This is a genomic window from Hylemonella sp. W303a (assembly GCF_046452315.1).
Taxonomy (GTDB): Bacteria; Pseudomonadota; Gammaproteobacteria; order Burkholderiales; family Burkholderiaceae_C; genus Hylemonella.
Genome location: NZ_JBKFDG010000003.1, coordinates 1 through 57671, shown reverse-complemented (window position 1 = coordinate 57671; position 57671 = coordinate 1). Strand labels below are relative to the sequence as shown.

The 57671-nt window shown below is 64.7% G+C and carries 49 protein-coding genes (1 of these 49 running past the window's edge); 26 read left to right on the top strand and 23 right to left on the bottom strand.

Annotated features, from left to right (window positions below; all coding sequences use genetic code 11):
- Together ACLBKS_RS06485 and mdoH are read left to right on the top strand one after the other, a co-directional pair.
- On the top strand, nucleotides 1–999 hold the 3' portion of the coding sequence (locus ACLBKS_RS06485; RefSeq protein WP_410191984.1) for a sigma 54-interacting transcriptional regulator. It extends 480 nt beyond the left edge of the window; only the last 999 of its 1479 coding nucleotides appear in the window; its start codon lies off the left edge, out of view; the stop codon is at nucleotides 997–999.
- Nucleotides 1000–1175: 176 nt separating this feature from the next.
- On the top strand, nucleotides 1176–3284 hold the full coding sequence (gene mdoH, locus ACLBKS_RS06480) for a glucans biosynthesis glucosyltransferase MdoH (protein ID WP_410191983.1): 2109 nt from the start codon (nucleotides 1176–1178) through the stop codon (nucleotides 3282–3284).
- A gap of 86 nt (nucleotides 3285–3370) precedes the next feature.
- On the opposite strand, the gene ffh is transcribed toward mdoH, so the two are convergent.
- A complete protein-coding gene (gene ffh, locus ACLBKS_RS06475; RefSeq protein WP_410191982.1) occupies nucleotides 3371–4774 on the bottom strand; it encodes a signal recognition particle protein in 1404 nt (467 codons plus the stop codon).
- A gap of 70 nt (nucleotides 4775–4844) precedes the next feature.
- Between ffh and ACLBKS_RS06470 the strand changes: the two genes are divergently transcribed.
- The 7 genes from ACLBKS_RS06470 (at nucleotide 4845) to ACLBKS_RS06440 (ending at nucleotide 12363) form a co-directional block, all read left to right on the top strand.
- Nucleotides 4845–5645, top strand: a complete 801-nt coding sequence (locus ACLBKS_RS06470) for an inner membrane protein YpjD (protein ID WP_410191981.1) — start codon at nucleotides 4845–4847, stop codon at nucleotides 5643–5645.
- A gap of 4 nt (nucleotides 5646–5649) precedes the next feature.
- Complete coding sequence (locus tag ACLBKS_RS06465; RefSeq protein WP_410191980.1) at nucleotides 5650–5901, top strand: PP0621 family protein; 252 nt, start codon at nucleotides 5650–5652, stop codon at nucleotides 5899–5901.
- A gap of 2 nt (nucleotides 5902–5903) precedes the next feature.
- The gene (gene ampD / locus ACLBKS_RS06460) at nucleotides 5904–6518 is read left to right on the top strand and encodes a 1,6-anhydro-N-acetylmuramyl-L-alanine amidase AmpD (RefSeq protein WP_410191979.1); all 615 of its coding nucleotides are present in this window, start codon (nucleotides 5904–5906) and stop codon (nucleotides 6516–6518) included.
- Between the two features lie 412 nt (nucleotides 6519–6930).
- Nucleotides 6931–9897 carry a ribonucleoside-diphosphate reductase subunit alpha gene (locus ACLBKS_RS06455; protein ID WP_410191978.1) on the top strand — a complete coding sequence of 989 codons (2967 nt, stop codon included), beginning with the start codon at nucleotides 6931–6933 and terminating at the stop codon, nucleotides 9895–9897.
- A gap of 188 nt (nucleotides 9898–10085) precedes the next feature.
- Complete coding sequence (locus ACLBKS_RS06450; protein WP_410191977.1) at nucleotides 10086–11291, top strand: ribonucleotide-diphosphate reductase subunit beta; 1206 nt, start codon at nucleotides 10086–10088, stop codon at nucleotides 11289–11291.
- Between the two features lie 199 nt (nucleotides 11292–11490).
- On the top strand, nucleotides 11491–11943 hold the full coding sequence (locus tag ACLBKS_RS06445) for a histone H1-like DNA-binding protein (protein ID WP_035609753.1): 453 nt from the start codon (nucleotides 11491–11493) through the stop codon (nucleotides 11941–11943).
- Nucleotides 11944–12081: 138 nt separating this feature from the next.
- Nucleotides 12082–12363, top strand: coding sequence for a DUF167 domain-containing protein (locus ACLBKS_RS06440; protein ID WP_410191976.1), 282 nt, complete (start codon nucleotides 12082–12084; stop codon nucleotides 12361–12363).
- An 84-nt stretch (nucleotides 12364–12447) separates the two neighbouring features.
- Here the strand turns inward: ACLBKS_RS06440 and ACLBKS_RS06435 are convergent, their stop codons facing one another.
- The 10 genes from ACLBKS_RS06435 to ACLBKS_RS06390 form a co-directional block, all read right to left on the bottom strand.
- Entirely contained in the window at nucleotides 12448–13362 is a 915-nt protein-coding gene (locus tag ACLBKS_RS06435) for a carbohydrate kinase family protein (RefSeq protein WP_410191975.1), read from the bottom strand.
- Nucleotides 13363–13420: 58 nt separating this feature from the next.
- Nucleotides 13421–14584, bottom strand: a complete 1164-nt coding sequence (locus tag ACLBKS_RS06430) for a DUF3426 domain-containing protein (protein ID WP_410191974.1) — start codon at nucleotides 14582–14584, stop codon at nucleotides 13421–13423.
- 69 nt (nucleotides 14585–14653) lie between these two features.
- Nucleotides 14654–15547, bottom strand: coding sequence for a 50S ribosomal protein L11 methyltransferase (gene prmA / locus ACLBKS_RS06425; RefSeq protein WP_410191973.1), 894 nt, complete (start codon nucleotides 15545–15547; stop codon nucleotides 14654–14656).
- 226 nt (nucleotides 15548–15773) lie between these two features.
- Entirely contained in the window at nucleotides 15774–17123 is a 1350-nt protein-coding gene (accC, locus tag ACLBKS_RS06420) for an acetyl-CoA carboxylase biotin carboxylase subunit (RefSeq protein WP_006298508.1), read from the bottom strand.
- A 12-nt stretch (nucleotides 17124–17135) separates the two neighbouring features.
- Complete coding sequence (gene accB / locus ACLBKS_RS06415; RefSeq protein WP_410191972.1) at nucleotides 17136–17606, bottom strand: acetyl-CoA carboxylase biotin carboxyl carrier protein; 471 nt, start codon at nucleotides 17604–17606, stop codon at nucleotides 17136–17138.
- A 119-nt stretch (nucleotides 17607–17725) separates the two neighbouring features.
- Nucleotides 17726–18247, bottom strand: a complete 522-nt coding sequence (locus tag ACLBKS_RS06410; protein WP_410191971.1) for a TlpA disulfide reductase family protein — start codon at nucleotides 18245–18247, stop codon at nucleotides 17726–17728.
- Between the two features lie 9 nt (nucleotides 18248–18256).
- On the bottom strand, nucleotides 18257–18871 hold the full coding sequence (locus ACLBKS_RS06405) for a hypothetical protein (RefSeq protein WP_410191970.1): 615 nt from the start codon (nucleotides 18869–18871) through the stop codon (nucleotides 18257–18259).
- 96 nt (nucleotides 18872–18967) lie between these two features.
- Nucleotides 18968–20098, bottom strand: a complete 1131-nt coding sequence (locus ACLBKS_RS06400) for an SMP-30/gluconolactonase/LRE family protein (RefSeq protein WP_410191969.1) — start codon at nucleotides 20096–20098, stop codon at nucleotides 18968–18970.
- A 49-nt stretch (nucleotides 20099–20147) separates the two neighbouring features.
- A complete protein-coding gene (trhA, locus tag ACLBKS_RS06395) occupies nucleotides 20148–20780 on the bottom strand; it encodes a PAQR family membrane homeostasis protein TrhA (protein WP_410192347.1) in 633 nt (210 codons plus the stop codon).
- A 181-nt stretch (nucleotides 20781–20961) separates the two neighbouring features.
- Nucleotides 20962–21264, bottom strand: a complete 303-nt coding sequence (locus ACLBKS_RS06390; RefSeq protein ID WP_410191968.1) for a flagellar basal body protein — start codon at nucleotides 21262–21264, stop codon at nucleotides 20962–20964.
- A gap of 89 nt (nucleotides 21265–21353) precedes the next feature.
- On the opposite strand from ACLBKS_RS06390, the gene mpl reads away from it, so the two are divergent.
- Nucleotides 21354–22796 carry a UDP-N-acetylmuramate:L-alanyl-gamma-D-glutamyl-meso-diaminopimelate ligase gene (gene mpl / locus ACLBKS_RS06385; protein ID WP_410191967.1) on the top strand — a complete coding sequence of 481 codons (1443 nt, stop codon included), beginning with the start codon at nucleotides 21354–21356 and terminating at the stop codon, nucleotides 22794–22796.
- A gap of 54 nt (nucleotides 22797–22850) precedes the next feature.
- On the opposite strand, the gene ACLBKS_RS06380 is transcribed toward mpl, so the two are convergent.
- From ACLBKS_RS06380 to rodA, 3 genes are all read right to left on the bottom strand, one after another.
- Nucleotides 22851–23963, bottom strand: a complete 1113-nt coding sequence (locus ACLBKS_RS06380; protein WP_410191966.1) for a 3-deoxy-7-phosphoheptulonate synthase — start codon at nucleotides 23961–23963, stop codon at nucleotides 22851–22853.
- Between the two features lie 244 nt (nucleotides 23964–24207).
- Entirely contained in the window at nucleotides 24208–25680 is a 1473-nt protein-coding gene (gene tldD / locus ACLBKS_RS06375) for a metalloprotease TldD (RefSeq protein ID WP_410191965.1), read from the bottom strand.
- A 58-nt stretch (nucleotides 25681–25738) separates the two neighbouring features.
- Entirely contained in the window at nucleotides 25739–26896 is a 1158-nt protein-coding gene (gene rodA, locus ACLBKS_RS06370; protein WP_410191964.1) for a rod shape-determining protein RodA, read from the bottom strand.
- 98 nt (nucleotides 26897–26994) lie between these two features.
- Here rodA and ACLBKS_RS06365 point away from each other — a divergent pair, with 98 nt between their 5' ends.
- Entirely contained in the window at nucleotides 26995–27636 is a 642-nt protein-coding gene (locus ACLBKS_RS06365) for a YqiA/YcfP family alpha/beta fold hydrolase (RefSeq protein WP_410191963.1), read from the top strand.
- 285 nt (nucleotides 27637–27921) lie between these two features.
- Here ACLBKS_RS06365 and ACLBKS_RS06360 read toward each other — a convergent pair whose 3' ends face one another.
- From ACLBKS_RS06360 to apbC, 4 genes are all read right to left on the bottom strand, one after another.
- Nucleotides 27922–28365 (bottom strand): group II truncated hemoglobin, encoded by a 444-nt coding sequence (locus ACLBKS_RS06360; protein ID WP_410191962.1) that lies wholly within the window; start codon nucleotides 28363–28365, stop codon nucleotides 27922–27924.
- 61 nt (nucleotides 28366–28426) lie between these two features.
- Nucleotides 28427–30967: an ABC transporter permease gene (locus ACLBKS_RS06355; RefSeq protein WP_410191961.1), complete on the bottom strand. Its 2541-nt coding sequence runs from the start codon at nucleotides 30965–30967 to the stop codon at nucleotides 28427–28429.
- Between the two features lie 144 nt (nucleotides 30968–31111).
- Nucleotides 31112–32080, bottom strand: a complete 969-nt coding sequence (locus ACLBKS_RS06350; protein ID WP_410191960.1) for a LysR substrate-binding domain-containing protein — start codon at nucleotides 32078–32080, stop codon at nucleotides 31112–31114.
- A gap of 103 nt (nucleotides 32081–32183) precedes the next feature.
- Nucleotides 32184–33287, bottom strand: coding sequence for an iron-sulfur cluster carrier protein ApbC (gene apbC / locus ACLBKS_RS06345; RefSeq protein WP_410191959.1), 1104 nt, complete (start codon nucleotides 33285–33287; stop codon nucleotides 32184–32186).
- 130 nt (nucleotides 33288–33417) lie between these two features.
- Between apbC and ACLBKS_RS06340 the strand changes: the two genes are divergently transcribed.
- The 11 genes from ACLBKS_RS06340 (at nucleotide 33418) to ACLBKS_RS06290 (ending at nucleotide 47110) form a co-directional block, all read left to right on the top strand.
- On the top strand, nucleotides 33418–34686 hold the full coding sequence (locus ACLBKS_RS06340; RefSeq protein ID WP_410191958.1) for a patatin-like phospholipase family protein: 1269 nt from the start codon (nucleotides 33418–33420) through the stop codon (nucleotides 34684–34686).
- 112 nt (nucleotides 34687–34798) lie between these two features.
- The gene (locus tag ACLBKS_RS06335; protein ID WP_410191957.1) at nucleotides 34799–36370 is read left to right on the top strand and encodes a methyl-accepting chemotaxis protein; all 1572 of its coding nucleotides are present in this window, start codon (nucleotides 34799–34801) and stop codon (nucleotides 36368–36370) included.
- Between the two features lie 122 nt (nucleotides 36371–36492).
- Complete coding sequence (metG, locus tag ACLBKS_RS06330; RefSeq protein WP_410191956.1) at nucleotides 36493–38625, top strand: methionine--tRNA ligase; 2133 nt, start codon at nucleotides 36493–36495, stop codon at nucleotides 38623–38625.
- Nucleotides 38626–38911: 286 nt separating this feature from the next.
- Complete coding sequence (locus ACLBKS_RS06325; RefSeq protein WP_410192346.1) at nucleotides 38912–39778, top strand: YoaK family protein; 867 nt, start codon at nucleotides 38912–38914, stop codon at nucleotides 39776–39778.
- Nucleotides 39779–39901: 123 nt separating this feature from the next.
- Nucleotides 39902–40123, top strand: coding sequence for a DUF3460 family protein (locus ACLBKS_RS06320; RefSeq protein WP_410191955.1), 222 nt, complete (start codon nucleotides 39902–39904; stop codon nucleotides 40121–40123).
- Nucleotides 40124–40150: 27 nt separating this feature from the next.
- Nucleotides 40151–41020: a segregation and condensation protein A gene (locus tag ACLBKS_RS06315; RefSeq protein WP_410191954.1), complete on the top strand. Its 870-nt coding sequence runs from the start codon at nucleotides 40151–40153 to the stop codon at nucleotides 41018–41020.
- A gap of 93 nt (nucleotides 41021–41113) precedes the next feature.
- Nucleotides 41114–42733, top strand: a complete 1620-nt coding sequence (nadB, locus tag ACLBKS_RS06310) for an L-aspartate oxidase (protein WP_410191953.1) — start codon at nucleotides 41114–41116, stop codon at nucleotides 42731–42733.
- A gap of 17 nt (nucleotides 42734–42750) precedes the next feature.
- The gene (gene bioB, locus ACLBKS_RS06305; RefSeq protein ID WP_410191952.1) at nucleotides 42751–43794 is read left to right on the top strand and encodes a biotin synthase BioB; all 1044 of its coding nucleotides are present in this window, start codon (nucleotides 42751–42753) and stop codon (nucleotides 43792–43794) included.
- A gap of 86 nt (nucleotides 43795–43880) precedes the next feature.
- The gene (gene panB / locus ACLBKS_RS06300; protein ID WP_410191951.1) at nucleotides 43881–44795 is read left to right on the top strand and encodes a 3-methyl-2-oxobutanoate hydroxymethyltransferase; all 915 of its coding nucleotides are present in this window, start codon (nucleotides 43881–43883) and stop codon (nucleotides 44793–44795) included.
- 190 nt (nucleotides 44796–44985) lie between these two features.
- Nucleotides 44986–45825 carry a pantoate--beta-alanine ligase gene (gene panC / locus ACLBKS_RS06295; RefSeq protein WP_410191950.1) on the top strand — a complete coding sequence of 280 codons (840 nt, stop codon included), beginning with the start codon at nucleotides 44986–44988 and terminating at the stop codon, nucleotides 45823–45825.
- A 472-nt stretch (nucleotides 45826–46297) separates the two neighbouring features.
- A complete protein-coding gene (locus tag ACLBKS_RS06290; protein WP_410191949.1) occupies nucleotides 46298–47110 on the top strand; it encodes a crotonase/enoyl-CoA hydratase family protein in 813 nt (270 codons plus the stop codon).
- On the opposite strand, the gene ACLBKS_RS06285 is transcribed toward ACLBKS_RS06290, so the two are convergent.
- A complete protein-coding gene (locus tag ACLBKS_RS06285; protein ID WP_410191948.1) occupies nucleotides 47100–47489 on the bottom strand; it encodes an ester cyclase in 390 nt (129 codons plus the stop codon). The two genes, ACLBKS_RS06290 and ACLBKS_RS06285, sit on opposite strands and share 11 nt — an antisense overlap.
- A 67-nt stretch (nucleotides 47490–47556) precedes the next feature.
- Here ACLBKS_RS06285 and soxR point away from each other — a divergent pair, with 67 nt between their 5' ends.
- From soxR to fusA, 3 genes are all read left to right on the top strand, one after another.
- Nucleotides 47557–48018, top strand: coding sequence for a redox-sensitive transcriptional activator SoxR (soxR, locus tag ACLBKS_RS06280; protein WP_410191947.1), 462 nt, complete (start codon nucleotides 47557–47559; stop codon nucleotides 48016–48018).
- 109 nt (nucleotides 48019–48127) lie between these two features.
- Nucleotides 48128–49366 carry a YbfB/YjiJ family MFS transporter gene (locus ACLBKS_RS06275; protein ID WP_410192345.1) on the top strand — a complete coding sequence of 413 codons (1239 nt, stop codon included), beginning with the start codon at nucleotides 48128–48130 and terminating at the stop codon, nucleotides 49364–49366.
- Between the two features lie 257 nt (nucleotides 49367–49623).
- Nucleotides 49624–51732, top strand: a complete 2109-nt coding sequence (gene fusA, locus ACLBKS_RS06270) for an elongation factor G (RefSeq protein ID WP_410191946.1) — start codon at nucleotides 49624–49626, stop codon at nucleotides 51730–51732.
- Between the two features lie 100 nt (nucleotides 51733–51832).
- Here the strand turns inward: fusA and acnA are convergent, their stop codons facing one another.
- The 4 genes from acnA to ACLBKS_RS06250 form a co-directional block, all read right to left on the bottom strand.
- A complete protein-coding gene (acnA, locus tag ACLBKS_RS06265) occupies nucleotides 51833–54574 on the bottom strand; it encodes an aconitate hydratase AcnA (protein WP_410191945.1) in 2742 nt (913 codons plus the stop codon).
- A gap of 178 nt (nucleotides 54575–54752) precedes the next feature.
- Complete coding sequence (locus ACLBKS_RS06260; RefSeq protein ID WP_410191944.1) at nucleotides 54753–56207, bottom strand: diguanylate cyclase domain-containing protein; 1455 nt, start codon at nucleotides 56205–56207, stop codon at nucleotides 54753–54755.
- Between the two features lie 107 nt (nucleotides 56208–56314).
- Entirely contained in the window at nucleotides 56315–56671 is a 357-nt protein-coding gene (locus ACLBKS_RS06255) for a DUF1304 domain-containing protein (protein WP_410191943.1), read from the bottom strand.
- Nucleotides 56672–56758: 87 nt separating this feature from the next.
- On the bottom strand, nucleotides 56759–56980 hold the full coding sequence (locus ACLBKS_RS06250; RefSeq protein ID WP_410191942.1) for a cysteine-rich CWC family protein: 222 nt from the start codon (nucleotides 56978–56980) through the stop codon (nucleotides 56759–56761).
- Between the two features lie 146 nt (nucleotides 56981–57126).
- Here ACLBKS_RS06250 and ACLBKS_RS06245 point away from each other — a divergent pair.
- Nucleotides 57127–57671, top strand: a 545-nt coding sequence (locus ACLBKS_RS06245; RefSeq protein WP_410191941.1) for a cache domain-containing protein, incomplete at its 3' end; no start/stop codon positions are given.

The following is a 57671-nucleotide window of genomic DNA, read 5'->3' as shown; positions in this document are numbered from 1 at the left end:
GCCGAAACGCGCATGGTGGCACGCAGCGACGCCAGCGTGCTGCTGCGTGGCGACAGCGGAACGGGCAAGGAACTGCTGGCACGCGCCATCCACAACGCCAGCGCGCGCGCGAAAAAGCCGTTTGTCGCAGTGAACTGCGGCGCCATTCCGGAAAACCTGTTGGAAAGCGAGCTGTTTGGTCACGTCAAGGGTGCCTTCACAGACGCGCACACCAACCACAAAGGGCTTTTCCAGGCGGCGGACGGCGGCACTTTGCTGCTGGACGAAATCGGAGACATGCCACTGGCCTTGCAAGTCAAGTTGCTGCGCGTGCTGCAAGAACGCGCGGTGCGCCCGCTGGGTGCGGCGCAATCCATCCCGGTGGATGTGCGCATCGTGAGCGCCACCCACCGTGATCTGGATGCCGCGCTCGCCGCTGGCCATTTCCGCGAAGATTTGTATTACCGCCTGAATGTCGTCACGCTGCACCTACCCACCTTGGCGGAGCGGCGCGAGGACATTCCGCTGCTGGCCAATCACTTTCTACGCAAGCTCGCAGGCAAATACGGCAATGAGGAAAAAGGGCGCAAGCTGGCGGGCTTCGCGCCCGAGGCACTCAAGGCCCTGGCCACCGCGCCCTGGCCAGGAAATGTGCGCCAACTGCACAACGTGGTGGAACAGGTCTGCGCCTTGGCCACCACGCCCTTGGTGCCCCTGACCTTGGTGCAGCGCGCGCTGCGCACCCCCTCGGTCGAGGTACTCAGCTATGCCGAAGCAAAACAGCGCTTCGAACGCGACTACTTGGTCAATCTCCTGAAGCTGACCGATGGTCATGTGGCGGACGCTGCGCGCCTGGCGGACCGCAACCGCACCGAGTTCTACCGTCTGCTGCAAAAGCACGGACTGACCCCAGGTCGCTTCAAGACGGGCGGCGAGACCAATGTCCCAGGAACCAGTTCGCCCCCGTCATCGAATTCATCTGTCGCCCCAGAACGACATGGCCAAGTGCTTGATGAATAAGGAGTTTTTACCGTATGGCGTTGAGGCCGTCGGGCCTTTGTCGCCACGCAGCGACAAAAACAAGGGGTTAGCGGAACTTTTTCACGAAACTTTACCGCTCGCTCTGAAAAACCATCACAAGCCGTTGATTTAAAAAGAAATTTTTGGGGTGGCACGGCATTTGCCCTGATCAGGGCATGCCTGCACTCTCTTCCCGTCTCTCCACCCGCTCTTCAGACGGCGGTGGCCCCGCCTCTGCGGCTGGCACCGGCTCAACACAAGCGGGTCTGTCGTCCACCTGCGACAGCACGCACGACGCCGCCACCGCCCCGCCCCTGCATCGCGGCAGCATGCCTACCCAACCCTGGGTGGGCTTCTGGCGAGGCGTGGGCCTGGGCCTGAGCGCAACCCTGCGGCGCCTGCTGACGCCTTGGTCACCTTCAGCGCAGCCCCTAGGAGCGGCGCAGGCCTCGAATGCCGCGCGACAACGCGCCGGTCACCAACGCCGCCGCGTCTTCATGCTGCTGATCGCGGCCTCCACCGCCGGCACCGCGGCCCTGTTCATGCATGCCCAGCCCTTGGCGCCGACCGCCCTGGCTGGCTGGATGCAAATCGCCCAAATTGCGCTGTACGCGCTGCTGTCGGCCTGGGTGACCTCCGGCTTCGTGACGGCGCTGATGGGGGCCTGGGTCCTGCTGCGCGGCGACCGCCATGCGCTCTCGGGCCGGGCCGTGCGGCAGCACCGCATGAACCTCGAAGCACGGACCGCGGTCATCATGCCGATTTGCCATGAAGACGTGTCCACGGTCTTCGCAGGCTTGCGGGCCACCTGCGAGTCGCTGTCCGCGACGGCACGTGCCCAAGGCTTCGCGGCCGGACAATTCGATGTGTTCGTGCTGTCCGACAGCAGTCGCCCTGAGGTGCTGGCTGCAGAGCGCACGGCCTGGGAAGAGCTGCGCGCGACGCTGGCCGCCAGCCACGCCCAGGCCGGTCTGCCGCAGGTCGAGGTCTACTACCGCGCGCGCCGCCGTCGGACGCACCGGAAAGCGGGCAACGTGGCGGATTTTTGCCGCCGCTGGGGACGGGACTACCGCTATATGGTCGTGCTCGACGCCGACAGCGTGATGAGCGGCGACGCGCTCGCCACCCTGGTCAAGCTGATGGAGGCCAATCCGCAGGCGGGCATCATCCAGACCGCCACCCAGGCCGTGGGGCACGTCACGCTGCACGCGCGTGCGCAGCAGTTCGCCAGCCGCGTCACGGGGCGTCTCTTCACCCTGGGCATGCAGTTCTGGCAACTGGGCGAGTCGCACTACTGGGGACACAACGCCATCATCCGCGTCGAGCCCTTCATGCGGCATTGCGGACTGGCGCCCATCGAGGGCCAGGGCGGCCTGAGCGGTCCCATCCTCTCGCACGACTTCGTCGAAGCCGCGCTGATGCGCCGCGCGGGCTGGGAGGTCTGGCTGGTCTCGGATGTGGGCGGCAGCTACGAGCAGCAGCCGCCGGACCTGCTGGCCGAGCTGCAGCGCGACCGCCGCTGGTGCCAAGGCAATCTGCAAAACGCCCGGCTGATGGCCGAGCCCGGCATGCACCCCGTCCACCGCGCCATGTTCGTGACGGGGGCCCTCTCCTACATTTCCGCGCCGCTGTGGCTCGCCTTCCTCACCCTGGGCGGCGTGCTGTGGTTCAACGGTGCGGGCCACGCGGGTCTGGGCTCCGCGTGGATTGGCACGGGAACGCTGAACAGCGATCTGGGCTGGCTCTGGGCTTGGACCTTGTGCCTGCTCTTCGTGCCACGCCTCTTGGGTTTGACTGCGGTGCTGCTCAAGCGTGAACAGCATTTCCACGGTGGCACGCGCAAGCTGCTGCAAAGTGCCTTGCTGGAAGCGCTGCTGGCCCTGCTGCAGGCACCCATCCGCATGATCGCTCACAGCCTATTCGTGCTGATCGCGCTCACCGGCTGGAAGCTGGAGTGGAAATCCCCGCCGCGCGAAGCCGCCGCCGTGCCGTGGGCGCACGCTCTGCGCCAATTTGCGCCGGCGAGCTTGGCACTTTTGCTGCTGGTGGGCGGTGTGGCGGCCTTTGAGTCCTGGAACGCTGCGGACATCGGTTATCCGCTGTGGTCGCTGCTGCTCATCCTGCTGCCCGTGGGCCTTCCGCTGCTGCTGGCCGCGCCGCTGACGGTGCTCAGCAGCCAGCCCGGCCTGGGTTCGGCATTGCGCGCGAGACAATGGCTGCTGATCCCGCAAGAGGCGTGGCCTCATGCCGTGTTGCGCCGCGCTTGGCGGCATGCGGGAAGCTAATGATCTTCTCTTCCTAGCCTGGCGTGCTGCCAGCCCGCACGGGCTGGCAGCACGGCTGTCACAGCGGCGCCGCGCTAATCAAAGAGTCAAAGACGCGGCATTCCGGGCGGCAGGCCCTTCATCCCTGGCATGCCACCCATGCGCTTCATCATCTTCATGAGGCCGCCACCCTTCATCTTCTTCATCATGTCTTGCATCTGCTCGAACTCCTTGAGCAGCCGGTTCACGTCCTGAACCTGCACCCCAGCGCCCAGGGCAATGCGACGCTTGCGCGTGGCCTTGATGAGTTCGGGTTTGCTGCGCTCCCTGGGCGTCATGCTGTGGATGATGCCCTGCTTGCGGCGCATGTCTTTCTCGACCTTGGCCGTGTCCACCTGACCCGCCTTGGCGGCAAGCTGGCCCGGCAACTTGTCCATCAGGCTGGCCAGGCCCCCCATCTGGTTCATCTGCTGAAGCTGAGCCAGGAAATCGTTGAGGTCAAAGCTCGCGCCACTCTTGACCTTGGCCGCGAGTTTTTGCGCGGCCTCGATGTCCACGTTGGCCGTGACTTGCTCAACCAGGGCCACGATGTCGCCCATGCCCAGCACACGCCCCGCGTGACGCTCGGCGTCGAAGACTTCCAAGCCGTCGATCTTCTCGCTCACGCCCGCGAACTTGATGGGCGCACCCGTGACGGCGCGCACGGAGAGCGCCGCGCCACCACGTGAATCGCCATCCATCTTGGTCAGCACGATGCCAGTCAGAGGCAGCGCTTCCTTGAAGGCCTTGGCGGTGTTCACCGCGTCCTGGCCTTGCATGGCGTCCACGACGAACAGCGTTTCCACCGGATCCAAGATGCCATGCAGGTCCTGGATTTCCTTCATCAAGGCTTCATCGATGGCCAAGCGACCCGCCGTGTCCACCAGCAGCACATCGAAGTAGTGCTTCTTGGCGTAATCCAGCGCGGCACGGGCGATGTCGGCGGGCTTCTGGTCGGGCGTGCTGGGGAACCACTCGGCCCCGGCCTGGGCCGTGACGGTCTTGAGCTGCTCGATGGCGGCAGGGCGGTACACGTCGCCCGACACCGTCAGTACCTTCTTCTTGCGCTTGGTGATCAGGTGGCGGGCCAGTTTGGCCGTGGTGGTGGTCTTGCCCGCGCCTTGTAGGCCAGCCATCAGGATGACCGCGGGCGGCTGAGCGGCGAGGTTGATGTCGGCTGGGCCTTTGAGGGCGCCGGACTCGTCCACCTCGCCCATGGTGGCGGCGAGCTCGCGGTTGACCACCCCAACCAAGGCCTGACCGGGTGTGAGCGATCCCACGACGGCCTGGCCCAGGGCTTTGTCCTTGACGCGGGTGATGAAGTCGCGCACCACGGGCAGGGCCACGTCGGCCTCGAGCAGGGCCATGCGCACTTCGCGCAGCATGTCGGCCACGTTGCCCTCGGTGATGCGGGCCTGGCCGCGCATTTCCTTGACGATGCGCGAGAGTTTGTCGGTAAGGGCGTTGGCCATGAATGAAAACCACTCTCTATACTTAGGTCCGTGATTTTATCGAGCGCCCCTCATCTCCCTGCCTGACACCATGCCTTTCGCAATCCCCTTTCACGCGCTGCTGCCGGGCTTGGTGTGCGCGCTGGCTTACGTGGTGTCAGCGCTGAGCCCGGGCCGGGGCGCCCGTGCAGCGCTCGGCCTGGCGTGGCTGTTGCACGCCCTCCTGCTCGGGGTGGGGCTCGGCCTATGGCACGACGAGCCTCACTTCGGTTTCGCGCCGGCCCTCTCGGTCACGGTCTGGCTGGTGGTGGCGGTCTACGCCGTCGAGGCCCGTTACTACCCAGCACTCCAGTCGCGGCGCGCGTTGCCCGCCCCGCTGGCGGCGCTGTGCTTGGTGGCCGTGGTGTTGAGCCTGTTTTTCCCCGGGCAGGTGATCACCCACCATGGGGCCCTGCTCCTGCCCTTGCACTGGGCGCTGGGCATCGCCTCGTACGGCCTGTTCGCCGTGGCCGTGGTGCATGCCTTGCTGATGTTGCGAGCCGACGCGCGCATCCGCCATGCCAGCGACTCCGACAGCGGCCTGCCCTTGCTGACCCTTGAAAGGCTGACCTTCCGCTTCGTGACCGCGGGCTTCATCCTGCTCACGGCCACCTTGGCCGCTGGGCTGTTGTTTGACGAACACCTTTACGGCACACCCTGGAAATGGAACCACAAGATGGTGTTTTCCGTGCTGTCATGGCTGGTGTTCGCGGTGCTGCTGCACGGGCGCTGGCGCCTCGGCTGGCGAGGCTGGCGGGCAGCCCGCTGGCTGTTCACCGGCGCGGGGCTGCTGTTGCTGGCCTACGTGGGCTCGCGCTTCGTCCTTGAAATCGTGCTGCAGCGTTCGGCCTGACCCCATGAAGTTTCTGCTTTTCCTGCTGATCATTCTGTTGGCGGTCTGGCTGTGGCGCTCCGGCCGAACGGCCGAAGCTGAAACCAAACGAGCCTCGGACCCGACGCGCCGGTCGTCCCCCCAGACCGCGCCCGAGGACATGGTGCGCTGCGCGCATTGCGGCCTGCATCTGCCGCTGCGCGAAGCGATTGCCAGTTCCAGCGCGCACTACTGCAGCGTCGAACACCGGCGGCTGGCGGAACCCGGAACCTATTGAGCATGGCCGAGGAACGGGCCAACGATGGGGCATGGCATGGAGGCTGGTACAGCCCCGCACAGCGGCTGGATTCGCCCAACTTCGGCCCGCGCCCGGCGAGGGATGGCGACGATGGCCAGGCGCCCGTGATCGATCTCATCGTCTTGCACTCGATCAGCCTACCGCCTGGCCAGTACGGCGGTGATGCGGTGCAGCGGCTGTTCACCAACACGCTGGATTGGAACGCCCACCCCTATTTCAAGTCCATCGAAGGTTTGCAGGTGTCTGCCCACTTCTACGTACGGCGCGACGGCGAACTCTGGCAGTTCGTGAGCTGCGATGACCGCGCTTGGCATGCCGGCGTCTCGCATTACTGCGGGCGTGACAACTGCAATGACTTTTCCATCGGCATCGAGTTGGAAGGCCTGGAAGGCGACAGCTTCGAACCAGCGCAGTACGACACACTGACTCGCCTGTGCGCGGCCCTGGCCCTGCGTTATCCCGTGCGACAGATTGCGGGGCACGAACACATCGCACCCGGCCGCAAGGCCGACCCAGGACCGGGCTTTCAATGGCGACAACTGCAAGCCCGCCTCGATTGGCCCGTTCAGTACTTTCCCGAAGTCAGCACAAGCTGACTTGCCTGAGCGATCGACGCGCAGGACGATGTTGCGTTTTGCGCGGCGCGTGACGCACGCATCACACCACGCAAACAAGCGGCCCGCCGGCCCGTTTCCACGTTTGGGCCGCGTGCTGTCTGGATGGCCGCTCACGCATTGCGGAGTGGCAAGGGCTGCGCACATGCATGACCGGTTCATGAACACCAAAGCACGCCGCACGGGCTCGCCCTGGCGCGTTTCAAGCCCATGCCATGTGGGCCTGCTCCAGTAACTTTTGCACACCGGCGTGACCTTCTTCACGCGCTTTCGGACGAATGCACCGCTACACTACGGGTAGTGGATTGCCTCCGTCGCACCCCCTACCTATAGTGTTTCCAGCCCCAGAAACATTTCGCGCCACGAACATAGATTTGCCAGACACGAGGAAAAGATGCAAACCGGCCTGATCACTCCCCCATCCTCCCATTCCCTAGCCACCACGTCCTTGCCGCAAGGTGCCGGTATGACGCACGGCGTGGCCTTGGGCGCCAGCAGCGCGCTCGCCCATTACCAAATCATTCGCCGCAACGGCGCCGTCGTGCCCTTTGAGCCGAGCAAGATTGCCGTGGCGCTGATGAAAGCCTTCCTGGCCGTGCACGGCGCGCAAGGCGCGGCCTCGGCCAGCGTGCGCGAAACGGTGGACGGCCTGACTCAGGCCGTGGTGCGCGCGCTGACGCGCTCGCGCCCGGGCGGTGGCACCTTCCATATCGAAGACGTGCAAGACCAAGTGGAGCTGGGCCTGATGCGCGGCGGCCACCACGAGGTGGCCCGTGCTTATGTGCTCTATCGCGCCAAACGCGCCGAGGAGCGCGCCCAGCAAGCAGCGCAGGCGGCCCCGCAAACGCCCGTGCTGCACGTCACGGACCACGGCCAACGCGTGGCGCTGGACCTGAACCGCCTGCAACGTCTGATCGAAAGTGCCTGCTCCAATCTGTCGGCTGACGTGAAGCCAGAGCCCATCGTGGCCGAAACCCTGCGCAACCTCTATGACGGCGTGCCGCTGGAAGAGGTTTACAAGGCCGCCATCCTGGCCGCTCGCACCCTGATCGAGAAGGACCCGGACTACACCTACGCCACCGCGCGCCTGCTGTTCCACACCATCGCCAAGGAGGTGCTGGGCCGCGACGTGCAGCCGTCTGAGATGAAGCAGGCCTATGCCGACTACTTCCCCGGTTTCGTCAAGAAGGGCGTGGACGCCGAGCTGCTGAACCCCGAGCTGCTGCAGTACGACCTCAAGCGCCTGGGCGCGGCACTCAAATCCGAACGCGACCAGCAGTTTGACTACCTGGGCCTGCAAACCCTGTATGACCGCTATTTCCTGCACGTCAAGAAGACGCGCATCGAACTGCCGCAGGCCTTCTTCATGCGCGTGGCCATGGGACTGGCGCTGAACGAAATCGACCGCGAAGCCCGCGCCATCGAGTTCTACGAAGTGCTGTCGTCCTTCGACTTCATGTCGTCGACGCCCACGCTGTTCAACAGCGGGACGCTGCGCAGCCAGCTCTCCAGCTGCTACCTGACCACGGTGCCGGACGATCTGGATGGTATTTACGAATCCATCAAGGAAAACGCCCTGCTGTCCAAGTTCGCGGGCGGCCTGGGCAATGACTGGACGCGCGTGCGCGCGCTGGGCAGCCACATCAAGGGCACGAACGGTGAGTCTCAAGGCGTCGTGCCTTTCCTGAAAGTGGTGAACGACACCGCCGTGGCGGTGAACCAGGGCGGCAAACGCAAAGGCGCGGTTTGCACCTACTTGGAAACCTGGCACCTGGACATCGAGGAATTCCTTGAGCTGCGCAAGAACACAGGTGACGACCGCCGCCGCACCCACGACATGAACACGGCCAACTGGATTCCGGACCTGTTCATGCGCCGCGTGATGGAAAAGGGCGAGTGGACCCTGTTCTCGCCCTCCGACGCGCCTGATCTGCACGACTTGTTTGGCTCGGCCTTCGAAAAGGCCTATGTGGCCTACGAAGCCAAGGCCAAGCGTGGTGAACTCAAGCCCAGCAAGACCGTGCCCGCGGTCGACCTGTGGCGCAAGATGCTTTCGATGCTGTTCGAAACCGGCCACCCCTGGATCACCTTCAAGGACGCCTGCAACGTGCGCTCACCCCAGCAGCACGCGGGCGTTGTGCACTCGTCCAACCTGTGCACCGAGATCACGCTCAACACCAGCGACACCGAAACCGCGGTCTGCAACCTGGGCTCGGTCAACCTGAAGCAGCACATCACGGACGGCAAGCTCGACCACGAGAAGCTGAAGAAGACCATCGGCACTGCCATGCGCATGCTGGACAACGTGATCGACATCAACTATTACGCCGTCAAGAAGGCGCGCGACAGCAACCTGCGCCACCGCCCCGTGGGCCTGGGCCTGATGGCCTTCCAGGATGCGCTCTATGAAATGCGCATCCCCTACGCCAGCGACGCGGCGGTGCAATTCGCCGACGAATCGATGGAAGCCATTTGCTACTACGCCTACTGGGCCTCGACCGAGCTGGCCCGGGAGCGCGGTGTTTACTCCAGCTACCAAGGGTCGCTCTGGAGCAAGGGCATCCTGCCGCCGGACACGCTGGAACTGCTGGCGCGCGAACGCGGCGGCTACGTCGAAGTTGATCGTTCCGCCACCCTGGATTGGGAACTCCTGCGCAAGAAGATCGCCGCCGACGGCATGCGCAACAGCAACTGCGTGGCCATCGCCCCGACCGCGACGATTTCCAACATCATCGGCGTGGACGCGTCCATCGAGCCCTGCTTCGGCAACCTGTCGGTCAAGTCCAACCTGTCTGGCGAGTTCACGATCATCAACGGCTACCTGGTCAAGGACCTCAAGCGCCTGGGCTTGTGGGACGAGGTGATGGTGATGGACCTGAAGCACTTCGACGGCTCCCTGCTGCCCATTGATCGCGTGCCCCAGGACATCAAGGCCTTGTACGCCACGGCCTTCGAGGTCGAGCCGAGCTGGCTGGTCGAAGCCGCCGCGCGCCGCCAGAAGTGGATCGACCAGGCCCAGTCGCTCAACATCTACATGGCGGGCGCCTCGGGCAAGAAACTGGACGACACCTACAAGTTGGCCTGGACCCGCGGTTTGAAGACCACCTACTACCTGCGCACCACCAGCGCCACACAGGCGGAAAAGTCCACCGTCGCCGCCGGCCGCCTGAACGCCGTGTCCTCGGGTTCTTCCGAGGTCGGCGCCGCGGCCGCGACGCCGGTCGCCTCCAAGCCTGCCAGCGCGAAGAAGGTCAGCGCGCTCGAGGCGGCAGCAGCCGCTGCGCAGTCGCAGATGGCCGTCGCAGCGACCGACATCAAGTTCTGCGCCATCGACGACCCGGGCTGCGAAGCCTGCCAGTGAAGCAAGCCGCGGTGCACACCTCGCACGCACCGCGCGCGCGTCGACTCCCATGCTCCCAGTCACTCACGCAAAGTGCGTGCTGGGGACCACGACGCGCGATGCAATAGAGCAACAAAACAAGCGGCGGTGTGAATGAACACTTTGCAATTCAGATCGCTGCTCACATAATTCAGGAATTGGATCTCTCTATGTTGTCCTGGGACGAAGAAGTCAAACCCACATCGCCAGCCCCCACCGCTGGCGTCGCCCGTTTGTCCCCGACGCCGGCACCCGCGCACTCACATCAGTTCTCGCAGGCTGCGCTGTCCTCCACCACTCTCGCTGACACGCCGGTCGCAAGCCCTCGTTCACCCGCCGTCTCGGCGCCATCGGGCACCAACCGCATCAAGGCCTCCGACAAGCGCATCATCAACGGTCAGACCGACGTCAACCAGCTGGTGCCGTTCAAGTACAAGTGGGCCTGGGAAAAATACCTCGCCACCTGCGCCAACCACTGGATGCCGCAGGAAGTGAACATGAATCGCGACATCGCACTCTGGAAGGACCCGAACGGCCTTTCGGAAGACGAGCGCCGCATCATCAAGCGCAACCTGGGTTTCTTCGTCACGGCGGATTCGCTGGCGGCCAACAACATCGTGTTGGGCACCTACCGCCATATCACGGCGCCGGAGTGCCGCCAGTTCCTGCTGCGCCAGGCCTTTGAAGAGGCCATTCACACCCACGCTTACCAATACATTGTGGAATCGCTGGGGCTGGACGAGTCCGAGATCTTCAACGCGTACCACGAGGTCCAGTCCATCCGCGACAAGGACGAGTTCCTGATCCCGTTCATCGACGCGATCATGGATCCGAACTTCCACACCGGCACCCTGGCGACCGACCAGACTCTGCTCAAGAGCCTGATCGTCTTCGCCTGCCTGATGGAAGGCCTGTTCTTCTACGTCGGCTTCACCCAAATCCTGGCCCTGGGCCGCCAGAACAAGATGACGGGCGCCGCCGAGCAGTACCAGTACATCCTGCGCGACGAGTCCATGCACTGCAACTTCGGCATTGACCTGATCAATCAGATCAAGCTCGAGAACCCGCAGCTCTGGACGCCCGAGTTCAAGACCGAGATCAAGGCCCTATTCGAGAAAGCCGTCGAACTGGAATACCGCTACGCCGAGGACACCATGCCGCGCGGCGTGCTGGGCCTGAACGCCTCCATGTTCAAGGGCTATCTGCGCTACATCGCCAACCGGCGCGCCACCCAGATCGGACTGGAACCGCTCTTCCCCAACGAGGAAAACCCCTTCCCTTGGATGAGCGAGATGATCGACCTGAAGAAAGAACGCAATTTCTTCGAAACCCGCGTCATCGAGTACCAGTCCGGCGGCGCGCTGTCCTGGGACTGAGCGCAAGGCAAACAAATCAATCTATGGCTTCACGAATCGCATGGACTCCCGAACGCTCTCAACAGAAGAGCTGCGGGTGTCCGTGCCACCCCGTTCATGGCGCTGGGTTCCTCCCGCAGGTTCCCAGCGCCATGAATCACTTCATGTACACCAACAAACGCATGAAGTGCTCTTTGTAACTTGATCAAGGAGAATCGAAATGGCAACTGCAAAGAAAGCTCCGGCGAAAAAAGCCGCCGCAAAGAAGGCTCCGGCTAAGAAGGCCGTAGCGAAGAAGGCTCCGGCCAAGAAGGCCGCTGCGAAGAAGGCCCCGGCCAAGAAGGCTGCGGTCAAGAAGGTCGCCGCCAAGAAGGCTCCGGCCAAGAAGGTTGTGGCGAAGAAGGCCCCGGCCAAGAAGGCTGCGGTCAAGAAGGTCGCCGCCAAGAAGGCTCCGGCCAAGAAGGCTGCTGCCAAGAAGACCGTGGCGAAGAAGGCTGCTGCCAAGAAGCCCGCCGCGAAAAAGCCTGCTGCCAAGAAGCCCGCCGCGAAAAAGGCCGCCGCCAAGCCTGCCGCTGCGCCTGCGAAGCCCGCTGCTGCACCCGCGGCGCCCGTGGCCCAAACCACGTTGAACCCGCAGGCCGCTTGGCCTTTCCCCACGGCCAGCCGTCCCTGATCAGGGCCTGCCGTCTCAGCCTGTTGCCCGCGAGGGCGACAGGCTTTTTATTTTGCAGAGTACTTTTGAGGCATGGACAGCAGCCCTGCGCAGACTCACGCCACAGCCTCTTTTCTGCGCCCGCAGAAGGACGGCTCCATGCTCGTGGATCTCCACGTCATGCCAAACGCGTCCCGCACGCAGATCCAAGGACTGTTCGATGGCGCACTGAAGCTGCGATTGCAAGCTCCGCCGGTGGACGGCAGGGCCAATGCAGCGCTACAAGCGTGGTTGGCAAAGACCCTGGGCATACCGAATTCGAGCGTGACGCTGCAACACGGCGCCACCTCGCGACGCAAGCAATTGCGCGTGGCACCCCAAGCAGCGGCGAACGCAGATTGGAAACAACTCAAGCCGCCCGAATCCCCATCATCTGGCTGAAGAGGCTGTACCTACGCCCACGGTCCACCCAGCGTCTGCGTCGCTCCCGTACTCTTCACTGGGCGATCACGGGATGATGGTGCGTCAGAGGCCGAACTTCGTGGTGTCCACCGGGTAGTTCTGCGGTCCACGGAAGGCGATCTTGTGCGAACCCATGCGGTTGCCCAGAGCCGCAGCCTTGGCGAGGGGCCAGCCACGCTCCAGCCCGAACAGCAGCCCGCCGCGGTACGCGTCGCCACAACCCGTCGGGTCGACGATGGCGGCGGCCGCTGTGGGAGCGATCCAGTCTTTCTCGCCGTTGATCCAGACTTCGCTGCCTTCGGCGCCCAAGGTGATGACCAAGCCGCGCACCTTGCGCGAGATCTCCGCCGGGCTCCAGCCCGTGCGGTCGCACAGCATCTTGCCTTCATAGTCGTTGACCGTGACCCAGTCGGCCAAATCGATGAAGTGAGCCAAGTCCTTGCCATCGAACATGGGCAGCCCCTGACCAGGATCGAAGACGAAAGGAATGCCAGCCGCCTTGAACTGCGCGGCATGCTCCAGCATCGCGTCTCGTCCGTCGGGGGAGATGATGCCCAGCTTCACATCTTGCATGCCAGGTGCGTCGCGCTCGATGCGCGTCACATGCGCCTGGGTCATCGCGCCAGGGTGGAAGGCGGTGATCTGGTTGTTGTCCTTGTCCGTCATGATCAGCGCCTGCGCCGTGTAGGTCTCGGGCAGTTGACGCACGAAGCGCGTGGCAATCCCCAACTTGTTCAAGCGCTCCACATACCCCGCACCATCGTTGCCAAGGGTGGCCATCGGGATGGGCACGCCCCCCAACGCGCGCAAGGCATAGGCAATATTGCCTGCGCATCCACCAAAATCACGCCGCAGCGTGGGCACGAGGAAGGACACATTCAGGATGTGCAGCTGGTCCGGCATGATCTGCTCGGAGAATCGTCCCTCGAAGTTCATGATGGAATCGAAGGCCAGGGAACCGCAGATCAGTGCTGCCATGGGATGCTCTCTTTTCTCTTGGATTGGATTCGTTGAAAGGGAAAGTGCGTGGAGGCGCTCAAGGATAAAAAGCCAGCAGCCGATAGCCCGCGACACGGCCATCAAGGCCAGTGCCGGTAACGCGGTTGGCGGAGCCATTGCCGTTTTTGATTTCCATCAGCACCGTGGCCTGGAACTCATTGCCTGACCGGATCAAGCGGTAGGCCCCCTGCGTTCGCACGCCTTCGTCGTGGGTGGCCCCCGCGCCCGCTCCCAATTCCTGGGGCATGAGCACCCGCCGAATCAGCACCTGATCTTGCACATCGGTCAGCACCAGTTCGATAGCTGGCAGCGCAAGATCCATCGGCGCCTTGTTGCGCAAGGTCAGATTGAGCTGGTAGAGCTCGTCGCGGATCTTGCTAAAGGCCGAACCATCGATCACCACCGACTCAATTTGGCGCAGCGGCTCCACTGTGCAATCGAGCTGCTCACACAGAACCTGCAGCCAGGGCCGCAAGGTGGGCTCACGCGCCGCGATGCGGTCACGCTCATGGCGAACGACCTGCAGCAGCAACGCCAACGAAAGCACGCAGCACAGGAGCAACAACAGGGCACGCACCACCGGATGGCTCCAGCGTGAGCGGCGCATGAAAGACAAGGTGTCCGCCTCTGGGCCTTCGTCGCCCGAACTGGCCTGCAGGGGCGTCGGTGGAGCGGAAAACGAAGATTGGGATGGTGCCTGTCGGGCATCTGCCGGGGACGCAACCATCGCGGCCGCACCGCGCGGCAAGGGAGCAGATGGCGCGGGGAAACCAGCGTCATCCAAGCGCGAAGCAGGCTCGGCGGCTCGCAGCGGAGGAAGATCGTCGGAGTCCTCGGCGAAGCGAGGCTCGCGCCAGGCCGAGGCATCGGGGGTTTCGAGTTGCAGGTCGTCCAACGGCGCATCATGCTGGGCGTGGAGATCGCCAAACTCGGCGTCCACCATCTCTTCTTCCCAGCTTTTCTGCGACGGCGCCGCTGCGGCAGGTCTCGTCGATCCGGCCGCGGAAGACGCCGCCATGGCCCCAGCTGGCGGCGTGGCCAGGGGCGTGGTCAAGGCGGGAGGCTCCTGCACCAGGTGGGCCGTCGCGTCAAACACCTGCTCGCACTGTCCGCAGCGGACCCAGCCTTGCGAGACCTTGAGTTGGTCCTGCGCCACCTTGAACATGGTGCGGCAAGAGGGGCAACGGGTGATGAGGCTCATGGCCGTGCGATTGTAGAGGCGCGCCTCCCGCTGTCAGAGCCCCGGCGCGAGAGGATGACAGACCCGCGCTCAGAAGGTCGCGGTCATCAGTACCCAGCCATCCTCGCGGTCCGCAACGGTGAGTGCGCTGCCCGCAGGCAGATGGGGCGCGTAGGCAACGCTGAGTTCGTCTGCTTGGCGCTCCAGGATGCCGGCCAGGACCAGCGCCCCACCCGGCGCCACGCGGGCGGTGAGCAAGGGCGCCAAGACCTTGAGCGGCGTCGCAAGGATGTTGGCCAGCACCACGGGATAGCGGCCTTGAGCCGCATCCGGCAGACCGGCCCGCAAGTTCACGCCGTTGGCCTCGGCGTTCAGCCGGGTCGACGCAACCGCAGCTTCGTCGATGTCCAGCGCGTCGATGTCGGTCGCGCCAAACTTGGCCGCGGCGATCGCCAGGATGCCCGAGCCGCAACCGTAGTCCAGCACGCGCAGGCCACGCAAGGGATGGGTGGCGATCCAACGCAGACACATGCGTGTCGTGGGGTGAGTCCCAGTGCCGAAAGCCAGGCCGGGATCCAGCCGAATGACCTCGCGTGCCTGCGCGGGTGGTTCGTGCCAGGTGGGCACGATCCAGAAGCTGGGGGTGATCTCCACCGGCGCGAACTGCGACTGCGTCAGGCGCACCCAGTCCTGCTCCGGCACCTCATCCACGCCGAGCAGCTGGCAATCGGCAAAAAAATCCTGCGCTTGCAGCAAGGCGGCCGCCTCCCGCGCAGTCGCGTCGTCTGGGAACAGCGCCACGATGCGGGAACGCTGCCAGCCCGCCGCTGGCGGCGGCATGCCAGGCTCACCAAACAGCGCTCGCTCGGCGTCAGTCTGAGCGTCGGCATCTTCCACGCTGACGCTCAAGGCGTCCAGCGCATCCAGCGCCTCGCCCAGAACCTCCACGCGGTCTTCGGGACAGAGCAAGCGGAGTTCGTGCATGAGACGGGCGAATGAAAGTAGAGAAAACGGCGGAACAGCAAGGCTCACAGATCCGGGCTTCCGTGGAACCGGCTTCGCCGTGCCACTGGGAGCGTCCACCCTGCCACCAAAGGTTGGCGTTCAGGGGGCTGAGGACTGCGGCTCCAAGCCTGCCTGCGCAGGCTTGGACAGGCCGAAGAGCCACTGCTCTTGCAGCGGCCCCTCAGGCGCACAGCGCCTGAGGGGATTACCTTTTATGACTACGCATCCACCCTTCCAAGTAGTGGATGTTGGTGCCACCTTCCATGAACTTGGCATCGGCCAGCAGTTCACGGTGCAAGGGAATATTGGTGCTGATGCCTTCGACCAAGGTCTCGCCCAGGGCGGTTTGCATGCGGGCCATGGCCTGCGCGCGGGTGTCGCCGTGGACGATGATCTTGCCGACCATGGAATCGTAGTTCGGCGGCACGAAGTAGTTGGTGTAGACGTGCGAATCCACGCGCACGCCAGGACCACCCGGAGCGTGCCACATCGTGATGCGACCGGGCGACGGCACGAAGGTGAAGGGGTCCTCGGCGTTGATGCGGCACTCGATGGCATGACCGCGGATCTGGATGTCCTTCTGCGTGAAGGGCAGGTGCTCACCCGCCGCCACCATGATCTGCGTCTTCACGATGTCGATGCCAGTGATCAACTCCGTGACCGGGTGCTCCACCTGAACGCGCGTGTTCATTTCGATGAAGTAGAACTCGCCGTCCTGGTAGAGGAACTCAAAGGTGCCCGCGCCGCGGTAACCAATCTTCTTGCAAGCATTCACGCAGCTGGCACCGACCTTCTCGATCAGCTTGCGCGGAATGCCAGGCGCTGGCGCCTCCTCGATGATCTTCTGGTGGCGACGTTGCATCGAGCAATCACGCTCGCCCAGGTAGACGGCATTCTTGTGCTTGTCGGCCAAGATCTGGATTTCCACGTGACGCGGATTCTCCAGGAACTTCTCCATGTAGACGGCCGGATTGTTGAAGGCTGCGGCAGCTTCCGCCTTGGTCATCTGCACCGCGTTGACCAGGGCCGCCTCGGTGTGGACCACGCGCATGCCGCGCCCACCGCCACCGCCAGCCGCCTTGATGATCACCGGATAACCGACGGACTTGGCGATGCGCTTCATCTGCACCGGATCGTCGGGCAATTCCCCCTCGGAACCTGGCACGCACGGCACTCCCGCCTTGATCATGGCCTGCTTGGCCGACACCTTGTCACCCATGATACGGATGGACTCGGGCGTGGGGCCAATGAACTGGAAGCCACTCTTCTCGACGCGCTCGGCGAAATCGGCGTTCTCGGACAGGAAACCGTAGCCGGGGTGGATGGCTTCGGCGTCCGTCACCTCGGCGGCCGAGATGATCGCAGGCATGCTGAGGTAGCTGTCGCGCGAGGGAGCGGGGCCAATGCAGACCGCTTCCTCGGCCAGCTTGACATACTTGGCCTCGCGATCCGCCTCGGAATAGACCATCACGGCCTTGATGCCCAGCTCGCGGCAGGCCCGCTGGATGCGAAGGGCAATTTCGCCGCGATTCGCGACGAGGATTTTCTTGAACATGAGGCGCCCGCCTTATTCGATGATGAACAGGGGCTGCCCGTATTCCACGGCCTGACCGTTGTCACACAGGATTTGCGTCACGGTACCCGACTTGTCGGCCTCGATCTCGTTGAGGATCTTCATGGCTTCAATGATGCACAGCGTGTCGCCCTGCTTGACGGCCTGGCCCACTTCGACGAAGGCCTTGGCACCGGGCGAGGCGGAACGGTAGAACGTACCCACCATGGGGGACTTGACGGTGTGGCCCGTCGACGCTGGAGCCGCGGCGGGTGCAGCCGCGGCAGGCGCGGCCGCCGGGGCGGGGGCCGCAGCCGCCGGCGCACCAGCGGGCACCATGGCAACCGGGGCCGGCGCGTAGGCTTGCACGGCTGCTGTACCGCCCTTGACGATCCGTACCTTGCCTTCGGCCTCGGTGATCTCCAGTTCAGAGACGTTCGAATCAGACACCAGATCGATCAGGGTCTTGAGTTTGCGCAAATCCATGAAAACTCCAACAACGTGATTGATATTGCCTCAATCTCGCGGCACATCATTGGCAAAATGCCAATAACAAACGGCAGAGGCAAAAAGAAACAGGGGCCGTTTTCGGCGAAGGCGGGACTCTACCCGAGTTCCCGCCACTGCGCCAGGTCAGCTTCCGACAACTTACCGATTTTACGATTCAAAATTACGCCATCTGCACCGACCAGCACGGTAAATGGCAATCCTCGCGCCTGATTGCCAAACTCCTGACTGAGGGTCAAGCCCTCCATGCCAGACAGAACCACTGGAAAATCCAGGGGCAGGCGCCGCAGGAAGGCTTGCACTGGCGCCACTTGATCGACGGCGATACCGATGATTTGCCATCCTTTTGCCGAATTTTGGCGATAGAAGTCGTTAAGCATCGGCAACTCCTCGATGCAAGGGGGACACCACGTCGCCCAGAAGTTCACCAGCAGAGGTTTGCCGCGAAAACCGCCTAGTGCCAAGCGTTGCCCTTGCGGCGTATCCAATGTCAAGTTCCAGAACCGCGCCATCACGTCGGCAGACATGGCTTGGGGCTGCGCGCGCCGCCATGCCCAGGTCGCGCCAGCCCCGGCAGCGGCCAACGCAGCACCGGCGTAGAGAATATGTCTGCGTTCCATGTGCACGTCCTATCCGTTTTGCGATTCCGAAGCGCGTACCAACTCACGCAGCGCTTTTGCAGGTCCACGCGGGGCACGACCACGGGCGTCGGGCAACAGCGCACCGCGCAGGTCATCCAGATCGTTGATGCGCAGGTGCACGCCGACCACGGATTCGCCGCTGAGAGCACCCAACTCGCGGCAAGGCGCGTGCAAACTGAGCACGTCCACCGGCTTGTTCCTTAGACCTGTGGTGCTTCGCGTCTCATAGTCCAAACCCTGATCCATCAAGGTGATCTCGGCCGCCTTGCCGTCCTCGCAAAACAGATCCAAATGCACATCCGACCATCGCGTCGCCGTGCCTCGCCAGACGGCGCCACTGAGATGGGGCTGGAAATCCTGCAAGCGCTCCATCCACTGCAGGGCAAGGCGCCGCAAGGCCAGCAATTCGCGCGGCTGGGTGTCGGCGCAAAACACGGCGATGTAATCGCGCACCGCGTCTTCCAGCGCATCGTTATCAGGCAAGGGCGTGCGTTGCGGCAAACCCAGCGCCTTGGCGGCGCGGTGCTTGGCCGGACCGTACTCCAAGCCTTCTTCAACCACCATGCGGGCTGCTGTGGCCGCGATTTCATCTTGAGCGTGCATGGCGCGGATTGTCACCCCTGGGGTTCGGCCTTGTCCTTGTGCGGACAAGAGAGTCGCCTGCAACCCATGCAGACCGGTCGCCGCGAACCATCGGACTCAACGTGGCAGCCACCCCAGCTCACGGGCGTGCAGGCTGTGCACATAGAGGCGGTCTGAAGTTTCGGTCACACTGGTGGTCTCAGGGTAGCTGCCGGTCGGGTCCTGCAGGTCTGCCACCACACGTCCCGTCTCATCGAAAGCAAAGACATGCCCATAAGCGACGGGGATAGGCCATAGCGCGCGCGGCAGCCTCAGGGTCAGGCTGCGCAGCCAGGGCTTGCGCGCCAACTGGTCCACCTTGGGGTTGCGCGGCTTGACCAAACCCACCCAAATGCGGCCGTCCAGACCCCGCATGAGGTTGTCAGGATAGCCCGGCAGATTGTCGAACTGCACGCGCGCTTCGGCGTTGGGCTGCGGGGCGTCAGCGTTCGACAACTTGGCCAAGTCCAATTTTTGCGCGGTCACGGCAACCTTCCAGATGCGGTATTGACCGGTTTCATTGACGTAAATGCTGCGCTCGTCCGAGCTCAGTGCCAAGCCATTGGCGAAGCTCAAACCCCGAGCCACGACGCGGGTACCCTTGCTGACCGGGTCGTACTCTAGGACACGGCCTGTGCGGGACTGTTCCAAGATATCCAGCACGCTGGCTTCGAACGTGCCACCCCAGTCGCGCGGCGCGAAGCGCATGGATGCGTCGCTCAGATAGATCTTGCCGCTCTTGGCGACCACCACGGCATTGGCGTAAAGAATCGGCGTTTCGCCCACCCGATCGGTCAACAAGGTGATCTGACCATCCGGGGCAATCGACAACAAACCGCGCATGGCGTCAGCGGCAATCAAGTGGCCTGTTGCGTCGAAATCGAACCCCAACACGCGCCCTCCGGTGCTGGCAAGCACCTGCTGCGTGCCACCATCGAGGCCCATGCGCAGGATTTTTCCACTGGCCAAAGCAAGGTAGAGCCGGCCGTCCGGTCCGATCTGCACGTGCTCGGGCCCTTCCTCTCCATGCAAGTCGATCTTGCGCAGCCCGGCCAAGCGGGTGTTCACGGCATGCGCCCCCGCATACCCCAGGTCAGTCGGAGGCTGCCAAGCCACGGGCTGGATCGGTACCGGCCAAAACAGCAGGTAAAGCAAAGCCAAGCCGAGCAACAGAAGCAAGCCCAAGATGGTCTTGCGCAACGTCGTCATGTGATGCCCTCCCAATCCAAATCCTGATCCTGCGCCTGATTGCCCAGAGTCACCGCGCGTACCACAGCACCGCGAAAAAGTGGCAGGCGGTGCCCGTCAGCACGAACAGGTGCCAGATGAAGTGGGCGTAACGCACCCGGTTGTCCAGCACGAAGAACACCACGCCCAAGGTGTAAGACAGGCCGCCCGCAGCCAACCAAACCAGACCAGGCGTCGACACGCGCTCAAACATCGGCACGGCCGCGACCAGCACCAGCCAGCCCATCAGCAAGTACAGACCCGTGGACAGCCATTGGCTGGACAGCAGATTGCCGGCCTTCAAAACCACTCCGAAAACGGCCAAGCCCCACACCGCGCCGAAGAGGCTCCAGCCCCAGGCTCCCCCCAGCACCCCCAGGGTGAAGGGGGTGTAGCTGCCAGCGATGAACAAGTAGATCGAGCCATGGTCCAGACGCATGAACAGACGCTTGGCGCGTCCCTGCGGCAAAGCATGGTAGAGGGCCGAAATGCTGTAGAGCAGCAGCATGGTGACCGTGAAAATCGTGGCACCAACGATGTCGGCCGCGCTGCCATGGAGGCTCGCTTGTACGATCAACACCGGCATGGCCACCAGGGCGGCCAAGGCGCCCAAGCCATGGCTCACACTGTTGGCGATTTCCTCCCCCCGGGTTTGGGGGCGCATGAACTCGGTAGAGGGCGAAAAGGGCTTAGCGAAAGCAGGCGCGGCAGCGGAGAGTGTGGTCATGGGACTGCGAATGAGGCGGGGGCAGCCATCATAGGTCAACCACATGCCCGCTCAGGGCCATGGCCTGAACGGGGGAGTCACCAAGAACGAGCGGGATCAATCCCGCCGACCCAAACCTTCAAGCTTTGGTGTCAAGCAGGGAACCCAGCATGTCGTCCTGGGTTTTGAGAGTCTGCAGATTGGCCTTGAAAGCGTGAGCGGCCGACATCTGCTCGACCATCTCACTCTCCAACACCACGCCCTCCGTGTTGGCTTGATCAACACGAGTGCGCGTGCCCGCGAGATCGGGCGCGTCCTGCTGGATGATGGTCTGGCGCTTGAAGCCGGAGGTATTCAGGTTCGCCACGTTGTGCGCGGCGCTGTCGAGCCGCAGCTGCGCAGCCTGCAGACCCGATAGGCCAATGGAAGAAAGACTTGCCATCATGTGCTCCGCGCCAAGCGCTGCTATGGATGATCAGATTTTAGCCACAGTGGGCAAAAACGGCGTCGGGCCTGCGCTAGCATCGCCCCATGCATATCCATATCCTCGGCATTTGCGGCACCTTCATGGGCGGTGTCGCGGCCCTGGCCCGCGAGGCGGGCCACAAAGTCACCGGCTGCGACAGCGGCGTCTACCCGCCCATGAGCGACCAGCTCCGGGCCCTCGGCATTGATCTGATCGAAGGCTATGGCGCGGATCAGATGGCGCTGAAGCCCGACGTCTACGTCATCGGCAACGTCGTCAGCCGTGCCCGCGCAGCCGATGGTGCGCCGAAGTTCCCGCTGATGGAGGCCATCCTCGACAGTGGCGCGCGGTACACCAGTGGCCCGCAGTGGCTGGCCGAAAACGTGCTGCAAGGTCGCCACGTGCTGGCGGTCGCGGGCACACATGGCAAGACAACGACCACGTCGATGCTGGCCTGGATTCTTGAACACGCGGGCTTGAACCCTGGATTCTTGGTAGGCGGCGTGCCGCTTAACTTCGGAATCTCCGCACGCCTGGGGGGCATGCCGAACAGAGACAAGGCTGGCGTGACGGCTGCGCCCGAACAACACCGTCCGCTCTTCGTCATCGAAGCCGACGAGTACGACACCGCCTTCTTCGACAAGCGCAGCAAGTTTGTCCACTACCGCCCGCGCACCGCCATCCTGAACAACCTGGAATTCGACCACGCGGACATCTTTGATGACCTGGCGGCCATCGAACGCCAGTTCCACCACCTCGTGCGCACCGTGCCCGCCAGCGGGCGGGTGGTATTCAATGGCCTAGAGGAAAGCCTGGCCCGCGTGCTGCATCAAGGCTGCTGGAGCGAACAGCGCAGCTTTGGCGCGGCCAGCAGCGATTACCAGGCCCAGGGCGAGCCGCAGGATTTCGCGGTGCTGCGCCACGGCATGTCCGTCGCCCGCGTGCGGTGGAACGTGGGCGGGGTGCACAACCAGCTGAACGCGCTGGCAGCCATCGCCGCGGCCGAGCACGTGGGCGTCCCCCCCGGTCAAGCCGTGCTGGCGCTGAGTGAGTTTCAGAACGTCAAGCGCCGCATGGAGGTGCGCGGGGTGGTGCCGCGCGACGGCGGCGGCATCACCGTCTACGACGACTTCGCCCACCATCCCACGGCCATCCGCACCACGGTCGACGGCCTGCGCAGGCAAGTGGGCCAGGCCCGCATCCTCGCGGTCTTCGAGCCGCGCAGCAACACCATGAAGCTCGGCACCATGAAGGCCCAACTGCCCTGGAGCCTGGAAGATGCCGACCTCGCCTTCTGCCATACGGGCGGCCTGGGCTGGGATGCCCGTGAAGCCTTGGCGCCCATGGGCACGCGAGCCCAGGTGGCCACCAGCATCGACGAATTGGTGGGCCAGGTCGTCGCGGCGGCACGCCCGGGCGACCACATCCTTTGCATGAGCAATGGTGGTTTTGGTGGCGTGCACCAAAAGCTGCTACAGGCTTTGGGGGTGCCTGCCACAGTCGTGTGATCGGCGGCAGCAAAAGGAACCTTCACCGACCCACGGGCCGGTGGCCGTGACTGATCAGGCAGCTCGCCGCGCCGCTACCGCTTCCGACAGCACCTGCAAGGCCTGAACCGAATCGTCCCAGCCCAGGCAGGCGTCGGTGATGCTCTTGCCATACTCCAGATCACAAGCTTGGTCCTTGCCCGGTGTGAATTTCTGGGCACCGGCTGTCAGGTGGCTTTCCAACATCACACCGAAAATCCGGCGCGAGCCCGCCTGGATCTGCCCCGCGATGTCTCGCGTCACGTCCATCTGCTTCTCATGCTGCTTGCTGCTGTTGGCGTGGCTGCAATCCACCATCAATGAAGCGGGCAGCTTTGATGCTTCCAGGTCAGCGCAGGCCTTGGCCACGCTGTCGGCGTCGTAGTTCGGGGTCTTGCCGCCACGCAAGATGACATGGCAATCCTTGTTGCCCTGGGTCTGCACGATGGCCACTTGGCCGTTCTTGTGCACGGACAGAAAGTGATGCCCACGCGAGGCGGCCTGGATGGCATCGGTGGCGATGCGGATATTGCCGTCGGTGCCGTTCTTGAAACCGATGGGCGCCGACAGGCCCGAAGCCAGTTCGCGGTGCACTTGGCTTTCGGTGGTGCGCGCACCAATCGCGCCCCAGGAAATGAGGTCGCCAATGTACTGAGGGGAGATCACATCCAGGAACTCGCTGCCTGCGGGCAAGCCCAGTCGGTTGATCTCGATCAGCAACTGGCGCGCGATGCGCAGGCCCTCGTCAATGCGGAAGCTTTCATCGAGGTAGGGGTCGTTGATCAACCCCTTCCAGCCCACGGTGGTGCGCGGTTTCTCGAAGTAGACCCGCATCACGATCTCCAGTGTGTCCTTGAATCGCTCGCGCTGTTCCTTCAGGCGCTTGGCGTACTCCACCGCCGCCGCCGGATCGTGGATGGAACAGGGCCCGATGACGACCAGCAGTCGATCGTCCTTGCCCGCCATGATGCGGTGGATGCTCTGCCGGGTCTTGGCGATCAAGGCTTCCACCGGGGTTCCTGCGATGGGGAAAAAGCGGATCAGATGTTCGGGCGGGGGCAACACGGTGATGTCCTTGATGCGTTCGTTGTCGATGCGGCTGGTCTTATCGGCAGGCTGCGCATACCAGGTCTCGGTGGTGGCGTTCATCAAGGGCTCCAAAAAGTGTGGGGGTGTATCGGATGGGAAAAACGAGGCACAAAAAAAACCGCCGGGGCTTTTCAGCTCCGGCGGTTCTTGGTGAGGGGTCTGTGTCTGCTTATGCTCGCGTCAGCGCCTCTCGTCCGCCGGGGACAGAGAACCAAAAGTAAAAATAAAAGTAGGCGCGAACGGCTTGCATGGCGGGCACTCTAGCACAAAAGGGAAATGGATTGAAATAAGACGCTGACGGCCATCAAGCCGTGCCGCCGACGGTCAGGCCATCGATGCGCAAGGTAGGTTGGCCCACGCCCACGGGCACGCTCTGGCCTTCCTTGCCACAGGTACCCACGCCGCTGTCCAGACGCATGTCATTGCCGATCATGCTGACTCGCGTCAGCGCGTCAGGGCCGTTGCCCACCAGGGTCGCACCCTTGACCGGGTAGAGGACCTTGCCCTTCTCGACCCAGAAGGCTTCGCTGGCCGAGAACACAAACTTGCCGTTGGTGATGTCCACCTGCCCGCCACCGAAGTTGGTCGCGTACAGGCCACGGTCGATGCTGGCCACAATTTCCTCGGGGCTCTTGTCGCCGCCCAGCATGTAGGTGTTGGTCATGCGCGGCATGGGAATGTGGGCGTAACTTTCGCGCCGACCGTTGCCGGTGGGTGCGGTCTTCATGAGCCGCGCGTTCATGCTGTCCTGGATATACCCCTTGAGGATGCCATCCTCGATCAGCACATTGCGCTGGCTGGGATTGCCCTCGTCGTCCACGTTGAGCGAGCCACGCCGATCGGCGATGGTGCCGTCATCCAGCACGGTCACGCCCTTGGCCGCCACGCGCTGGCCGATGCGGCCGCTGAAAGCGCTGGAACCCTTGCGGTTGAAGTCGCCTTCCAGCCCATGGCCAATGGCCTCGTGCAACAAGATGCCAGGCCAGCCGGAGCCCAGCACCACCGTCATCTCTCCGGCTGGGGCGGGACGCGACTCCAGATTGGTGAGGGCCGCGCTGACGGCCTCATCCACATAGCGGGTGATGGTCTCTTCATCGAAATAGGCCAAGCCGAAACGCCCGCCACCGCCCGAAGAACCCATTTCCCGGCGCACCGCGCCGTTCACGTTCTGCTCGGCGATCACCGTCACCGACAGACGCACCAACGGGCGGACATCCGCCGCCAGAGTGCCGTCGGCGCGGGCCACCAGCACCACGTCGTATTCACCGGCCAGGCCCGCCATCACCTGGACCACGCGCGGGTCCTTGGCACGGGCCAATTTTTCGACTTTTTCCAGCAAGGCCACCTTGGCCGTGCTGCCCAGAGTCGCGATCGGATCGGCCCCGGGATACAGCGAGCGGGAGCCAGCGATCTTGCGCTCTGTCGCCTTGACGCGGGCTGACTTGCCCGCTGCGGCGATGCTGCGCACCGTGCGGGCGGCGTCCAGCAAAGAAGCCTCGGAGATGTCGTCGGAGTAGGCGAAGGCCGTCTTCTCACCGCTGACGGCGCGCACGCCCACGCCCTGGTCAATCGAAAAGCTACCGGTCTTGACGATGCCTTCTTCCAGGCTCCAGCCTTCGCTGCGGGTGTATTGGAAATAGAGATCGGCGTCATCCACCCGGTGGGCGCGGATTTCGGACAAGGCTCGCAGCAAATGCGATTCGTCCAGGCCAAAGGGGGTGAGGAGCAGTTCGCGGGCGACCGCGATTCGCTCCAGGGTGGGTTCGCGTGAGATCATTTGGCCATTTTAGAGGCCGCATGGCATCTGTACAGGCGATGCGGAAAAGCCCCGAGGCTTAGCTCTGAACCAGCCTTTTGGTCTTGGCGATCGACATCATCATGCCGAGCGCTAGGCCCAGAGTCACCATGGCCGTGCCGCCGTAGCTGATGAAAGGCAAGGGCACGCCCACCACAGGCAGGATGCCGCTGACCATGCCCAGGTTCACGAAGGCATAGGTGAAGAAAATCATGGTGATGGCACCCGCCAACAGCCGCGAAAACAGGGTCGGCGCTTCCAGCGCGATGGCCAGACAGCGCAGCACCAAGAACAGGAAAGCCACGAGCAGGATCAAGCTGCCCAAGAGGCCAAACTCTTCCGCGAACGCAGCGAAGATGAAATCGGTGGTTCGCTCGGGGATGAACTCCAGATGCGTTTGTGTGCCCTGCATGTACCCCTGACCCAAGAAGCCCCCCGAGCCGATGGCGATCATGCCCTGGATGATGTGAAAGCCGCGACCCAGCGGGTCACGCCAGGGGTCGAGCAAGGTGCAGACGCGTTGCTGCTGGTAGTCATGCAAGATCGGCCAGTTCACGCCTTCGGCGCACAGCGGTGTCTGAAAGATCACCAGCACCAGGACGACAAACAGCCCCACGGCCAACGGCGGCACGATGAAACGCCAGTTCAAGCCAGCAAAATAGATCACCGAGAACCCGGTGGCAAACACCAGCAGCGACGTCCCCAAGTCCGGCTGTTTCATGATCAGCCCAACCGGCAGCAGGAGCAAGATGCCCGCCACCGCGAAGTCCATCGGCCGCAACTGGCCTTCGCGTTTCTGGAACCACCAGGCCAACATCAGCGGCAGGGCGATCTTGAGGATTTCGCTGGGCTGGATGACGATGCCCACATTGATCCAGCGCGTCGCTCCCTTGCGGGTGATGCCGAAAAGTTCCACCGCGATCAGCAGCAGAACTCCCATGGCATACAGTGGCACGGCCATCGCCATGAGCCGGTGCGGCGGTACTTGCGCCACGACGAACATGATGCCGGCAGCCAGCAGCATGTTGCGGCCATGGTCCACGAAACGGGTGCCATGGTCATAACCCGAGGAGTACATCGTCAGCAAGCCGATGAAGGCGAGCACCATGACCGTGATGGCCAGCGGGCCATCAAAGCCTTTGAAGAGGAACAGGATGCGCTGCCAGAGCGAGGGTTTTTCGACGACGACCAGGGGCATAGTGGCGGGATTATCCTTCCAACCGGTGTTCCTCCCGCAGCCCCGCACCCCGTCGCGGAAGCCGCTAAGGCCGCTTCCACCTAGCCAGGAGAGTCCCCATGCCGACCACGCCGACCACCCATGTGCTGTACCTGCACGGCTTTCGCTCGACGCCGCAGTCGACCAAGGCTCAACTGGTGGGCGCGCGGATGGGGCAGAGCTGGCCGCACATCGTCTTCCATTGCCCGCAATTGCCGCCCTCCCCCCGACAGGCCATGGACGAGGTGATGCGCGACATCGCCGGTTGGCCCCGCCGGTCGGCCCACGGCCCCGCCCCGGAACGCGGCATGGCCGTCATCGGCTCCTCCTTGGGCGGCTATTACGCGACCTGGATCGCCGAGCAGACCGGCTGCCGCGCCGTGGTGCTCAACCCCGCCGTGCACGCGGCGCGTGACCTGGCCACGCAGGTGGGTGAGCACACCAGCTGGCACAACCCCGAAGAGACCTTCGTATTCAAGCCGGAGTACGTGGAAGAGCTGCGGGCATTGGCCGTTCCAGCCATCACGCGACCGGAGCGTTACTACGCCTTGATCGCCAAGGGCGACGAAGTGCTGGATTGGCGGGAAATGCTGGCGCATTACGCCAACCCATACGGTCGGCTGATGCATGGCAGGCTGCTGGAAGGCAGCGACCACGCGATCAGTGACTTCCCGGACTATCTGGATGAGGTGTTGGATTTCTTGAACCTGACAACACGGTGATAGGACGTACTTGCACGGAATAGACCTCGCGGCGAGAGCTGGGGTAAAACCACCCGCCTCATGAGATTTGCTGCGCAAATCAAAATCGGCGGCGCGACCTTACCCCAGCTCTCGCTGACCAAGGCAGCAGTGTTCTTGCGGGCATCCGAGCCACTGAGCGGGCACCGCTCGGGCGCGGGACCTGGAAATCCCGACGATTTCGATTTGCGCAGCAAATCATATGAGGAGGGTTGCCAGGGCCCGTGCCCGGGCGGTGCCTGCGGTACAACGGAATCGGCGTAACACTCACCCCGGCGTGTTGCGCATCCAATCCGCCGTCTCGAAAAACGACTTTTTCAGGCGCCCTTGCAGTCCTTCAGGGACCGCAACTTCTTCCATGGCCTGATCCATGCAAGCCACCCACTGGTCCCGCTCGGCCAAGCCGATCTTGAAAGGCAGGTGACGCGCGCGCAGGCGCGGATGGCCGAAGCGCTCCACATAATGCTGGGGCCCACCCAGCCAGCCACAGAGAAACCAGAACAGGCGCTGCCGGGCGTTGTCCAGGCTAGGCCCGTGCGCGGCGCGCAAGGCGGCGTAGCCTGGTTCCAAGTCCATCAGATCGTAAAAACGAGTGACCAGGGCCTGCACACGATGCTCGCCACCGAGCCATTCGAACGGTGTCAGGAACTCACCGGCGTCGTTCTTCGGCGGCGGCTCCTCGATCTGGTTGAGTTTGACGATCCCGCTCATTGAAACTCCTCGGCCCGAAGGCCCGTCGTGGGCGATTGCGTGAGGCGCGCCAATGCCACGCTCATGCCGCCGCCTTGCGCAGGGTGTCGACCACTGGCGCGCGCAACACAGCGCGCAAGCCCCACCAGCCAGCCCCCAGGGCCAGGGCGGCCCCGCTCAGGCCACCGACCGGCAGCAGCCACAGGCTGCCGCCCCACTCGAAATTGAAGACGAAACGCGCCAGGGCCCAGCCCACCGCGCCAGACACCACGGCCGCCAGCACGCCAGCCAACAGCCCCAGTCCCAGCAGTTCGGCACGCTGCATCTGCCGCAACAGCGCGCCACCGGCGCCCACGGCACGCATCACGGCGTATTCACGCGCGCGTTCCTCGCGGGTCGACGCCACGGCGGCGTATAGCACCACCAGCCCTGCCGCGAGCGTGAAACCGAACAGGAACTCCACGGCGCGGCTGACCTGGGCGAGTACCTGCTGCACCTGGGCCAATGTGATGCTCAGGTCCACCACGGTGACGTTGGGAAACTCGCGCACGAGCTGGCTGTCGAAACGGCTGTTGCCCTCGGGCGCGCGAAACGCCGCGAGATAAGTCACGGGCAGCTCCGGCATGCTGCTCACGGGATAGAGCGCGAAGAAGTTGGCGCGCATGGAACCCCAATCGACCTCGCGCAGCGAGGTGATCGTGGTCTCGTGCTGCAAGCCTGCGATGTCAAAACGCAGACGGTCGCCGAGCTTGAGCCCCAGGGTTTCAGCGATGCCGTCTTCCATGCTGATCGCGTTCGGGTCCTCGTTCGTCCATTGACCGGCGACGATGGGGTTGTGCGACGGCGGCTGCGCGCTGTAGGACAGATTGAACTCACGCTCCACGAGGCGTTGGGCCCGGTCGTCCTGGTAGTCGCTGGCCTGCACCGGCCGGTCGTTCACGGCCACCAGGCGGCCGCGGATCATCGGGTACCAGTCATGGTCCGCGGCCACGCCCGCTCGCGCCAAGGCGGCCTGAAAGCTCTGCGCTTGGTCGGGCTGGATGTTGATGACGAAGCGGTTGGGCGCGTTCACCGGCGTGGCTTTGCGCCAACTGTCGATGAGGTCGGTGCGCAAGAGAGCCAGCAGCAACAAGGCCAACAGGCCGATGGCCAGGCTGCTGACCTGCAGCACCGCATAGACGGGACGGGCCGAGAGCTGGCGCGTGGCCAGGATGAGCCAGCGCGGCGCACGGTCCTCCCGCACCACGCGGCGCAGCACCGCCACCGCACCCCAGGCCGCACAGGCAAACAAGCCCACGGCGAGGGCGAAACCACCCACGGTGATGAGCCCCAGGGTCCAGTCCCGGCTCGCCGCCAGCAGCAGCGCCGCGAAACCGGCCAAACCCAAGCCCAGCACCCCCAGCGACAAGGGTCGGGGCTCACCCACCTCGCGCCGAATCACGCGCAGGGCAGGCACCCGGGCCAGTTGCAGCACCGGCGGCAGGCCAAAGGCGATCATCAGGGTCAAACCCACGCCCAGGCCGAAGCCCACCGGCCACAGCCCCGGCGCGGGCAGCGCAGCGTCCACCAGGCCCGCCAACAACAGGACGAAAACATGGTGCGCGGCCCATCCCAGGGCCGCGCCCAGCAATCCACCCCCCAACCCGATCAGCAAGAACTCCAGCGTGTGGGCACGCGCGATGGTGGCTTGCGACAGCCCCAGCACGCGCAACATGGCGCAGCTGTCCAGATGCGCGTTGGCGAAAGCGCGTGCCGCCAGACCCACGGCCACGGCGGAGAGTAAGGCCGCCAGCAGGGCCACGAGCTGCAGGAACTTCTCGGCGCGCTCCAAGGTGTTCGACAACTCCGGACGACCACCATCCAAAGCCTCGACCCGGGTACCGCGGGCATGCTCCGCCTCGATCCAAGCCTTGGCCTGGGCGACGAAGCGCCGCACCTCGGCCTCGCCCGCCGCGCCGTCCTTGGCAGCGACGGCATAGCGGTAGTTGACCCGGCTGGCCGGTTGCACCAACTGGGTGGCGGTCAGATCGGCGCGGTTCATCAGCACACGCGGCGCGAAATTGACGAACCCCCCACCTCGGTCCGGCTCCACGCCGATGACGCGGCTGATGCGCAGACGGGCTTCCCCCAACAGCAGTTCCGAGCCGAGGTGGGTGCCCAAGGCGTCGAGCAGTCCCGGGTCCACCCAAACCTCACCGGGTGCAGGAATGTCGCGTGTCGCGACGGGGGCCACGCCTTCTTTCGTGCTGGCCGTGAGCTGGCCTCGCAGGGGGTACCCGGCTTCCACGGCCTTGAGCGCGACCAGGCGGGTGCTACCACCTTCGGCATCAAGCGTCCGGGCCATGGTGGGAAAACCCAACGACGCAGAGGTCTGAAGGCCGTGCTTCGCGGCCAGGGCCTGCAAGGCGGCGGGCGTAGGCTGGTCACTGACCACCACGGCATCGCCCCCCAGCAATTGCAAGGCGTCGCGCTGCATGCCTCGGTTCAAGCGGTCGGCGAAAAAACTGACGGCCGTGAGCGTGGCCACCGCCAGCGTGACCGCCAGCAGCAGCAAACGCAGCTGCCCGGCGCGCCAGTCACGCCGCAGATTGGTGAAGCCCAGGCGCAGGAAGGAAATATTCATGGGCGGGTACCTTAGCCGATTTGCCTGAGCCCATGGCGGGCAGGGGTGAATTCGGGCCCGGTCCAATCAGCCCAACCGTGGGGACCGCGACCCCGGACGATCCAGTGCCACCGCGCTGGCGAGGTGATCCGCTCCAGCCCCCGATCAGGATTGCAGAGCGCCGCTATGGGCGGCCGCATGGCTGAGCCACTCCGGGTCCTGGGCCAGGGCCAGGGCGGCTTCCAATGGGCGCGAGCGCCGGTCCTGGGTGTTGCGCGCGGGGTTTTGCACCATGAAGCCAATCGGCGTGCGCACGACCGGATCGACCAGGGGCCGGGCCTCCAGCTCACGGTAGGTCCGAACCGCGCCCACCAGGGCACCCGGCATGATGCTGCTGACCGAACCACCGACCGCAGCCAGGGCCAGGCTGAGCACCGAGTTGGTCTCCATCACCGGCCGCACCCTGAGACCCGCTTGCCCGAAGGCGCCGTCCAGGATGTGGCGGTTGTACATCTCCGGGCTCATCAAGCACAAGGGCAAGGCCGCGGCTTCGCGCCAGTCCATGGGCGGGCCGAAACGCACGCCGTCGGCCCAGGCCTCGCCCTGGGCAGCGGCGTCGATCCGGCGCACCAGGAAATAGTGCTCCACGTATTGGGGCAGCGTCTGCAAGGCACCGGGGCGCACCCGTTCGATGAAGCCCAGCCCCATGTCCAGGGTCAGGTCTTCCAGGCCGGATTCGATCTCCTGCGAGCTCATGGAACGCACCACGGGCGTGATGCCGAGGTGACGCGCCTGCAGCATCGCCGCGAAACGCGCCGCGATGGGTTCGGCCGAGGGCACGACGCCGATGCCCAGGCGGCCTTGGATGCGTCCACCCACGCTTTTCAGGTCTTGCTTGAGCAACTGTTCCTCGCGCAGCATGCGGCGCGCGCTCTCCAGCAGGCGCTCGCCCTCGGGCGTGAAACCGACGAAGGTGCGACCACGGCGCACGATGGGACTGCCGAATTCCTCCTCCAGCGCGCGCAAGGCGTTGGACAGCGCGGGCTGGGTCACGAAACAGGCCTGGGCGGCGCGCGCGAAGTGCTTGTGCTCGTCGAGCGCGACCAGGTAGCGCATGGAAACCAGAAGATTCATGGCGGTGGCGAGGTGACTGGTTTCAGGCGAAGCGTGGGAGCCCTGCCGCCGGTCATCCCGCGGCAGGCGAAATACCAAGAGCCCGGGACGGCCCGGCCCAAGCTCAAGTGTCCTTGGAAATCGTGATGCCAGGGAACTTGGCCGAGTAATCCTTGTTGCGCGCCGCGATGGCCAGCGCCACCTGGCGAGCCACGTTCTTGTAGATGCCCGCGACCTCGCTGTCGGGGTCGGCCACCACCGTGGGCTTGCCACTGTCGGCCTGGATGCGGATCTGCATGCTCAGGGGCAGTGCGCCCAGGTAGGGCATGCCTTGCTCCGCCGCCATGCGCTTGCCACCATCCACGCCAAAGATGTGCTCGATGTGCCCGCAGTTGCTGCAAACGTGCACGGCCATGTTCTCGACCAGGCCCAGGATGGGCACGCCGACCTTCTCGAACATGGACACGCCCTTCTTGGCATCCAGCAGGGCGATGTCCTGGGGCGTGGTCACGATGACGGCGCCGGTCACCGGCACGCGTTGCGACAAGGTCAGCTGGATGTCACCCGTGCCGGGCGGCATGTCGACGATGAGGTAATCCAGGTCATTCCAGTTGGTCTGGCGCAGCATCTGCTCCAGCGCCTGGGTAGCCATGGGGCCGCGCCAGACCATGGCCTGGTCTGGGTCGACCAGCAGACCGATGGACATCACCTGCACGCCGTGGTTCTGCATGGGGTTCATGGTCTTGCCGTCCGTGCTCTCTGGCCGGCCCGAGACGCCCATCATCATGGTCTGGCTGGGGCCGTAGATGTCGGCGTCCAGCAGGCCCACGCGCGCGCCCTCGGCGGCCAGGGCCAGCGCCAGGTTGGCTGCCGTGGTGCTCTTGCCCACGCCGCCCTTGCCCGAGGCCACGGCCACGATGTTGCGCACGCCAGGCAGCAGCTGCACGCCGCGCTGGACCGCGTGCGCCACGACCTTGGTCTGAATGTTGACGGAGACGTTGCTCACGCCCTCGACACGGCGCACGGCGGCGATCAGCGCGGCACGCAGGGCCGGATGCTGGCTTTTGGCCGGGTACGCGAGTTCGATGTCGAAGGACACATCGCTGCCCTGTGCACCTGCGCTGATGGCGAGGTTCCTGACTTGCTTGCCCGACACGAAATCCTTGCCCGTGTTGGGGTCGGCCACTTGTTGCAAGGCCTGCTGGACGGCCTGTTCTGTCACTGCCATGTTCTTGCTTGGTTGCGCCTCGCGGCGGGTGTCTCGGAAAGGGCTGTAGTCTAGGGCCAGTCCGGGCGGCGCGCTGCGGACCTGCTCATCCTGTTCCCATCGTTTTCCCGGCCTCGCATAATGCGTGTCCATGGCTGACGTGCATAGCCCCGACAAGAACAACGCCCTTCCCTCCAGCGGTTCGCCCTCCGTGGGCCTGTTACTGACCGGTGGCGGCGCTCGCGCCGCCTACCAGGTAGGCGTACTGCAGGCCATCGTCGAGTTGCGCCGCAAGCACCAGCCTCCGCCGCCCGGATCACCCCAAAACGCGCCCCAGCCCAGCCCCTTTTCCATCATCACTGGCACCTCGGCCGGGGCCATCAACGCCGCCGCACTGGCTTGCAGCGCGGACGACTTTCGCCTGGCCGTGACCCGGCTGTCGCGGGTGTGGTCGCATTTCGAAGCCGGGCAGGTCTATGGCGCGGACACCCTGAGCGTGCTGCGCACGGGTGCGCGCTGGATGAGCCTGATCTCCATGGGCTGGATGGTGGCGCGCTGGCGGCGCATCAAACCGCGCTCGTTGCTGGACAACAGCCCGCTGGCGGAACTGCTCAACCGCATGATTCCCTTGGAGCGCCTGCCTGGGCTGATCGCCAACGGCCATTTGCAGGCCCTGGCCATCACCGCCTCCAGCTACAGCTCGGGCAACCACGTCACATTTTTCGAAGGGGCGGAGCACCTCCAACCCTGGATGCGTTCGCAGCGTCTGGCCGTGCGCGCGCCCATCACCCGCGAGCACCTGCTGGCGTCGTCGGCCATTCCCTTCATCTTTCCGGCCCAACCCCTGCCCATCCACGACAACATCGAATACTTCGGTGACGGCTCCATGCGGCAGACGGCGCCGATCGCACCGGCCATCCATTTGGGCTCGGAGCGCATCCTTGTCATCGGCGCGGGCCGCATGAGCGAACCCGCCGACACGATGATTTCGTCGCCGGCCTTGAGTTACCCCTCGCTCGCGCAGATCGCGGGCCATGCGATGTCCAGCATCTTCCTGGACTCGCTGGCGGTGGACATTGAACGCATCCTGCGCATCAACCAGACCTTGAGCCTGATCCCGACCGAGGCGCGCAAGGCGAGCAGCCTGAGGCCGGTCGAGTTGCTGGTGATCTCTCCCTCCGAGCGCATCGACCGGATCGCCGCCGAGCACACCCAAGATCTGCCGCACATGGTGCGCGCGCTGCTGGGGGCCCTGGGGGCCGCGCCCACGGCCGAGCAAGGCAAGGTCAGCGCCAACAGCGGCGCGCTCACGAGTTATTTGCTGTTCGAAGCCGCCTTCACCCGCGAACTGATGGCCTTGGGCCACAAGGACGCGCTGCGACAGGAAGACGCCATCCGCAAATTCTTTGGCTGGACTTGAGACGGCTTTCAACCGCCACGACGGATGCCGCGCGGCCACGACACGGCTCCCCCCCTCCCTCACCGCTCCTTTGCCCTTCACCACTTTTCCGCCCTCGCCAGCCGCCCGAACCATGTCACTCAAAAACCTGTCAGTCACCGTCAAACTGTTCCTGGGCTTTGGTCTGCTGCTGGGCCTGAGCGTGCTGATCGCCTCTTCGGGTTTTTTTGGCCTGGCCGCGTCCAAGGAATCCATGCGCCGCCTGAAGGTGTATGGCGGCATGTACGACCAAACCGTGGCCGCCCGCGACGCCAATTTCTCCTATGCGCTGGACCGCGACCGCGCCCACCTCGCGCCGCACGCCGAGGCCGTGCGGCAAATTGAACAGGCACTGCAAGACATCAAGGCGGAGATCAGCGCCGGCCAGGGCTGGACCGACGCGGACAGCACCTGGGTCAGCGCCCTGAGCGCGCGGTTGCGCGACTACGCAACGGAACATGCGCACACACTGAGCCTGGGAGACGAAGCCCGGATCACGTCGGGCTTGCGCGCACTCAACACCCGCATGCTCGACCTGCAAAACGAGATCAACCTCCATTACGCGGAGGAAGAAGCGCGCCTGGAGGGCGCGAGCGTCACCGCCAACTGGATGCTGGGCCTGACCACGCTGGTCTCCCTGGCGGCTGGTCTGGTCTTGGCCCTGCTCATCGCGCGCCAGATCGTGCACCCGTTGCACGATGCCCTTCAAGCCGGGCGCCGAGTCGCCGATGGCGATCTGACCGTGCGCCTGAGCAGCGATCGCAAGGACGAATTGGGTGAACTGACCCGGGTGCTGGCCTCGGTCGTGCACGGACTGCACGGCATGATCGACAAGATCCGCGTGAGCGCGACGGAAATCCACGGCGCCGCCGGACAGATCGTGGGCGGTGGACGGCATCTGTCGGAGCGCACCATGCAGCAAGCCGCCGCGTTGGAGGAAACCCGCGCGGCGCTGGAGCAGTTGGGCGGCGTGATCGAGGAAACGGTCGCGCACACCGGTCAGGCCCAAGGCCTGACCGAGAGCGCCAAGGACATCGTGCGGCAAAACGGCGAGACCATGGCCTCGGTCACGCAAAGCATGGCCGAAATCAACCGCTCGTCCAAGAAGATGTTCGAGATCATCAACGTGATCGAAGGCATCGCCTTCCAGACCAACCTGCTCGCGCTCAACGCCGCCGTCGAGGCTGCGCGGGCCGGTGAGCAGGGCCGCGGTTTCGCGGTCGTGGCGGGCGAGGTGCGTGCGCTGGCGGGTCGCAGTGGCTCGGCAGCCAAGGAAATCCGAGAACTCATCACCGGCAGCGTGGCCCAGGCCGACCATGGCGCGACCCTGGTCAACTCCGCCAACACGGCGATGCAGGAGATGGTGACGAACGTGGAGGAGATGCGCACGCTGATGGCCCGCATCGCCCAGGCGAGCCGACAGCAGCACCAAGACATCGGTCAGTCCAACCGGGCAATGGCGCAGATCGACGCCACCACGCAGCAAAATGCCGCCTTGGTCGAGGAGTCTGCGTCGGCCGCAGCCGCGCTGGAGCAGCAAGCCAGGGTGTTGTCCCAGGCCATCGGCGCCTTCCGACTGTCCACAAGCGCACCGCTGGCCAGTCTGCCCGGCACGGCGCCAACCGCCCTCGCGGGGCGCGAAAGCCGCCTGGCGCTACCCGGTTGAGTTCCGGCCTGAGGGCCGCCCCTGACAGGGACCATGCACCCCGGGCGCTGTGAAAGGGATGAGCAGGCCGAAGGGCCGGCCCGATAAAATCGCTGGTTCCCCGCCGAGGAACGCCCCCAAGGATGCCCATGCCCCGCAAGCTTTTCGTCACCACCGCCCTGCCGTACGCCAACGGCAACTTCCACATCGGCCACATCATGGAGTACATCCAGGCCGACATCTGGGTGCGGTTCCAGCGCATGCGGGGGCATGAGGTGCATTTCGTCGGCGCGGACGACGCCCACGGCGCGCCCATCATGATCGCCGCCGAAAAAGCGGGCAAGACGCCGCAAGCTTTCGTGGCTGACATCGCCGCCGGCCGCAAGCCCTACCTCGATGGCTTTCACATCGCCTTCGACAACTGGAGCAGCACCGACAGCCCCGAGAACCACGCGCTTTCGCAAGCCATCTACCGCGACCTCAAGGCCGCGGGCCTGATCGCGACCAAAACGATTGAGCAGTTCTACGACCCGCAGAAAAGCATGTTCCTGCCGGACCGCTTCATCAAGGGCGAATGCCCGAAGTGCGGCGCCAAGGATCAGTACGGCGACAGCTGCGAAGTTTGCGGCGCGGTGTACGCGCCGACCGAGCTGAAGAACCCCTATTCCGCCTTGTCGGGCGCGACGCCGGTGCTCAAGAGCTCCGAGCATTTTTTCTTCAAGCTCTCCGACCCGCGCTGCGTCGCGTTCCTGGAGCAATGGACGCAAGACGGCAAATTGCAGACCGAGGTCGCCAACAAGATCAAGGAATGGTTCGCCAAGGATGAGCAGGGCAATCAAGGTCTGAGCGACTGGGACATCTCGCGCGACGCGCCTTATTTCGGCATCGAGATCCCCGACGCGCCGGGCAAGTACTTCTACGTCTGGCTGGACGCACCCGTGGGCTACCTGGCCTCGCTCAAGAACTACCTGGGCAAGATCGGCGTTGACTACGACCAGTACATCGCCGACCCGGCGGTCGAGCAGGTGCACTTCATCGGCAAGGACATCGTGTACTTCCACACCCTGTTCTGGCCTGCCATGCTGCATTTCAGCGGCCGCAAGACGCCCAACCAAGTCAATGTGCACGGCTTCCTGACCGTCAACAACGGCGAGAAGATGAGCAAGAGCCGTGGCACCGGCCTGGACCCGCTCAAGTACCTGTCGCTGGGCATGAACCCCGAATGGCTGCGTTATTACCTCGCGGCCAAGCTTTCGGGCAAGAACGAGGACATCGATTTCAACCGCGAGGACTTCATGCTGCGGGTCAACAGCGACCTGATCGGCAAGTACGTCAACATCGTCTCGCGCGCGGCGGGTTTCCTGTCCAAGCGTTTTGGTGGACAGCTCACGCAGAGCTTCGACGCCCAGGGCGCGGCACTGCTGCAGGACATCCATGCCGCCGCGCCCACGCTGGCGGCGCTCTACGACGGCCGCGATTACGGCAAGGCCCTGCGCGACATCATGGCGCTGGCCGACCGCGTGAACGGCTACACCGACGAACACAAACCGTGGGAACTCGCCAAGGATCCGGCCAACGACGCCCGCCTGCACCAGGTCTGCTCGGTGCTGGTCAATGCCTTCGCCGCGCTCACGCGTTACCTCGCACCGGTGCTGCCCGCACTGGCCCGCCAGGTGGAAGCGCTGACCGGCCTCGATCTGGCACGTTGGGACGCTCAGCAGACCGTCGCGGCCATCCAGCCCTACCAGCACCTGATGCAACGCGTGGACCCCAAGCTGCTGGACGCCTTGTTTGAACCGCCCGCGGGAACCCCGACCGTGACTGAAGCAAAAAACCAAGCGGCCGCCGCATCGACCGCGCCAAGCGCGAATGCGAACGTCACCCCGTCAGGTGCGATGGGAGATGCCACCCTGCCGGGCGGCGAGGCCATCGCCGACACCATCACCATCGACGACTTCGCCAAGATTGACCTGCGCATCGCCCAGATCGTGAACTGCGAAGCGGTGGAAGGCTCGACCAAGTTGCTGCGCCTGACGCTGGACGTGGGCGAGGGCCGGATGCGGAATGTGTTTTCGGGGATCGCCAGTGCCTACAAGCCGGAAGACCTGGTCGGCAAGCTGACCGTGATGGTGGCCAACCTGGCGCCGCGCAAGATGAAGTTCGGCGTCAGCGAAGGCATGGTGCTGGCCGCCAGCCATGCGGATGAAAAGGCCCAGCCCGGCATCCATGTGCTGAACCCTTGGCCTGGCGCCCAGCCCGGCATGCGGGTGCGCTGATCCGCGCCGGACAGCGGACGAAGAAAACGGGGCATACCGGATCACTGGTATGCCCCGTTCACCTGATTTAGCCGTGTGACAGCAGCTGGTGTAAATGTAACCAAGCCAGCTCGCCCTGACCATCCCCACAAAGGGGGGGCTTTCCAGGGCTGTGAAATAGTGCACGCGAATCGTTCGCAAGCAATCTGCGCCAGAGGCTGGAGATAGGCTGGGAAACAGGCCATCCCGTGTCATAAACTCGATGGCACGCTTGACCGCCATGTTGCTGCCCATGGCGCCGCGTCGCATGCCCCAGCCCCGGCCCGCCCATTTGCCGTTCTGGTGGACTGACATCCACCGCTCCCCCAGCCTGAACCTGCGCTTGGGGTTGTGCCTGTGCTTCATCGCTGGAGCGGCCAACGCGGGCGGGTTCCTCGCGATTGGTCAATACACCTCCCACGTCACGGGGATGGTCTCCTCCATCGCGGACCACTTGGTGCTGGGCCAGCTGGCACTGGTACTGGCCAGCCTCGCCGCCTTGGGCGCCTTCATCGCCGGGGCCATGACCACGTCCCTGATGGTCAATTGGTCACGCCGCCGCCACTTGCGCAGCGCCTACGCGCGCCCGCTGCTGCTGGAAGCCGGGCTGTTGCTGGTCTTCGGCGTCTTTGGCGCGAGTTTGCAGGCTTGGCCCTGGGCGCAAGCCAGCCTGTTCACGCCGCTGACGGTGCTGCTGCTGTGCTACCTGATGGGCCTGCAAAACGCGGTCATCACCAAGATCTCGCATGCCGAGATTCGCACCACCCATGTCACCGGCCTGGTGACGGACATCGGCATCGAATTGGGCAAGCTGGTCTATCCCAATCGCTCCCCCATACCGGGGCGGGTGCGGGTCAACCGGCTCAAGCTGCGCATGCACCTGTTGCTGGTGACCGCGTTTTTGCTGGGCGGCGTGATGGGTGCGCTGGGCTTCAAATATTGGGGGTACGCCACGACCCTGCCCCTGGTCGCGTTGTTGCTTTTGGTGGTGGCCGGGCCCCTGCTGCATGACCTGCGGCACGGCCATTGGGCCCCTCCCGCGCAAACGGAATGGCAGGCCTCCGAGCTGCTGCGTCCAGACCCGCCCTCGCGCACGGGCACGGGCCTTGCCCGTGCCGATGACCTGGGCCCTTGACGACGGTCGCGACGGGGCAGGGCGCCACCGGTCGGCCGCGCAAGTCGCGCAAGTGGCCAGAGGTTCCAAATGGCCCGCCGGGGCCCGCTAAAATGGCCGCCTCCCCCTTCCGGTGTGCCCGTCATGCATCTGTTCCGCTATCCCGACTACAAGTCCGAAGCCACCCAGTTCATCCAGAAGCTCAAGGCCGAGAAGCCCGAGCTGGAAGCGCAGCAACGCGAGGGCCGTGCCCTGCTGTGGGACAAATCCGTGGACGCCCAGGCCTGGCAGGGTTATCAGGCCGCGCGCGTGGCGCAAAAGCCCTACGTCTACCAGACCAGCGACACCCCGCAGCAGGCGCGTTGAGCGGCCTGTGACCGGGCTGCGCCCCGCATGAGCGAACCCCAGACCAGCGCCTCCAATTCCCTGGAGGAGAGCGGCGACCTTTTGGCTACCGAGTCCGGCATGCCGGAGGTGGTGGACCACGTCGCCGTGGCGCGTCTCTACGGCGAGCCGCTGTTCCAGCTGCCGCAGGATCTCTACATCCCGCCCGATGCGCTGGAAGTGTTCCTCGAGGCCTTCGAAGGCCCGCTGGACCTGCTGCTCTACCTGATCCGCAAGCAGAACTTCAACATCCTCGACATCCCGATGGCGGCGGTCACGCGCCAGTACCTGAGCTATGTCGACGAGGTGCGCACCCGCAACCTGGAATTGGCCGCCGAGTACCTGCTGATGGCCGCGATGCTGATCGAGATCAAGTCGCGCATGCTGCTGCCGCCCAAGAAGACGGCCGAGGGTGAAGAAGCCGAGGACCCACGCGCCGAGCTGGTGCGCCGCCTGCTCGAATATGAGCAAATCAAGCTCGCCGCCGCGCGCCTGGGCGAGTTGCCACATTACGGCCGCGACTTCCTCAAGGCGCAGGTGTACATCGAGCAATCGATGCAGCCGCGCTTCCCCGACGTGCACATCGTCGATCTGCAGGGCGCTTGGGCGGACATCCTCAAGCGGGCCAAGCTGGTCCAACACCACAAGATCACGCGCGAAGAGCTGTCCGTGCGCGAGCACATGAGCATCGTGCTCAAGACCTTGCAGGGTCGCAAGTTCGTCGAGTTCGAGAAACTCTTCAACCCAGCGCAAGGTGTGCCCGTGCTGGTCGTGACCTTCATCGCGCTGCTGGAACTGGCCAAGGAAAGTCTGATCGAGATCACCCAGGCCGAGGCCTATGCCCCCATCTACGTGCGCCTGAGCTACACGCCGACCTGAGGCCCTCGCTGGCCTCGTCTATAGTCGGCCCTCATTCTCCTGGCCCGGCCTGCCCCGCGCCCGCCCCTCCCGATTCCTCCTCGTGAGCCGCCCGTGACTTCTCCCACGCACCATTCCTTCGACGTTCTCATCGTGGGCAGCGGCCTGGCAGGCCTGTCCGCCGCCCTGCACTTGGCGCCCACGCACCGCGTGGCCGTGATCACCAAGCGCGAGCTCAGCGATGGCTCCAGCGGCTGGGCCCAGGGCGGCATCGCGGCCGTGCTGGGCGAAGGCGACACATTGGAGCAGCACGTGGACGACACCCTGGTCGCTGGCGCGGGCCTGTGCGATCCTGAGGCCACGCGCTTCGTGGTCGAGCATGCGGCCGAGAACATCCATTGGCTGCAGGAACTGGGCGTGCCCTTCTCACGCGAGGACGGTCACCTGCACCTCACCCGCGAAGGCGGCCACAGCGAGCGCCGCATCGTTCACGTCACCGACGCCACGGGCGCGGCCGTGCAAGCCACGCTGCGCACCAAGGTGCGCATGCAGCCCAACATCACCTTGTTTGAACACCATGTGCTGGTGGACCTGATCACCAGCAAGAAACTGGATGCGCAAGCTGCCGTGCGCGCTGGCCGGCCCGACGAGAACCGCTGCCTGGGCCTGTACGCGCTGAATGAGGCGACGGACACGGTCGAAAGCTTCGCCGCCCCGCACACCATCCTGGCCACGGGCGGCGCGGGCAAGGTTTACCTCTACACCACCAACCCGGACACCTCCACCGGCGATGGCATCGCGGCCGCCTGGCGCGCGGGCTGCCGCGTGGGGAACATGGAGTTCATCCAATTCCATCCGACCTGCCTCTACCACCCGCACGCCAAGAGCTTCCTGATCAGCGAGGCGGTGCGCGGTGAGGGCGCCCTGCTGCGCCTGCCGCCGGAAGCGGGCGGCAGGCGCTTCATGCCCGAGCACGATCCACGCGCCGAGCTGGCCACGCGCGACATCGTGGCGCGCTCCATCGACTACGAGATGAAGAGGCACGGCGTCGACTGCGTCTACCTGGACATCACGCACAAACCCAAGGCCTTCCTTCAGGAACATTTCCCCAACATCTATGCCCGCTGCCTGGAGCTGGGCATCGACATGGCCAAGGACTGGATTCCCGTTGTGCCCGCCGCCCACTTCACCTGCGGCGGCGTGGTGACGGACCTGGGTGGCCGCACCGATTTGTCTGGCCTCTATGCCATCGGCGAGACGGCCTACACCGGCCTGCACGGCGCCAATCGCCTGGCCAGCAACTCGCTGGTGGAGTGCATGGTCTACGCACGCGCCGCAGCCGACGCGATCCGCGCGGACCCGGCCGCGCCGCCCCCCGCCCTGCCGGCCTGGGACGACAGCCGCGTGACGGACGCCGACGAGTCGGTGGTGATCTCGCACAACTGGGACGAACTGCGCCGCTTCATGTGGGACTACGTGGGCATCGTTCGCACCAACAAGCGGCTGGAACGGGCCGCCCACCGGATCGACCTGCTGAACTCAGAGATTCAAGAGTTCTATTCCAGTTTTCATGTCACGCGCGACCTGCTGGAACTGCGCAACCTCGTGCAAGTGGCAGAACTGATCGTGCGCAGCGCGCAGGCTCGCCATGAAAGCCGGGGACTGCACTACAGCCGCGACTATCCCGCACTGCTGCCCGAGGCCAAGCCGACCTTTCTCACGCCTTCCTCCTGATTGCCCGAGACACCTCCATGAACGCCCCTTCCACGACCGAACATGCGGTGGTCACGCAGACCATCACCCTGCACAAGCCGAAAGCCCAGGCGCCGGCCCATCCCAAGGCCGAGCGCTGGAGCGTGGACGCCATCGAAGCCCTGTTCCATTTGCCGTTTCCCGAGCTGCTGCACCGTGCCCAGACCGTGCACCGCGAACACTTCGACCCCACGCAGGTCGAGTTCGCCACCTTGCTCTCGGTCAAGACCGGCGGCTGTCCCGAGGACTGCGGTTACTGCCCGCAATCGGCTTCCTATGAAACCGGCGTGAAAGCCAGCAAGCTGATGGAGTTGCAGGAGGTGCTGTTCGCCGCCCAGCGCGCCAAGGACGCCGGCGCCACGCGCTTCTGCATGGGCGCGGCCTGGCGCGCGCCCAAGGACCGCGACGTGGAGAAAATCGCCGAACTGGTGCGCGGCGTCAAGGATTTGGGTCTGGAGACCTGCGCCACGCTGGGGATGCTGGAAGACGGCCACGCCGAACAGCTGCGCGACGCCGGTCTGGACTACTACAACCACAACCTGGACACCGCACCCGACTTCTACGGCGACATCATCAGCACGCGCGACTACCAGGATCGGCTGGACACCCTGGCTCGCGTGCGCCAGGCTGGGGTCAAGATCTGCTCGGGTGGCATCGTGGGCATGGGCGAAACCGTGCGGCACCGTGCCGGGCTGATCGCCGAGCTGGCGAATCTCGACCCCTATCCCGAATCGGTGCCGATCAACAACCTGGTACGCGTCGAGGGCACGCCGCTGGCCGACCAAGCCCCGCTGGACCCCTTCGATTTCGTGCGCACCATCGCCGTGGCGCGCATCACCATGCCCAAGGCACGCGTGCGCCTTTCCGCCGGGCGCCAGCAAATGGGTGACGGCATCCAAGCCCTTTGCTTCCTGGCGGGAGCCAACTCCATCTTCTACGGCGACAAGCTGCTGGTCACCGGCAACCCGGACACCGATGCCGATCAGCAGCTGTTGCAGCGCCTGGGCATGCGCGCGGCGCAGCAACCTCTGGGCAAGACCTGAGGGAAAAACCGGCGCGCCCAAGAGGGCTCACCCCCGCGCGCCGATTGCGCTACATTCGCGCCTCACGCGACCCCCCGGAGACAACTGTGAGCAGCACGGCCCCGACGAACAACCCCGGCGCATCCCCCACCGCCGCCACCGGCGGAGCATCCCCCTATGGCACCCTGCCACCGGCGAGCGCGCCTGCCACGCGCAAGCCCGTGAGCCTGCCCCGCCTGCACGAGATGCACGCGCGTGGCGAGAAGATCACCATGCTCACCGCCTACGACGCCACCTTCGCCGCCACGGCGGACGCGGCGGGCGTGGAATGCGTGCTGATCGGTGACTCGCTGGGCATGGTCTGCCAGGGCCTGTCCAGCACCGTGGGCGTGACGCTGGAGACCATGCGCTACCACGTCGAGAGCGTGACGCGCGGCATCCGCCGCGTGCAGGGCACGGCCTGGGTCATCGGCGACCTGCCGTTTGGCACATACCATGAGTCCAAGGAGCAGGCCCTGCGCAGCGCCACCGTGCTGATGCAGGCGGGCGCGCACATGGTCAAGCTCGAGGGCGGCGGCTGGACAACCGAAACCACCCGTTTTCTGGTCGAGCGCGGCATTCCGGTCTGCGCCCACCTCGGCCTCACGCCCCAGACCGTGCACGCGCTGGGGGGCTACCGCGTGCAAGGCCGCGGCGAAGCCGGCGAGACGCTCAAGCGCCACGCATTGGAACTGCAGGATGCGGGCGCAACCCTGCTGGTGCTGGAGATGACCCCCGCGGCCTTGTCCGCTGAAATCACACAAGCCCTGCCGCGCTGCGCCACCATCGGCATCGGCGCGGGCGTGGACTGCGCGGGCCAGGTGCTGGTGCTGCACGACATGCTGGGCATGAACCTGGGCAAGATGCCCAAGTTCGTCCACAACTTCATGGCCGACGCCGGCAGCGTGCGCGGCGCGATGGAAGCCTTCGTCAAGGCCGTGAAGGACGGTCGCTTCCCGGTCAACGAACAACACGCCTGGTGACATGACTCCCCCCCGAAGCGCCTGCGGCGCCCAATGCTCACACCCTGAGGCCGTGGCTCTTCGGGTTGTCCAAGTCTGCGCAGGCAGACTTGGAGCCGCAACCCTCAGCCCCTCAAGGGGGCGACACCAGTGGCCCGGCAAAGCCGGTTCCACGGTGTCCCCCGCTTAGTCTGTGGCGATCGACACTCTTATGCAAGTCATTCACTCTATTCCCGCGCTGCGCGCCGCGCTGCGTCAGCACGACCGACCCGCCTTCGTGCCCACCATGGGCAATCTGCACGATGGGCATCTGGCCTTGGTGGAACAAGCCCGACCGCTGGGCGACGTCACGGTGGCCAGCATTTTCGTGAACCGCCTGCAGTTCCTGCCGCACGAGGACTTCAACACCTACCCGCGGACGCTGGAAGCGGACTGCGCCAAGCTCGAAGCCGTGGGCTGCGACATCGTGTTCGCCCCGGACGAAAAAGAGCTGTACCCCGAAGCCCAGGGATACACCGTGCAGCCGCCGAGCGCCTTGGCCGACATCCTGGAGGGCAAGTTCCGCCCCGGCTTCTTCACGGGCGTCTGCACCGTGGTGCACAAGCTCTTCAACATCGTGCAGCCTCGCTACGCTGTGTTCGGCGCCAAGGACTACCAGCAGCAAATGGTGATCCGTCGCATGGTGAGCCAGATGGCCTTACCCATCGAGATCGTCACCGGCCCCACGCGGCGCGCCGCCGACGGACTGGCCTTGTCCTCGCGCAACGGTTACCTCAGCACCGCGGAACGGGCCGAGGCCGTGCAACTCTCGCGCACCCTGCAAGGCATGGCCAGTGCACTGCAGCGCGGCGAGCACAACACCGCCGCCATCGAACTGCACGCCCTGCAAACGCTGAGCGGACGAGGCTGGCAACCGGACTACCTCACCGTGCGCCGCCGCGTCGACCTGCAACCTCCCAAAGGCCCCGAGGATTTCGGACCGGACAAACTGGTCGTGCTCGGCGCCGCCAAACTCGGCAAAACCCGATTGATTGACAACTTGGAAGTCTGAAAGACTTCCAAGTTGCGTCGTAGGCTAACAACTGCCCGTAGGGCTTGTTATGCCGGAGACACAACCCGGCCACGGTGAAGACTGACAATTGCCGCAGGCTTGTTAGTCGTAACCACAACTTGGAAGTCTGAAAGACTTCCAAGTTGCGTCGTAGGCTAACAACTGCCCGTAGGGCTTGTTATGCCGTAGACACAACCGGGCCACGGTGAAGACTAACAATTGCCGCAGGCTTGTTAGTCGTAACCACAACCTGGAAGTCTGAAAGACTTCCAAGTTGCGTCGTCGGCTAACAACTGCCCGTAGGGCTTGTTATGCCGCAGACACAACCCGGCCAGGTGAAGACTGACAATTGCCGCAGGCTTGTTGGGCCGCAGTCGCAAGCCCACCAAGGTCGAGGCTGACGCAGCCCCGAGGCCGGCGTTCGCGCGCCATGCAGGTTCCCCAAAACAGAAGACACCCATCAGGAGTCCCCATGCAGCTGGAAACCCTCGCCCTCTCGCTCGACGCCCACATCGCCACCGTGCGACTGAACCGCCCCGACAAGGCCAACGCGATGAGCGCCACGATGTGGCAGGACATCCGCCGGGCCTTCGAATGGGTGGACCGCACGCCGGAGGCCCGCGTTGTCGTTCTCCAAGGCGAAGGCAAGCTGTTCTGCGCGGGCATCGACCTGCAGATGATGATGGACGTCGCGCCGCAGATCCACAATGACTGCGACGGCCGCTCGCGCGAGGCATTGCGCCGCCTGATCCTGGACCTGCAGGACACGCTGAGCAGCCTGGAGCGCTGCCGCAAGCCAGTGCTGGCCGCCATCCACGGTGGCTGCATCGGCGGCGGCATCGACCTGATCACTTGCGCGGACATGCGCTACTGCAGCTCGGACGCCTACTTCAGCATCAAGGAAATCGACATCGGCATGACGGCCGACGTGGGCACGCTGCAGCGTCTGCCCAAGCTGGTGGGCGAGGGCATCACCCGCGAACTGGCCTACACCGGCCGCCGCTTCGAGGCGCAGGAAGCGCGCCAGATGGGCCTGGTGAACCGCGTCTTCGACAGCCGCGAGGCCCTGTACGCTGGCGTGCGCGAGATCGCCGCGACCATCGCCACGAAGTCGCCGTTGTCGATCCGGGGCACCAAGGAAATGATCAGTTACGCCCGCGACCACAGCGTGGCCGACAGCCTGAACTACGTCGCCACCTGGAACGCCGCCATGCTGATGAGTCAGGACCTGACCGAGGCGATGGCGGCCAACATGGCCAAGCGCGCGCCGGTGTTCAAGGACTGAGCTGCTGCAACAGCCCCAGGCGATCGACCTGGATCCAGGCCCGCCAGATCTTGCCGTCCTTGAACTGGTAGATCACATTGGCGGTCTGCGTCACGCGCCGGCCCGTGGCGGCATGCCCCTGGAACGGCCCCGCGTGCGTCGCGTCAAAACGCCAGCGCACGGCCACCCTGTCGCCCTCGCCGAAGCAGTCCTCGATCTCAAAGCGCACGTCGGGAAATCCAACACGCAAGGCGGCGACGCCTTGCACGAACGACGCCAGGTCCTTGTCTCCTGGGCTGGCCAGGAAATCAGGCGCGCACAGAGGGTCCAGCGATTCCAATCGGCCTTGATTGAAGCCTTCTTCGTACAGTTGGCGAATGACAGCCTGGTGGTCGGGCATGGGTACTCCTTGCATTGATGAGGCCGGCAGGTTAAAACCTCAACTTCACTTCAGGTCAAGGACTTTCATGCCCTCCATCGATCCGGCCGACATCGGCCGTCCGCTTTCGGTCGGTGAAGTCGCCCAGCGCTCGGGCGTCGCGGTCTCGGCTTTGCACTTCTACGAGGCTCGGGGCCTGATTCACAGCGCGCGCAACGAGGGCAACCAGCGCCGATACGCGCGCGACGTGCTGCGCCGGGTGGCCGTCATCAAGGTGGCGCAGCGCATTGGCATTTCTTTGGAAGACATCGGCGCCGCGCTCGCCGCCCTGCCTGAAGGGCGCACACCGAACGCGCGCGACTGGGCGCGGCTGTCGAAAGGGTGGCAGCAGGACCTGGACGCACGCATCGCCCAGCTGCAGGCGCTGCGAGACCAGCTGGACGACTGCATAGGCTGTGGCTGCCTGTCTCTGGGTGCGTGCAAGCTGCGCAACCCCCTGGACAGCCTGTCCGAGGAGGGCCCCGGGCCACGCCGGATCATCGCCGAGTGACGATCACGGTGGCCATCTCGGCCTGCGGCTGCGCCGAGGCCAGGTCTGCACTACGATGGTCAGCGGTGTGTCCAGAACACACCCTCCAACCTCCATGAACCATCGACCGATGCCCTCCGCACCCGCCCCGCGCGCCGTTGATGTTGTTGATGTTGAGCGGGCCTTCGTCGTACGCCATCCCATCCTGACTGCCCTGGCTCTCTCGCTGGGCACGGCCATCGCGCTGGGCGTGGCGCGCTTTTCCTACGCGCTGCTGCTGACGCCGATGCGCGAGGACCTGGGCTGGTCCTACTTGGTCGCGGGCGGCATGAACACCGGCAATGCCTTGGGTTACCTGCTGGGCGCGCTGGCCACGCCCCTGCTGATGCGCCGACTCGCGGCGCACCGCGTGCTCATCCTCGGAGCCATCAGCACGGCCCTGCTGACTTTCTTGCCCGGGTTGGTCACCGACACCGCGGCACAACTTGCGCTGCGCGTGGTGACCGGCCTCACCAGCGCCGTGCTCTTCGTCGCGGGGGGGCTGCTGGTCAGCCGCCTGGCCGCCCTGCACGCGCAACGCGCCGGCTTGCTGCTCGGTCTGTATTACGGTGGCACGGGCATCGGCATCGTGGCGGCCGCGCTGCTGCTGCCGCCCGTGATTCAAGCCGCCGCCCACCAAGGCGCGCCCCACCCCTGGCAATGGGCCTGGTGGCTGCTCGGCGCGCTGGCGCTGGTGGCAAGCGTGATCATGGCGCTACCGACGCGTCACATCCCCACGCCAGCGACGCCGTCACACAACACGGGCGGTTTCAAGGCGAGCCCCTTCAAGTTCGGCCTGCTGGGCTACCTGATGTTCGGCCTGGGCTACATCGGCTACATGACCTTCGTGATCGCGCTGCTCAAGGAAACGGGCATGTCCTCGCGAGGCACCACCGTCTTTTTTGCCTTGCTGGGCATCGCGACTTTTGCTTCGTCGCGCATCTGGGCCCGCCTGCTCGACCGGTTTCGCGGCGGCCAGTCCTTGGCTCTCCTCAACGGACTGCTCTGCCTGGCGACCTTGCTGCCCGCTTGGACCGCTTCACCCTGGGTCGTTTACGCCTCGGGACTGCTGTTCGGAGCCTGCTTCCTCTCGGCGGTGGCATCGACCACGGCCATGGTGCGCCACAACCTGCCGCCCGCCCTCTGGTCGGCGGGCATCAGCGCCTTCACGATCGTTTTCGCAGCGGGCCAGATCGTTGGTCCCACCCTCGTCGGCTGGATCGCCGATGAGGCCGGTGGTCTGCAGCGTGGCTTGCTGTTCTCGGCCGCGGCCCTGGGGGTCGGCGCCTTGTTGGCGGGGTGCCAGCGGGCGCTGCCTACGGCCCGCTGACACTGTGGCTGAGTTCAGACACCCCCAAAGCACGGGCCACCCGATGACAGGGTCCGCCACAGTGCCTTGAATTGCACGCCAGCGCCATCATCTCAGTGGCTCTAACATAGCGCCCCTTCGCGGAGATTCCGATGTACCACCTTGCACGCACCCCTGTTTTGCTCGTCCCCTGAGCCGTGCGTGCGCGGCTCGCCCTTCCATCGGGCCGGCCGCTTTTCATCGTCATGCGGGCCGGCTCCTTTCCGTGAGCCTTCATCATGTCCCGCAAAACCCCCATCCAGAACGTCCGCAACATCGGCATCAGCGCCCACATTGACGCGGGCAAGACCACGACCACCGAACGCATCCTTTTCTACACCGGCGTGAACCACAAGCTGGGTGAAGTGCACGACGGCGCCGCCACCATGGACTGGATGGCGCAGGAACAGGAACGCGGCATCACCATCACTTCCGCCGCCACCACCGCCTTCTGGAAAGGCATGGCTGGCACGGGTACGGAACACCGCATCAACATCATCGACACGCCCGGCCACGTGGATTTCACCATCGAGGTCGAACGCAGCATGCGCGTGCTCGACGGTGCCGTGATGGTCTACGACGCCGTGGGTGGCGTGCAGCCGCAGAGCGAGACCGTCTGGCGCCAGGCCAACAAGTACAAGGTGCCGCGCCTGGCCTTCGTGAACAAGATGGACCGCGTGGGCGCGGACTTTTTCCGCGTGCAGCGACAGATCACCGAACGACTCAAGGGCAAGGCCGTGCCGATCCAGATTCCCGTGGGCGCCGAGGACCGTTTCCAGGGTGTGGTCGACCTGGTCAAGATGAAAGCCATCGTGTGGGACGAGGCCAGCCAGGGTGTGCGCTTCACGTATGCCGACATCCCGGCCGATCTGGTCGCGACTGCCACCGAGTGGCGCGAGAAGATGGTCGAAGCTGCGGCCGAGGCCAGCGAAGTCCTGCTCGACAAATACCTCAACTGCCAAACGCTGACCGAGGAAGAGATCAAGGCCGCCCTGCGCCAGCGCACCATCGCTGGCGAGATCGTGCCCATGCTGGCCGGCAGTGCCTTCAAGAACAAGGGCGTGCAAGCCATGCTGGACGCGGTGGTCGATTACCTGCCCTCGCCGCTGGACATCCCCGCCATCATGGGGCAGGACGAGCACGACCCCGAGAAGACGGTGGAGCGCCATCCTTCGGACGATGAGCCTTTCTCAGCGCTCGCCTTCAAGATCATGACCGACCCCTTCGTGGGCCAGTTGGTGTTCTTCCGCGTCTACTCAGGTGTCGCGAAGTCGGGCGACACCGTCTACAACCCGGTCAAGGGCAAACGCGAGCGCATCGGCCGCATCGTGCAGATGCACGCCAACAAGCGCCAGGAGATCGATGCCGTCTACGCGGGCGACATCGCGGCCGCCGTGGGCCTGAAGGACGTGACCACGGGCGACACGCTGAGCGACCCGACCCAGGTGGTGGTGCTGGAACGCATGGTGTTTCCGGAGCCTGTGATCTCTCAGGCCGTGGAACCCAAGACCCAGGCCGACCAGGAAAAGATGGGCGTGGCGCTGTCGCGTCTGGCGCAGGAGGACCCGTCCTTCCGCGTGCACACCGACGAAGAATCCGGCCAGACCATCATTTCTGGCATGGGTGAACTGCACCTGGAAATCCTCGTGGATCGCATGCAACGCGAGTTCGGCGTGGCCGCCAACGTGGGCAAGCCGCAGGTGGCCTACCGCGAGGCAATCCGCCAAACCGTGACCGACGTGGAAGGCAAGTTCGTCAAGCAGTCCGGCGGCAAGGGCCAGTACGGGCATGTGGTGCTCAAGCTGGAACCGCAGGCGCCGGGTCAAGGCAACGCGTTCGTGGACGCCATCAAAGGTGGCGTGGTGCCGCGCGAGTTCATCCCTGCGGTGAACAAGGGCGTGCAGGAGGCGCTCAAGTCTGGCGTGCTGGCGGGTTACCCGGTGGTCGACGTCAAGGTGACGTTGACCTTCGGCTCTTACCACGACGTGGACTCGAACGAGAATGCCTTCCGCATGGCAGGCAGCATGGCGTTGCGCGAAGGCATGCGCCGCGCCGCGCCCGTGCTGCTGGAGCCCATGATGGCCGTGGAGGTGGAAACACCCGAGGACTTCACGGGCAATGTGATGGGCGACCTGTCGTCACGCCGGGGCATGGTGCAAGGCATGGAAGACATTCCGGGTGGCGGCGGAAAACGGGTGCGCGCCGAAGTGCCACTGGCCGAGATGTTCGGCTACTCGACCACGCTGCGCTCGCTGACCCAGGGCCGGGCCATCTACAGCATGGAGTTCAAACACTACGCGCAGGCGCCGCGCGAAGTCGCCGACAAGGTCATGGCCGAACGCCGCTGAGATCGCAAGGTCTCGCGCGTCAGCCCACCGCCTGACGCGACAAAGGCCCCGGTTCATCACCGGGGCCTTTGTTCTTCAGGGCCTGCAAGAGGCCCGCGGATCAGGCCAACAACTGGCGCAACACAAAGGGCAGGATGCCACCGCTGCGGTAGTAGTCCACCTCGATGGGCGTGTCGATGCGCAGCGTCACCGTCACTTCCTGGCGGCGGCCGTCGGCGCGGGTGATGACGAGCTTGGCATCGCTTTGCGGTGTCAACTCGGGCACAGGCAGCACGTCGATCGTCTCGTTGCCGGTCAACCCGAGCGTCTGCCAGGAATCATTGCCCTTGAACTGCAAGGGCAGCACGCCCATGCCGACCAGGTTGCTGCGATGGATGCGCTCGAAGCTGCGGGCCACCACGGCCTTGATGCCCAGCAATTGCGTGCCCTTGGCGGCCCAGTCGCGGCTGGAGCCGGTGCCGTATTCCTCGCCCGCGAAGATCACCGTGGGCGTGCCGGCGGCCATGTACTGCATGGCGGCGTCGTAGATCGGCATCTTCACGGCCGGACCCGTTGCGTTCTGGTACAGCGTGAGTCCGCCCTCCTCGCGAGAACCGTCGGCGGCCGCAGGCAGCATCAAGTTCTTGATGCGCACGTTGGCGAAGGTGCCGCGCATCATCACGTCATGGTTGCCGCGGCGCGCGCCGTAGCTGTTGAAGTCGGCTTTCTGCACGCCGTTGGCCTTGAGCCAGATGCCCGCCGGCGCGCTTTCCTTGATGGACCCCGCCGGTGAGATGTGGTCGGTGGTGATGGAGTCCCCGAACAGGGCCATGATCTTGGCGCCCTTGACCGACGACGCCGTGCTGGCGCCCTGCGACAGCGTGAAATCCTGGAAGAAGGGGGGCTCGGCGATGTAGGTGCTGGCGGGCCAGGTGTAGGTCTGGCCGGAGACGCCCGCGACCTTCTCCCACAGCTTGCCGGGCTCGCTCGCCACCTTGGCGTAGTTCTCGCGGAAGGCCTTGCCCTTCATCGCGTACTTCATCAGCTTGTGGATCTCGTCGCTGCGGGGCCAGATGTCGCCCAGGTAGACATCTTTGCCACCCTTGCCCTGGCCCACCGGCTGCGTCATCAGGTCGCGCTTGACGTTGCCGGCGATGGCGTAGGCCACCACCAGCGGCGGGCTGGCGAGGAAGTTGGCCTTCAGGTTGGGGTGGATGCGGGCCTCGAAATTGCGGTTGCCCGACAGCACGGCAGCGCACACCAATTCGTTCTTGGTGATGACCTCGTTCAACTCAGGTGTCAGGTCACCGGCATTGCCAATGCAGGTGGTGCAGCCGTAGCCGGCCAGGGCGAAGCCCAGTTTCTCCAGATAGGGCAGCAGGCCGGTTGCCGTCAGGTACTCGGTGACGATGCGCGAACCAGGCGCCAGCGAAGTCTTCACGTGCGGCTGGACCTTCAGCCCGGCCTCCACCGCCTTCTTGGCCAGCAGGCCGGCGGCCAGCAGCACGCTCGGGTTGGAGGTGTTGGTGCAACTGGTGATGGCGGCGATCAGCACGTCGCCGTTGCCGATCGTCACCTCCCTGCCGCCCGTGCTGACCGGGTAACGGGTGTCCAGCGTCTCGGCCGGGCGGTTGAAGCCATTGGCGGAATTCGGCAGGCTGTACAGCGACGAGAATTGACTGCTGACCTTGCCCAGCTCAATGCGATCCTGCGGGCGCTTGGGGCCGGCCAGGCTGGGCGTGACGTCACCCAAGTTGAGCTTGACCACCTGCGAGTAGTCGATCTCGCCGCTGCGCGGCACGCCGAACAGGCCCTGGGCCTTGAAGTAGGCCTCGAAACGCTCGATCTCGGCCGCAGTCCGACCGGTGCCGGTGAAGTAGTCCACCGTGCGTTCGTCCACCGGGAAGAAGCCCATGGTGGCGCCGTACTCGGGCGCCATGTTGGCGATGGTGGCGCGGTCCGGAACCGACAGGGTGCGCGTGCCCTCGCCGAAGAATTCGACGAACTTGCCCACCACCTTGTGCTTGCGCAGAATTTCGGTGACGGTCAACACCATGTCGGTGGCGGTCACCCCTTCGCGCAGCTGCCCAGTCAGTTCGAAACCCACCACGTCGGGCGTCAGGAAGTACACCGGCTGACCCAGCATGGCGGCCTCGGCCTCGATGCCGCCCACGCCCCAGCCGACCACGCCGATGCCGTTGATCATGGTGGTGTGGCTGTCGGTGCCGACCAGGGAGTCGGGGTAGTAGACGGGGGCGTCCTTCTTGCTCTCCCCCTTCTTCTGGTGCACGCCACGCGCCAGGTACTCCAGGTTCACCTGGTGCACGATGCCGAAGCCGGGCGGCACCACGCCAAAGGTGTCGAAGGCCTGCATGCCCCACTTCATGAACTCGTAGCGCTCGCGGTTGCGCTGGAATTCCAGCCGCATGTTCAGGTCCAGCGAATCCTTCTTGCCGTAGTGGTCCACCATGATGGAGTGATCCACCACCAAGTCCACCGGCACCAACGGCTCGATGCGGCGGGGGTCCTTGCCCAGGCGCTGGGCCACGCTGCGCATGGCGGCCAGGTCGGCCAGCAGCGGCACGCCGGTGAAGTCCTGCAGCACCACGCGCGACACCACGAAGGGGATTTCATCGGTGCGCGGCGCGTTGGGCTTCCAGTTGGCCAACTGCGCCACGTGTTCGGGCATGACCTTCTTGCCGTCGCAGTTGCGCAGCACCGACTCCAGCACGATGCGCAGGGACACCGGTAGACGGGTGATGGCGGGGTACTGCTTGGCGAGCGCGGTCAGCGAGTAGAACTGCCCGGCCTTGCCAGAGGCGGTCGTGAAGCTCTTCAGGGTCGAGGCGTAAGCGTGCGGCATGGCGGCTGCTCCTTGGTGAGGAAGGGATGCAGCCTATTTTGGCAGCGTCGGACTCGGCCCGCCGACTTCGTGGGTTTTCAGGAGCATCATCGGGCGCAACGCCCTCTGGAGTCAGCGGCCAGAAAGCCGCGCGGGCTCTGCAGCCCGATGCCATTGGCAATGGCAATGGCAATGGCGACTACTGCCGCCGGTCAACGCCTGTCTCGGCGTAATGGTCCTTCTTGTTGCGGAACATCTGTTGGTCCGCCCGGTGGATCGCCGACTCCACCTCGGCAGGCGCCTTGCATGTCGCGTAGCCCATGGACAGACTGAGCTTCTGACCAGGATAGAACTGGTTGTTCAGTTCCATGATGTTCTCGATGCGGCTGATGAGGTGCTGCGCAGCGCGTTCGTCCGCACCCGGGATCAAGGCCACGAATTCGTCTCCGCCGGTGCGTGCCACGCAGATGCCCGGCAGTTCCTCGCCCGCCTTGGTCAGCACCTCACCCACGCGCCGCAACAGGGCGTCGCCTGCCGCATGGCCTTGGCTGTCGTTCACTTGCTTCAAGCCGTTGAGGTCCATGGCCACGATGCTCATGGGCCAGACGCCGCGCCGTGTCATGCGATTGAGCTCTTCGTTGTAAAAGGCACGGTTGCGCAGGCGCGTGAGGGAATCATGCGTGCCCAGGTACTCCAGGTAGGCCTCGGCCTTGCGGCGGGCGGTGATGTCGACCAGCGAAATCAGCACCCGGTCCCACCCCGCTTCATGCCCCGGCATGACGGCGAACTGCATGTGAATGTTCACCAGCTCTCCATCGAGCGCGTAATTGACCACTTCACGCACTTGGTGGAGCTTGCCATGCCAAAGGTCGAGCAACTGTTCGGCGAAGGACACCTTCATCTCGTCGCGAAACACGTCGTCCTGCCGGCTGATCAGTTCTTCCTTGTCACGGGCCGCGAACATCGCCAAGGTGTGCTGGTTCACGTCAAGCACGCGAATCTTGGCCATGCAGCGGCCCACGAAATCGGGATGCACATCAAGAAACGTGCGGAAATCCTGAACGCCCGAGGCCCGCACGGCATCCATCAATTCCTTGACGCCGGAGAAATCCTCCACCCACAAGGACACGGGCGACAACTCGAAGAGACTGCGCGCGTAACGCTCGCTCAAGCGCAGGCGCTGGAGATCCCGCGTCGGAGCGCTGATGTCTTGCAAGGAGACCATCACTCGGTCCCAGGTGCGTTCATGCCCTGGCAGAACGCTCACGTGAATGAGGATGTCGAGCCGCTGGCCCGACAGCGTGTAGTTCACGCTCTGATTGCTGAAATCCAGCACCCCATCCCAAAGCATCTGAAACTCGCGCGCCATGCCATGTTCGATGTCATTGCTGAACACACGGTCCAAGGCGCCAATCAGTTGCTGCTCGGTCTCGGCACCGAACAACAACAGGGTCTGCTGGTTGACCTGGAGCACCCGCACGCTGCGCACGCACTCGTTCCACCGCGCGGGGTCGGCCCGCAAATGGGCTTGCAGGTCGTCGACGCCCTCAGCGCGCCAGGTATCGAACAGTCGCCTGAGCTGGCTGTAATCCTCTAGCCAGAGTGAGATCGGGGCCGCTTGGAAGAGGCCTTGAAAGTCGGTGCTGGAAGGCATGGAAAAAGGAAGAGCCGAAACAATTTGATACATCTGCAGTGTACGACGCTTCCTCGCGCCTTTGGGCTGACCAAGATTTGGTGCGCCCAAAGACTTCCGATCGGTACTCAGGCCAGGGCCAGCAAGATCAGGCCAATCGCTCCGGGCAGCCCCTGCACGAAGAGAATCTTACGGCTGGCCGTGGCCGCGCCGTAAAGCCCGGCCACCAAGACGCAGGCCAGGAAGAAGGCCTTCACGCCCGTTCCATCCGGACCCAGTGTCAGCCCCCAGAACAGACCCGCCGCCAGGAACCCGTTGTAGAGGCCCTGGTTGGCGGCCATCACCTTGGTCGCCTGCGCGAATTCGGGCGTCAAGTTGAACGCCTTGCGGCCAGCCGGCTTGTCCCAAAGGAACATTTCCAACACAAGGATGTAGACGTGCAGCAGTGCGACCAGCGCAACCACGAGATCGGCGATGAAAGACATGGAGTCTCCAAGAGTAGAACGGGAAGGCCCAGACTCTAGCGCAGATGCCCGGACGGGGACCCGCTGACAAGCCAGCAGACTCCGCGGTCAGTTTTCGGTGGACCTCGGCGCCCCCTCGCACGCACCCGCGCAACGCGGACACAGACAGGCCAAGCCGCGCTGCTCAGCAGGAACACGCGCCAAGGCATCGGAAGGCACGGGTGCCGTCCTGCACCAGCAATCGACCTGAAAGCTGCCGGTGTTCGCGGGTGCGCATTGGTTGTCTCCGCCACAGAGAGGGCAGGTCAGATTGGGCAAAGGCGTGGTCATGAAAGCCATCATGGTCGAAGCCATCCTACCTTGCGGTCAACACGGTCGGCAGGGCGCGATCGGGCGGCGCGGACCCCGTGGTCCTCGAGATTGGTCAAGAACTGTTGTATCGTGTCACAAATCCGTCATAAACCGTTGGAGTGCGCATGAAGCTACGGACCCGAATCATCTTGCTGTGCGGCGCGGCGCTGCTGGGCCTTCTCACGCTGTCGGCCATGGCGCTGACCACGCTCTACCAGTCCATGATTCGAGAGCGCACCAACCAGCTGTCTACCCTGGTGGTGCTGGCCCACGCGGCGGCCCAGAAAGCCTACGAATTGGAGAAATCCGGTCAGCTCTCAAAAGAGGACGCTCAAAAGGAAGCCAAGCGCGCGATCGGCGCCTTTCACAAGAATGACCAGTACTTCTTCGTGCGTGGCTACACCGACGACGTGAACTACGTGCACCCCAACCCCAAGCGCGTCGGTATCGTGGACGCCAACGTGGGCCGCGCCGCGGGCGAGCGCTATCGCGCGGCCTTGCAGGGCAAGGAAATCGGCACCACGGTGGCCAAGGGCACGCGGCCTGGCGTCAAGGATGAAGTCGAGAAGCTGTACGCCATCATCAAGTTCGAGCCGTGGGACTGGATCATTGGCTATGGGGACTACATCGACGACATCCAAAATGCCTTTTGGCGCAACACCATCATCCT

Excerpts from the sequence above, each read along its gene's own strand:
- mdoH (WP_410191983.1), top strand. The coding sequence starts at position 1,176 with ATGCCTGCACTCTCTTCCCGTCTCTCCACCCGCTCTTCAGACGGCGGT.
- ffh (WP_410191982.1), bottom strand. The coding sequence starts at position 4,774 with ATGGCCAACGCCCTTACCGACAAACTCTCGCGCATCGTCAAGGAAATG.
- ACLBKS_RS06470 (WP_410191981.1), top strand. The coding sequence starts at position 4,845 with ATGCCTTTCGCAATCCCCTTTCACGCGCTGCTGCCGGGCTTGGTGTGC.
- ACLBKS_RS06465 (WP_410191980.1), top strand. The coding sequence starts at position 5,650 with ATGAAGTTTCTGCTTTTCCTGCTGATCATTCTGTTGGCGGTCTGGCTG.
- ampD (WP_410191979.1), top strand. The coding sequence starts at position 5,904 with ATGGCCGAGGAACGGGCCAACGATGGGGCATGGCATGGAGGCTGGTAC.
- ACLBKS_RS06455 (WP_410191978.1), top strand. The coding sequence starts at position 6,931 with ATGCAAACCGGCCTGATCACTCCCCCATCCTCCCATTCCCTAGCCACC.
- ACLBKS_RS06450 (WP_410191977.1), top strand. The coding sequence starts at position 10,086 with ATGTTGTCCTGGGACGAAGAAGTCAAACCCACATCGCCAGCCCCCACC.
- ACLBKS_RS06445 (WP_035609753.1), top strand. The coding sequence starts at position 11,491 with ATGGCAACTGCAAAGAAAGCTCCGGCGAAAAAAGCCGCCGCAAAGAAG.
- ACLBKS_RS06440 (WP_410191976.1), top strand. The coding sequence starts at position 12,082 with ATGCTCGTGGATCTCCACGTCATGCCAAACGCGTCCCGCACGCAGATC.
- ACLBKS_RS06435 (WP_410191975.1), bottom strand. The coding sequence starts at position 13,362 with ATGGCAGCACTGATCTGCGGTTCCCTGGCCTTCGATTCCATCATGAAC.
- ACLBKS_RS06430 (WP_410191974.1), bottom strand. The coding sequence starts at position 14,584 with ATGAGCCTCATCACCCGTTGCCCCTCTTGCCGCACCATGTTCAAGGTG.
- prmA (WP_410191973.1), bottom strand. The coding sequence starts at position 15,547 with ATGCACGAACTCCGCTTGCTCTGTCCCGAAGACCGCGTGGAGGTTCTG.
- accC (WP_006298508.1), bottom strand. The coding sequence starts at position 17,123 with ATGTTCAAGAAAATCCTCGTCGCGAATCGCGGCGAAATTGCCCTTCGC.
- accB (WP_410191972.1), bottom strand. The coding sequence starts at position 17,606 with ATGGATTTGCGCAAACTCAAGACCCTGATCGATCTGGTGTCTGATTCG.
- ACLBKS_RS06410 (WP_410191971.1), bottom strand. The coding sequence starts at position 18,247 with ATGGAACGCAGACATATTCTCTACGCCGGTGCTGCGTTGGCCGCTGCC.
- ACLBKS_RS06405 (WP_410191970.1), bottom strand. The coding sequence starts at position 18,871 with ATGCACGCTCAAGATGAAATCGCGGCCACAGCAGCCCGCATGGTGGTT.
- ACLBKS_RS06400 (WP_410191969.1), bottom strand. The coding sequence starts at position 20,098 with ATGACGACGTTGCGCAAGACCATCTTGGGCTTGCTTCTGTTGCTCGGC.
- trhA (WP_410192347.1), bottom strand. The coding sequence starts at position 20,780 with ATGCGCCCCCAAACCCGGGGGGAGGAAATCGCCAACAGTGTGAGCCAT.
- ACLBKS_RS06390 (WP_410191968.1), bottom strand. The coding sequence starts at position 21,264 with ATGGCAAGTCTTTCTTCCATTGGCCTATCGGGTCTGCAGGCTGCGCAG.
- mpl (WP_410191967.1), top strand. The coding sequence starts at position 21,354 with ATGCATATCCATATCCTCGGCATTTGCGGCACCTTCATGGGCGGTGTC.
- ACLBKS_RS06380 (WP_410191966.1), bottom strand. The coding sequence starts at position 23,963 with ATGAACGCCACCACCGAGACCTGGTATGCGCAGCCTGCCGATAAGACC.
- tldD (WP_410191965.1), bottom strand. The coding sequence starts at position 25,680 with ATGATCTCACGCGAACCCACCCTGGAGCGAATCGCGGTCGCCCGCGAA.
- rodA (WP_410191964.1), bottom strand. The coding sequence starts at position 26,896 with ATGCCCCTGGTCGTCGTCGAAAAACCCTCGCTCTGGCAGCGCATCCTG.
- ACLBKS_RS06365 (WP_410191963.1), top strand. The coding sequence starts at position 26,995 with ATGCCGACCACGCCGACCACCCATGTGCTGTACCTGCACGGCTTTCGC.
- ACLBKS_RS06360 (WP_410191962.1), bottom strand. The coding sequence starts at position 28,365 with ATGAGCGGGATCGTCAAACTCAACCAGATCGAGGAGCCGCCGCCGAAG.
- ACLBKS_RS06355 (WP_410191961.1), bottom strand. The coding sequence starts at position 30,967 with ATGAATATTTCCTTCCTGCGCCTGGGCTTCACCAATCTGCGGCGTGAC.
- ACLBKS_RS06350 (WP_410191960.1), bottom strand. The coding sequence starts at position 32,080 with ATGAATCTTCTGGTTTCCATGCGCTACCTGGTCGCGCTCGACGAGCAC.
- apbC (WP_410191959.1), bottom strand. The coding sequence starts at position 33,287 with ATGGCAGTGACAGAACAGGCCGTCCAGCAGGCCTTGCAACAAGTGGCC.
- ACLBKS_RS06340 (WP_410191958.1), top strand. The coding sequence starts at position 33,418 with ATGGCTGACGTGCATAGCCCCGACAAGAACAACGCCCTTCCCTCCAGC.
- ACLBKS_RS06335 (WP_410191957.1), top strand. The coding sequence starts at position 34,799 with ATGTCACTCAAAAACCTGTCAGTCACCGTCAAACTGTTCCTGGGCTTT.
- metG (WP_410191956.1), top strand. The coding sequence starts at position 36,493 with ATGCCCATGCCCCGCAAGCTTTTCGTCACCACCGCCCTGCCGTACGCC.
- ACLBKS_RS06325 (WP_410192346.1), top strand. The coding sequence starts at position 38,912 with ATGCCCCAGCCCCGGCCCGCCCATTTGCCGTTCTGGTGGACTGACATC.
- ACLBKS_RS06320 (WP_410191955.1), top strand. The coding sequence starts at position 39,902 with ATGCATCTGTTCCGCTATCCCGACTACAAGTCCGAAGCCACCCAGTTC.
- ACLBKS_RS06315 (WP_410191954.1), top strand. The coding sequence starts at position 40,151 with ATGAGCGAACCCCAGACCAGCGCCTCCAATTCCCTGGAGGAGAGCGGC.
- bioB (WP_410191952.1), top strand. The coding sequence starts at position 42,751 with ATGAACGCCCCTTCCACGACCGAACATGCGGTGGTCACGCAGACCATC.
- panC (WP_410191950.1), top strand. The coding sequence starts at position 44,986 with ATGCAAGTCATTCACTCTATTCCCGCGCTGCGCGCCGCGCTGCGTCAG.
- ACLBKS_RS06290 (WP_410191949.1), top strand. The coding sequence starts at position 46,298 with ATGCAGCTGGAAACCCTCGCCCTCTCGCTCGACGCCCACATCGCCACC.
- ACLBKS_RS06285 (WP_410191948.1), bottom strand. The coding sequence starts at position 47,489 with ATGCCCGACCACCAGGCTGTCATTCGCCAACTGTACGAAGAAGGCTTC.
- soxR (WP_410191947.1), top strand. The coding sequence starts at position 47,557 with ATGCCCTCCATCGATCCGGCCGACATCGGCCGTCCGCTTTCGGTCGGT.
- ACLBKS_RS06275 (WP_410192345.1), top strand. The coding sequence starts at position 48,128 with ATGCCCTCCGCACCCGCCCCGCGCGCCGTTGATGTTGTTGATGTTGAG.
- fusA (WP_410191946.1), top strand. The coding sequence starts at position 49,624 with ATGTCCCGCAAAACCCCCATCCAGAACGTCCGCAACATCGGCATCAGC.
- acnA (WP_410191945.1), bottom strand. The coding sequence starts at position 54,574 with ATGCCGCACGCTTACGCCTCGACCCTGAAGAGCTTCACGACCGCCTCT.
- ACLBKS_RS06260 (WP_410191944.1), bottom strand. The coding sequence starts at position 56,207 with ATGCCTTCCAGCACCGACTTTCAAGGCCTCTTCCAAGCGGCCCCGATC.
- ACLBKS_RS06255 (WP_410191943.1), bottom strand. The coding sequence starts at position 56,671 with ATGTCTTTCATCGCCGATCTCGTGGTTGCGCTGGTCGCACTGCTGCAC.
- ACLBKS_RS06250 (WP_410191942.1), bottom strand. The coding sequence starts at position 56,980 with ATGACCACGCCTTTGCCCAATCTGACCTGCCCTCTCTGTGGCGGAGAC.